At 64.7% G+C, this 55,682-nt stretch carries 56 protein-coding genes (1 of these 56 running past the window's edge); 29 read left to right on the top strand and 27 right to left on the bottom strand.

The window, feature by feature from the left end; genetic code table 11:
- On the top strand, positions 1-1,574 hold the 3' portion of the coding sequence (mprF, locus tag ACT6Q8_RS15845; RefSeq protein WP_444732948.1) for a bifunctional lysylphosphatidylglycerol flippase/synthetase MprF. Its footprint begins 1,003 nt before the window's first position; only the last 1,574 of its 2,577 coding nucleotides appear in the window; its start codon lies beyond the left edge, outside the window; it ends in the stop codon at positions 1,572-1,574.
- Positions 1,571-2,848: a virulence factor family protein gene (locus tag ACT6Q8_RS15840; RefSeq protein ID WP_444732947.1), complete on the top strand. Its 1,278-nt coding sequence runs from the start codon at positions 1,571-1,573 to the stop codon at positions 2,846-2,848. The genes mprF and ACT6Q8_RS15840 overlap by 4 nt, the downstream gene beginning before the upstream one ends.
- Positions 2,849-2,954: 106 nt before the next feature.
- Here the strand turns inward: ACT6Q8_RS15840 and ACT6Q8_RS15835 are convergent, their stop codons facing one another.
- Complete coding sequence (locus tag ACT6Q8_RS15835) at positions 2,955-4,121, bottom strand: diguanylate cyclase (RefSeq protein WP_444732946.1); 1,167 nt, start codon at positions 4,119-4,121, stop codon at positions 2,955-2,957.
- Between the two features lie 237 nt (positions 4,122-4,358).
- On the opposite strand from ACT6Q8_RS15835, the gene ACT6Q8_RS15830 reads away from it, so the two are divergent.
- The 3 genes from ACT6Q8_RS15830 (at position 4,359) to ACT6Q8_RS15820 (ending at position 6,910) form a co-directional block, all read left to right on the top strand.
- Complete coding sequence (locus ACT6Q8_RS15830; protein WP_444732945.1) at positions 4,359-6,284, top strand: TonB-dependent receptor domain-containing protein; 1,926 nt, start codon at positions 4,359-4,361, stop codon at positions 6,282-6,284.
- A gap of 75 nt (positions 6,285-6,359) precedes the next feature.
- A complete protein-coding gene (locus ACT6Q8_RS15825; RefSeq protein ID WP_054168431.1) occupies positions 6,360-6,605 on the top strand; it encodes a type II toxin-antitoxin system ParD family antitoxin in 246 nt (81 codons plus the stop codon).
- Complete coding sequence (locus tag ACT6Q8_RS15820) at positions 6,605-6,910, top strand: type II toxin-antitoxin system RelE/ParE family toxin (RefSeq protein ID WP_444732944.1); 306 nt, start codon at positions 6,605-6,607, stop codon at positions 6,908-6,910. The genes ACT6Q8_RS15825 and ACT6Q8_RS15820 overlap by 1 nt, the downstream gene beginning before the upstream one ends.
- Here ACT6Q8_RS15820 and rutD read toward each other — a convergent pair.
- From rutD to ACT6Q8_RS15795, 5 genes are all read right to left on the bottom strand, one after another.
- Positions 6,895-7,686 carry a pyrimidine utilization protein D gene (gene rutD / locus ACT6Q8_RS15815; protein WP_444732943.1) on the bottom strand — a complete coding sequence of 264 codons (792 nt, stop codon included), beginning with the start codon at positions 7,684-7,686 and terminating at the stop codon, positions 6,895-6,897. The genes ACT6Q8_RS15820 and rutD overlap by 16 nt on opposite strands.
- A complete protein-coding gene (gene rutC / locus ACT6Q8_RS15810; protein WP_444732942.1) occupies positions 7,686-8,075 on the bottom strand; it encodes a pyrimidine utilization protein C in 390 nt (129 codons plus the stop codon). Before rutC ends, rutD begins: the two co-directional genes overlap by 1 nt.
- A gap of 27 nt (positions 8,076-8,102) precedes the next feature.
- The gene (gene rutB / locus ACT6Q8_RS15805; RefSeq protein ID WP_054168423.1) at positions 8,103-8,834 is read right to left on the bottom strand and encodes a pyrimidine utilization protein B; all 732 of its coding nucleotides are present in this window, start codon (positions 8,832-8,834) and stop codon (positions 8,103-8,105) included.
- Positions 8,831-9,910, bottom strand: coding sequence for a pyrimidine utilization protein A (gene rutA / locus ACT6Q8_RS15800; protein ID WP_054168422.1), 1,080 nt, complete (start codon positions 9,908-9,910; stop codon positions 8,831-8,833). Before rutA ends, rutB begins: the two co-directional genes overlap by 4 nt.
- A gap of 391 nt (positions 9,911-10,301) precedes the next feature.
- On the bottom strand, positions 10,302-10,730 hold the full coding sequence (locus ACT6Q8_RS15795) for an NUDIX hydrolase (protein WP_054168421.1): 429 nt from the start codon (positions 10,728-10,730) through the stop codon (positions 10,302-10,304).
- A gap of 199 nt (positions 10,731-10,929) precedes the next feature.
- Between ACT6Q8_RS15795 and ACT6Q8_RS15790 the strand changes: the two genes are divergently transcribed.
- From ACT6Q8_RS15790 to ACT6Q8_RS15780, 3 genes are read left to right on the top strand one after another with little or no spacing between them, the layout of a single operon-like run.
- Complete coding sequence (locus ACT6Q8_RS15790) at positions 10,930-11,583, top strand: DUF47 domain-containing protein (protein WP_054168420.1); 654 nt, start codon at positions 10,930-10,932, stop codon at positions 11,581-11,583.
- A gap of 12 nt (positions 11,584-11,595) precedes the next feature.
- A complete protein-coding gene (locus tag ACT6Q8_RS15785; RefSeq protein WP_054168419.1) occupies positions 11,596-12,591 on the top strand; it encodes an inorganic phosphate transporter in 996 nt (331 codons plus the stop codon).
- A gap of 40 nt (positions 12,592-12,631) precedes the next feature.
- The gene (locus ACT6Q8_RS15780) at positions 12,632-13,531 is read left to right on the top strand and encodes an alpha/beta fold hydrolase (protein ID WP_444732941.1); all 900 of its coding nucleotides are present in this window, start codon (positions 12,632-12,634) and stop codon (positions 13,529-13,531) included.
- A 98-nt stretch (positions 13,532-13,629) separates the two neighbouring features.
- On the opposite strand, the gene ACT6Q8_RS15775 is transcribed toward ACT6Q8_RS15780, so the two are convergent.
- Positions 13,630-15,276, bottom strand: a complete 1,647-nt coding sequence (locus tag ACT6Q8_RS15775) for an alpha-glucosidase family protein (RefSeq protein ID WP_444732940.1) — start codon at positions 15,274-15,276, stop codon at positions 13,630-13,632.
- A 187-nt stretch (positions 15,277-15,463) separates the two neighbouring features.
- Here ACT6Q8_RS15775 and ACT6Q8_RS15770 point away from each other — a divergent pair, with 187 nt between their 5' ends.
- Positions 15,464-16,426, top strand: coding sequence for an alpha/beta hydrolase (locus ACT6Q8_RS15770; protein WP_444732939.1), 963 nt, complete (start codon positions 15,464-15,466; stop codon positions 16,424-16,426).
- A gap of 71 nt (positions 16,427-16,497) precedes the next feature.
- Here ACT6Q8_RS15770 and ACT6Q8_RS15765 read toward each other — a convergent pair whose 3' ends face one another.
- The 5 genes from ACT6Q8_RS15765 to xdhA form a co-directional block, all read right to left on the bottom strand.
- On the bottom strand, positions 16,498-16,893 hold the full coding sequence (locus ACT6Q8_RS15765; protein WP_444732938.1) for a hypothetical protein: 396 nt from the start codon (positions 16,891-16,893) through the stop codon (positions 16,498-16,500).
- 191 nt (positions 16,894-17,084) lie between these two features.
- Entirely contained in the window at positions 17,085-17,471 is a 387-nt protein-coding gene (locus ACT6Q8_RS15760; protein ID WP_444732937.1) for a hypothetical protein, read from the bottom strand.
- A gap of 194 nt (positions 17,472-17,665) precedes the next feature.
- Positions 17,666-18,499: a xanthine dehydrogenase accessory protein XdhC gene (gene xdhC, locus ACT6Q8_RS15755; protein ID WP_444732936.1), complete on the bottom strand. Its 834-nt coding sequence runs from the start codon at positions 18,497-18,499 to the stop codon at positions 17,666-17,668.
- Positions 18,496-20,826, bottom strand: coding sequence for a xanthine dehydrogenase molybdopterin binding subunit (xdhB, locus tag ACT6Q8_RS15750; protein WP_444732935.1), 2,331 nt, complete (start codon positions 20,824-20,826; stop codon positions 18,496-18,498). Before xdhB ends, xdhC begins: the two co-directional genes overlap by 4 nt.
- The gene (gene xdhA / locus ACT6Q8_RS15745) at positions 20,823-22,304 is read right to left on the bottom strand and encodes a xanthine dehydrogenase small subunit (RefSeq protein WP_444732934.1); all 1,482 of its coding nucleotides are present in this window, start codon (positions 22,302-22,304) and stop codon (positions 20,823-20,825) included. Before xdhA ends, xdhB begins: the two co-directional genes overlap by 4 nt.
- Before the next feature lie 150 nt (positions 22,305-22,454).
- Between xdhA and ACT6Q8_RS15740 the strand changes: the two genes are divergently transcribed.
- The 12 genes from ACT6Q8_RS15740 (at position 22,455) to ACT6Q8_RS15685 (ending at position 32,980) form a co-directional block, all read left to right on the top strand.
- Complete coding sequence (locus ACT6Q8_RS15740) at positions 22,455-23,717, top strand: Zn-dependent hydrolase (RefSeq protein WP_054168409.1); 1,263 nt, start codon at positions 22,455-22,457, stop codon at positions 23,715-23,717.
- A gap of 118 nt (positions 23,718-23,835) precedes the next feature.
- Entirely contained in the window at positions 23,836-24,984 is a 1,149-nt protein-coding gene (locus ACT6Q8_RS15735) for a M20 family metallopeptidase (protein ID WP_444732933.1), read from the top strand.
- 65 nt (positions 24,985-25,049) lie between these two features.
- A complete protein-coding gene (locus tag ACT6Q8_RS15730; RefSeq protein ID WP_444732932.1) occupies positions 25,050-25,439 on the top strand; it encodes a type II toxin-antitoxin system RelE/ParE family toxin in 390 nt (129 codons plus the stop codon).
- A 4-nt stretch (positions 25,440-25,443) separates the two neighbouring features.
- On the top strand, positions 25,444-25,734 hold the full coding sequence (locus tag ACT6Q8_RS15725) for a helix-turn-helix domain-containing protein (protein WP_444732931.1): 291 nt from the start codon (positions 25,444-25,446) through the stop codon (positions 25,732-25,734).
- A 131-nt stretch (positions 25,735-25,865) separates the two neighbouring features.
- Positions 25,866-26,483, top strand: a complete 618-nt coding sequence (locus ACT6Q8_RS15720) for a PepSY-associated TM helix domain-containing protein (protein WP_054168407.1) — start codon at positions 25,866-25,868, stop codon at positions 26,481-26,483.
- Between the two features lie 18 nt (positions 26,484-26,501).
- Positions 26,502-27,011 carry a DUF2271 domain-containing protein gene (locus tag ACT6Q8_RS15715; RefSeq protein WP_054168406.1) on the top strand — a complete coding sequence of 170 codons (510 nt, stop codon included), beginning with the start codon at positions 26,502-26,504 and terminating at the stop codon, positions 27,009-27,011.
- A gap of 43 nt (positions 27,012-27,054) precedes the next feature.
- On the top strand, positions 27,055-27,870 hold the full coding sequence (locus ACT6Q8_RS15710) for a DUF4198 domain-containing protein (RefSeq protein ID WP_444732930.1): 816 nt from the start codon (positions 27,055-27,057) through the stop codon (positions 27,868-27,870).
- A 114-nt stretch (positions 27,871-27,984) separates the two neighbouring features.
- The gene (locus tag ACT6Q8_RS15705) at positions 27,985-29,004 is read left to right on the top strand and encodes an FAD:protein FMN transferase (RefSeq protein ID WP_444732929.1); all 1,020 of its coding nucleotides are present in this window, start codon (positions 27,985-27,987) and stop codon (positions 29,002-29,004) included.
- On the top strand, positions 29,004-30,446 hold the full coding sequence (locus ACT6Q8_RS15700) for a sulfite reductase subunit alpha (RefSeq protein ID WP_444732928.1): 1,443 nt from the start codon (positions 29,004-29,006) through the stop codon (positions 30,444-30,446). The genes ACT6Q8_RS15705 and ACT6Q8_RS15700 overlap by 1 nt, the downstream gene beginning before the upstream one ends.
- A gap of 85 nt (positions 30,447-30,531) precedes the next feature.
- The gene (locus tag ACT6Q8_RS15695; protein WP_444732927.1) at positions 30,532-31,311 is read left to right on the top strand and encodes a DUF4198 domain-containing protein; all 780 of its coding nucleotides are present in this window, start codon (positions 30,532-30,534) and stop codon (positions 31,309-31,311) included.
- An 83-nt stretch (positions 31,312-31,394) separates the two neighbouring features.
- Positions 31,395-32,513: a hypothetical protein gene (locus tag ACT6Q8_RS15690; RefSeq protein WP_444732926.1), complete on the top strand. Its 1,119-nt coding sequence runs from the start codon at positions 31,395-31,397 to the stop codon at positions 32,511-32,513.
- 11 nt (positions 32,514-32,524) lie between these two features.
- The gene (locus tag ACT6Q8_RS15685) at positions 32,525-32,980 is read left to right on the top strand and encodes a hypothetical protein (RefSeq protein ID WP_156344630.1); all 456 of its coding nucleotides are present in this window, start codon (positions 32,525-32,527) and stop codon (positions 32,978-32,980) included.
- Between the two features lie 56 nt (positions 32,981-33,036).
- Here the strand turns inward: ACT6Q8_RS15685 and cysC are convergent, their stop codons facing one another.
- The 7 genes from cysC to cysG are packed head-to-tail and all read right to left on the bottom strand — an operon-like array spanning position 33,037 to position 40,515.
- Positions 33,037-34,956, bottom strand: a complete 1,920-nt coding sequence (gene cysC, locus ACT6Q8_RS15680; RefSeq protein ID WP_444732925.1) for an adenylyl-sulfate kinase — start codon at positions 34,954-34,956, stop codon at positions 33,037-33,039.
- 20 nt (positions 34,957-34,976) lie between these two features.
- Positions 34,977-35,792 carry a sulfate adenylyltransferase subunit CysD gene (cysD, locus tag ACT6Q8_RS15675; protein ID WP_102115058.1) on the bottom strand — a complete coding sequence of 272 codons (816 nt, stop codon included), beginning with the start codon at positions 35,790-35,792 and terminating at the stop codon, positions 34,977-34,979.
- Positions 35,792-36,517, bottom strand: coding sequence for a phosphoadenylyl-sulfate reductase (locus ACT6Q8_RS15670; protein ID WP_444732924.1), 726 nt, complete (start codon positions 36,515-36,517; stop codon positions 35,792-35,794). The genes cysD and ACT6Q8_RS15670 overlap by 1 nt, the downstream gene beginning before the upstream one ends.
- Positions 36,514-37,023, bottom strand: coding sequence for a DUF934 domain-containing protein (locus ACT6Q8_RS15665; RefSeq protein ID WP_444732923.1), 510 nt, complete (start codon positions 37,021-37,023; stop codon positions 36,514-36,516). The genes ACT6Q8_RS15670 and ACT6Q8_RS15665 overlap by 4 nt, the downstream gene beginning before the upstream one ends.
- Positions 37,010-38,728 carry a nitrite/sulfite reductase gene (locus ACT6Q8_RS15660; protein WP_444732922.1) on the bottom strand — a complete coding sequence of 573 codons (1,719 nt, stop codon included), beginning with the start codon at positions 38,726-38,728 and terminating at the stop codon, positions 37,010-37,012. Before ACT6Q8_RS15660 ends, ACT6Q8_RS15665 begins: the two co-directional genes overlap by 14 nt.
- Positions 38,729-38,765: 37 nt before the next feature.
- On the bottom strand, positions 38,766-39,089 hold the full coding sequence (locus ACT6Q8_RS15655; protein WP_444732921.1) for a DUF2849 domain-containing protein: 324 nt from the start codon (positions 39,087-39,089) through the stop codon (positions 38,766-38,768).
- Positions 39,090-39,108: 19 nt separating this feature from the next.
- Entirely contained in the window at positions 39,109-40,515 is a 1,407-nt protein-coding gene (gene cysG / locus ACT6Q8_RS15650; RefSeq protein ID WP_444732920.1) for a siroheme synthase CysG, read from the bottom strand.
- A gap of 337 nt (positions 40,516-40,852) precedes the next feature.
- Between cysG and ACT6Q8_RS15645 the strand changes: the two genes are divergently transcribed.
- Complete coding sequence (locus ACT6Q8_RS15645) at positions 40,853-41,626, top strand: ferredoxin--NADP reductase (protein WP_054168393.1); 774 nt, start codon at positions 40,853-40,855, stop codon at positions 41,624-41,626.
- A gap of 52 nt (positions 41,627-41,678) precedes the next feature.
- Here the strand turns inward: ACT6Q8_RS15645 and cysE are convergent, their stop codons facing one another.
- Positions 41,679-42,518, bottom strand: a complete 840-nt coding sequence (gene cysE, locus ACT6Q8_RS15640; protein WP_054168392.1) for a serine O-acetyltransferase — start codon at positions 42,516-42,518, stop codon at positions 41,679-41,681.
- Between the two features lie 197 nt (positions 42,519-42,715).
- On the opposite strand from cysE, the gene ACT6Q8_RS15635 reads away from it, so the two are divergent.
- From ACT6Q8_RS15635 to ACT6Q8_RS15625, 3 genes are read left to right on the top strand one after another with little or no spacing between them, the layout of a single operon-like run.
- On the top strand, positions 42,716-43,114 hold the full coding sequence (locus tag ACT6Q8_RS15635) for an acyl-CoA thioesterase (RefSeq protein ID WP_054168429.1): 399 nt from the start codon (positions 42,716-42,718) through the stop codon (positions 43,112-43,114).
- 5 nt (positions 43,115-43,119) lie between these two features.
- Entirely contained in the window at positions 43,120-44,013 is an 894-nt protein-coding gene (locus ACT6Q8_RS15630; RefSeq protein WP_054168391.1) for a pirin family protein, read from the top strand.
- Positions 44,014-44,032: 19 nt separating this feature from the next.
- Entirely contained in the window at positions 44,033-44,665 is a 633-nt protein-coding gene (locus ACT6Q8_RS15625; protein WP_444732919.1) for a glutathione S-transferase N-terminal domain-containing protein, read from the top strand.
- 6 nt (positions 44,666-44,671) lie between these two features.
- Here the strand turns inward: ACT6Q8_RS15625 and ACT6Q8_RS15620 are convergent, their stop codons facing one another.
- From ACT6Q8_RS15620 to ACT6Q8_RS15610, 3 genes are all read right to left on the bottom strand, one after another.
- A complete protein-coding gene (locus ACT6Q8_RS15620; protein ID WP_054168389.1) occupies positions 44,672-45,952 on the bottom strand; it encodes a spinster family MFS transporter in 1,281 nt (426 codons plus the stop codon).
- A 135-nt stretch (positions 45,953-46,087) separates the two neighbouring features.
- On the bottom strand, positions 46,088-48,310 hold the full coding sequence (locus ACT6Q8_RS15615) for a TonB-dependent receptor (protein WP_444732918.1): 2,223 nt from the start codon (positions 48,308-48,310) through the stop codon (positions 46,088-46,090).
- Positions 48,311-48,327: 17 nt separating this feature from the next.
- Positions 48,328-49,209 carry an alpha/beta fold hydrolase gene (locus ACT6Q8_RS15610; protein ID WP_054168387.1) on the bottom strand — a complete coding sequence of 294 codons (882 nt, stop codon included), beginning with the start codon at positions 49,207-49,209 and terminating at the stop codon, positions 48,328-48,330.
- Between the two features lie 190 nt (positions 49,210-49,399).
- Between ACT6Q8_RS15610 and ACT6Q8_RS15605 the strand changes: the two genes are divergently transcribed.
- From ACT6Q8_RS15605 to ACT6Q8_RS15590, 4 genes are read left to right on the top strand one after another with little or no spacing between them, the layout of a single operon-like run.
- Positions 49,400-50,029, top strand: coding sequence for a TetR/AcrR family transcriptional regulator (locus ACT6Q8_RS15605; protein WP_054168386.1), 630 nt, complete (start codon positions 49,400-49,402; stop codon positions 50,027-50,029).
- The gene (locus ACT6Q8_RS15600; protein WP_156344629.1) at positions 50,026-51,516 is read left to right on the top strand and encodes an acyl-CoA synthetase; all 1,491 of its coding nucleotides are present in this window, start codon (positions 50,026-50,028) and stop codon (positions 51,514-51,516) included. The genes ACT6Q8_RS15605 and ACT6Q8_RS15600 overlap by 4 nt, the downstream gene beginning before the upstream one ends.
- 10 nt (positions 51,517-51,526) lie before the next feature.
- A complete protein-coding gene (locus tag ACT6Q8_RS15595; RefSeq protein WP_054168385.1) occupies positions 51,527-51,907 on the top strand; it encodes a MaoC family dehydratase in 381 nt (126 codons plus the stop codon).
- Positions 51,904-52,275 (top strand): phosphate acetyltransferase, encoded by a 372-nt coding sequence (locus tag ACT6Q8_RS15590; protein ID WP_054168384.1) that lies wholly within the window; start codon positions 51,904-51,906, stop codon positions 52,273-52,275. Before ACT6Q8_RS15595 ends, ACT6Q8_RS15590 begins: the two co-directional genes overlap by 4 nt.
- A gap of 158 nt (positions 52,276-52,433) precedes the next feature.
- On the opposite strand, the gene ACT6Q8_RS15585 is transcribed toward ACT6Q8_RS15590, so the two are convergent.
- From ACT6Q8_RS15585 to ACT6Q8_RS15570, 4 genes are all read right to left on the bottom strand, one after another.
- Positions 52,434-53,213, bottom strand: a complete 780-nt coding sequence (locus tag ACT6Q8_RS15585; RefSeq protein ID WP_444732917.1) for a class II aldolase/adducin family protein — start codon at positions 53,211-53,213, stop codon at positions 52,434-52,436.
- A 60-nt stretch (positions 53,214-53,273) separates the two neighbouring features.
- Complete coding sequence (locus tag ACT6Q8_RS15580; RefSeq protein ID WP_444732916.1) at positions 53,274-54,272, bottom strand: MBL fold metallo-hydrolase; 999 nt, start codon at positions 54,270-54,272, stop codon at positions 53,274-53,276.
- An 89-nt stretch (positions 54,273-54,361) separates the two neighbouring features.
- A complete protein-coding gene (locus ACT6Q8_RS15575; protein WP_054169884.1) occupies positions 54,362-55,198 on the bottom strand; it encodes a hypothetical protein in 837 nt (278 codons plus the stop codon).
- A 112-nt stretch (positions 55,199-55,310) separates the two neighbouring features.
- Positions 55,311-55,682, bottom strand: a 372-nt coding sequence (locus ACT6Q8_RS15570) for a kynureninase/PvdN C-terminal domain-containing protein (RefSeq protein ID WP_444739398.1), incomplete at its 5' end; no start/stop codon positions are given.

Below are 55,682 nucleotides of genomic sequence, written 5' to 3'. Positions count from 1 at the left end.
CCGTGCTGGGGGCCTTGACCCTGCTGCTGGCCAGCATGCTGGTCTTTTCCGGGGTCACGCCCGCCGATGATGCGCGCCTTGACCTGTTGTCGGGCCTGCTGCCCCTGCCCCTGGTCGAGGGGGCGCATTTCCTGTCGTCGGTGCTGGGCCTGATGCTGTTCGTGGTGGCGCGGGGGGTGACATACCGGCTGGACGGGGCGTGGTGGGCGGCGGTGTCCATCGTCCTGGCGGCCATGGTGCTGGCGCTGGCCAAGGCGCTGGCCTTGACGGAGATGGTGCTGCTGGCGGTGCTGCTGGGCCTGCTGCTGCTGTCGCGGCGGGAGTTCACGCGCAAGGCCTCGCTGCTGCATTCGGCCCTGACGCGGCCCTGGCTGGTGGCGGTTGGCCTGCTGCTGATCGCGGCGCTGGCCGTGCTCTTCTTTGTCTATAAAAGCGTCGATTACACCCATGATCTGTGGTGGCAGTTCGAGTTTTCGGGCGAGGCGCCGCGGGGGTTGCGGGCCCTGCTGGGCGTGGCGCTGCTGGCGGGGCTGGGGGCCGGGTGGGCACTGCTGCGGCCCGCCGTGATGGCCGATCTTCCGGACCCGGACGAGGACGCGCTGGCCCGCGCGCTGGCCGTTGTGGATGCGCAGCGCCGACCGGGGGCGCAGCTGGCGCTGCTGGGCGACAAGAAGCTGCTTTTTTCCGAGAATGGTCAGGCCTTCATCATGTATGCCCGCCAGGGACGGTCCTGGATCGCCCTGTTCGATCCGGTGGGGCCTTCGGTGGAGTGGGCAACCCTGATCTGGCGGTTCGTGGAGATGGCGCGGGCGTCGGGCGGGCGGGCCGTGTTCTATCAGGTGGCCCCGGAAAACCTGGCGCTTTATGCCGATATGGGGCTGGTGGCCTTCAAGCTGGGGGAGGAGGCGCAGGTGGACCTCACTAGCTTTGATCTGAAAGGATCGAAGCGGGCCAATCTGCGCAATTCCGCCAACCGCTGTGAAAAGGCGGGCGTGCAGTTTGAGATGGTGCCGGCGGCGGGGGTTCCGGCCCTTCTGGATGAACTGCGCGCCGTGTCTGATGACTGGATGGCGGCGCATAATGTACGGGAGAAGCGGTTTTCCCTGGGGGCCTTCATTCCCGACTATATCGCGCTGCGGCCCGTCGCCGTGTTGCGCCGTGACGGGCAGGTGGTGGCCTTTGCCAGCCTGATGCTGACCGGGCAGGCGGAAGAGGCCAGCATCGATCTGATGCGGTTTTCCAGCAAGGCGCCGCCCGCCGTCATGGAATATCTGTTGATGCGCCTGATCCTGATGTTCAAGGAACAGGGATACAAGCGCTTCAACCTGGGCATGGCGCCGCTATCGGGCCTGTCGGCCAGTGCCGTGGGTCTGTGGCAGCAGGTGGGCCGGGCCGTCTATGAACGCGGGGACCGGTTCTATAATTTCAGCGGGTTGCGCACCTTCAAGTCCAAGTTCGGGCCGGAATGGGAAGCACGCTATATGGCGGTGCCGGGCGGGTTGAACCCCATGCTGGCCCTGGCCGATATTACCGTCCTGATTGCCGGCGGATTGCGGGGAGTGGTGGGGAAATGACGATGCGCGGCGTGATCATGGGCCTGCTGGTCGCGGGGCTGGCGGCGCTGACCGTGCCCGCCTGGTGGGTGCATCGTTACGATATCGCGCCTTCCTGGGTGCATCTGCCCGTGGATGGGCTGCTGGGACCCGTGCGGGTGATGCAGGCCATGGGGCGACAGGATGGGCCGGTGGTCATGCTGCTGTCCGGCCCGGAAGGATGGGACACGCGCAGCTTGCATCTGGCCCGCCGTCTGGTGCATGCGGGCACTGTCGTCATCGGCCTAGACCTGAAGGAGGTGACGGCGCGGGTGGCGGCGGCGGATGGGGAATGTGTGGACCCCAGCTGGGCCCTGCAAGATGTGGCCCATGCCGCGCAGCGGGGGCTGGGGCTGAAACGCTATCAGCTGCCGGTGCTGGCCGGGATCGGGGCGGGGGCGGATATGGCGGTGGCCATGGCCGGCACGGGCACGCCCGCCATCCTGGGGGGGGCGGTCGCCGTGGACGAGGCCAAGGGGCCGCTGCCCAAGCCGTTCTGCGCCAACCCGCAAGGGGCGCAGGTGCCGGTGGTGCGCCCCAGCGGCGGCGGTCGGCCGGGCGAAAGGCTGATCGCGGAAATGACGCGGCGGGCCGACGCGCAGGGGGCGGACGAACTGTCTGACCTGCCGCTGACCGAACTGCCGGCGGACGCCCGGCACGGGGTGCTGGCCATCGTCTATTCCGGGGATGGCGGCTGGCGCGATCTGGACAAGGATATCGCGGAATATCTGCAGGCCCAGGGCGTGCCCACGGTCGGTCTGGACATGCTGCGCTATTACTGGGCCTGGCGGTCGCCGGAAGACAGCGCCACCGACCTGTCCCGCCTTATCGCGCATTACCGCAAGTCATGGGGCGTGGAGAAGGTGGTGCTGATCGGATATTCGTTCGGCGCCGATGTCATGCCCGCCCTTTATAACCTGCTGCCGGCGGAGCAGCGGGACAGCGTGGTGCAGGTCTCCTTGTTGGCCCTGTCGGCCAAGGCCAATTTCGAGGTGACGGTGGGCGAGTTCCTGACCGCCAACAGCGAAAGCACCCAGCCGACCAAGCCCGATCTGGACCGCATTGCGCCCGGCAAACTGCAATGTTTTGAAGGGCGCGAGGATGCGGATGGGGCGTGCGAGATGCTGAACGGTACAGGCGTGGAGGTGGTGGCGACCGAGGGTGGCCATCATTTCGACGGGGATTATGAGGCGCTGGCGGCGCGGATATTGGCGGGGGTGGGGGTAAGGATGGGGGGTGGAGGCGAGGGGAAGTGATGCGCGTGTTGCCCTCACCCTCCCGTCGGCTGGCGCCGACGGGCCCCCCCCTCTCCCACGTTCGTGGGCGAGGGGAGAAATTTGGGAGGGTGAGGGGGCGACAGCCTTACGCCATCTCCATCATCTCGGTGCGGGCCGTGCTGTGCCCCGCTTCAAACCGTACGCGGTTGCGGCCCAGGCCCTTGGCGACATAAAGCGCGGCGTCGGCGCGGGAGAACAGGTCGGGCAGGCCACGGTCGCCGGGGGCCAGGGTGGTGGCGCCGATGCTGGCTGTGAAATGGGGTAGGCCTGCGCTGCGGTCGGCATCCAGCATGGCGCGCAGCTTCTCGGCCACCAGCAAAGCCCCCGCCTCACCGGCGCCGGGCAGCAGGATGGCGAATTCCTCGCCCCCTGTGCGGCCCACCATATCGCCCTGGCGCAGGGCCGTTTGGGCCAGTTCGGCGAAGCGGACCAGGACGGCGTCGCCGGTGGCGTGGCCATGTTGATCATTGATAGCTTTGAAATGGTCGAGATCGACCAGCAGGCAGGACAGTTCCGTGCCCTCGCGCCGGGCCTGGATCACCGCCGCTTCCCCGGTATCGACCAGGAAACGGCGGTTGGGCAGGCCCGTCAGGCTGTCGCGGCTGGCCAGATCGAACAGGCGACCGGCATAAAGCCGGATGCGCGTAACCATAGGGCGGAAGATGAAAACCGCCTCTGCCAGCAGGGTGGTCAGCAGGATGGCCAGCACCACCTTCTGTGCCTGACGCAGCCAATGGGTGCGGCCATTGGCTTCATTCTCAAAAATGGTCACGGCCCGGTCCAATGCGGGCAGCAGCGTATCGCGGGCAGCCAGGTGGAACTGCCGGAACGATGTCTCGTCGCCGGTTTCCGCAAACCGGTCGGCATCGTCCAGGAAGACGCGGACGCGCGCGTCCAGCGGGCTGGGGCCGGTGAAATAATGGGCGCTGGCATCGGGGGAGAGCGGGTTGGAGATGCCCAGATCATCACCATGCACCAGCGCATCCTGTGACCGGCGCATCAGGGCGATGGCGTCGCGCAGCGGCTGCCGCGCCGTCTCATCCCCCTGGTACAGGTCGTTACCTAGCAGGGAAATGCGCTGTGACAGCATGCGCTGCCGGCCCGCAACATTGATGATGGTGGCGGCGTCACGCTGTTCGGAAATGACATTGTCCAGCAGCAGATGCACGCCGCCCGACAGGATGGCGATCAACGTCAGGGCGATCACATAGGCGGCTGTCAGCCGGCCCACCACATTGCGATCACCTGCCACCTTTGTTCTCCTGCACCCATGAAACGATCAGTGTCAGGTAAACCCAGGATGGCAGCTTTCGAAACTGTGCAATGGCATAGGGTGACCGAAAGGACAGGCCGGGTCCATCACCGGATCAAGGTTGGATGACTGCACCGATCAAAGAATATATCCTATGGCGGATGTAAAAAGCCTGTGGTAGTGAGGGGCCTATTGTTGCCGTAAACGACCAACCAGAACAAAATCAGGCAGTGATCCATGTCCATCAGGAATTTTGCCGGGGGCGGCGTCTGCGCCCTGGCCTTGCTGTCCGCCCTGCCGGTGACGGCGCAGCAGAGCGACGATAACGTCGTGCGCAATGCCACCGATGCCTTCGGCCTGCGCGTCGGAACCGAATCCATCGGCCTTTATGATGCCGGCAATGTGCGCGGGTTCAGCCCGGACAGTGCCGGCAATGTCCGTCTGGCCGGCTTGTTCATCTCACAGCAGGGATCGCTGTCGGACCGGGTGGTGGATGCGACCAGCATCCGCGTGGGGTTGAACACTGTCGGTCTGCTGTTCCCCGCCCCGTCGGGCATTGCCGACCTGTCGCTGCGCAACCCGGACCGGACGGGGGCGGAGATGCGGGTGGGGATCGATCCCCGGACATCGCCCTTCATGGAGTTGGACACGGCCTATGTCGCGGCGGATGGGCGGTTCAAGCTGTCGGCGGGCGTGTCAGCGCGGCCCGATCAGAATGGCGCGTTCGGCGGGGATCAGCGATCCTGGTCCGCCGGCTTCGTCCCGCGCTGGCAGGTAACGGAGGATGTGTCGGTCACGGGCTTTGCCGACTGGGACCAGATGCATGACAGCGAGGTTGTGCCCAATTATCTGCCCGACGGCCCCTATCTGCCGCCGCGGGTGGACCAGAGCGTCGATCATACGCTGCCCTGGGCCGACTGGGCCTATGAGACAGAGAACCAGGGCGTGGTCGTTGATGCGGGACTGATGGACGGGCTGACGGCACGGGCAGGGCTGTTCCGGTCGGTGCATCGCCTACCCTATGACGCCTTTGCCTTGCTGTCGGTCGATCAGGACCGGCAGGGGCGGATGCTACATGTGCTGTTGCCGGCCACGCGGTATGCGGCATGGTCGGGTGAGGCGTCGGTCGCCTATGAATGGGTGGACGGCCAGACACAGCAGACAATCAGTCTGGCCGGGCGTGGCCTGTCCAAGCGCAGCCGCAAGGGCGGGGATGTCGAGGTGGATTACGGCCCCTGGGCCATGGACCGCCGGCCCGATGTGGCGGAGCCGGTGGTGCGGTTCGACCAGCCCCAGGACCGCAACGAGGTGAAGCAGCATACGCTGGGCCTGGCCTATAACCTGTCCTGGGACGGGCGGCTGGACCTGGGGGCCGGGGTACAGAAGGCCGATTATACCAAGATCGCGCGACCGGGCACGGGCGGGGAGGCGCGGGGCGGGTCCAAGCCCTGGCTCTATAATGCGGTCGCGGCCTGGCGGTTTGATAATGGCGTCATCGCCTATGCCAGCTATTCCAAGGGGTTAGAGGAAAGCGGATCGGCGCCCATCACGGCGGTGAACCGCAATGCGGTACTGCCGGCGGTGAAGACGACGCAGCGGGAGGCGGGGGTGCGTACCGCTGTCGGGCCGCTGACGCTGACCAGTTCGGTGTTCGATGTGCGCCGGCCCTATGACGGGATGGATGCCGGTGACCGCTATGGCTTCCTGGGTGAGGTGCGACACCGGGGTGTGGAGGCATCGCTGTCGGGGGAGCCAGTGGAGGGGCTGTCGGTGGTGCTGGGCGCTGTCCTGCTGGACCCGAAGGTGCGAGGGGACGAGGTGGAACGGGGCCTGATCGGGCGGCGGCCCGTCGGGCAAAGCCGGATGCAGTGGCAGGCCAGCCTCGATTATGCGCCGGGCATCGTGGAGGGGCTGTCTGTCGACATGACCGTGGATCACAGCGCCAAAACGACGGCGCGCGGCGACAATCTGGCCGATGCGCCGGCCTATACATTGGTCGATGCCGGCCTGCGCCAGGAATTCGGCCTGTGGGGGCAGGAGGCCAGCCTGCGCGCCCAGGTGCAGAACCTGTTCGATTCGCAGGGGTTCTTTGTCGAGGGTGATGGGGAATATGAGCCGATGGTAGGGCGGACCTGGCGCCTGTCGCTGACCGTCAGGATGTGAGGGTTGGCGACCGGTTGATAACAAAGAATGCGCAATCCATGTTATGCTGTGATGATCAGCGCCAGGGAGGGCAGCATGAATGTGTCGATCGGTCGCCGGTGGGAGACGTTTGTGGATGATGCCGTGAAAAGCGGCCGCTATGGCTCCGCCAGCGAGGTTATCCGCGAGGGGCTGCGTCTGGTGGAGGAGCGCGAGGCGCGGTTGCAGGCGCTGCGCGATACGTTGAATGCATCGGTTGAGCGGGGCGGGGCCGTCGATGATGATGCGTTGACCGCGATCCTGGATGCCGAAGAGGCAAAGTTACAGCAGGCGGGCTATTGATGCGGCGGCTCAGCTTTCTCGCCAATGCTGTTGCCGACCTGACTACGATTTTCAGTTATATCAGCCAGGAAAGCGGCAGTCGCACCACAGCCCGCAATTTCGTTGAGGCACTCCGCGACCATTGCCGCAAACTGGCCCGGCTGCCCGGTACCTTGGGTCGGCCCCGTCCGGAACTGCGCGCGGGCATGCGGTCATCGCCGTTTCGGGGATATGTGGTGTTTTTTCAGTATGTTGAGGATCGGTTGGAGGTGATCAACATCCTGGAGGCGCACCGAGATGTTGAGACCTATTACGAAGAACCATGATCGGACACCCGTAAGAAACCCAGCACCGCCGCATTGAACCCGACCGGGTCCACGACATTCACGGCATGGCCGCCGAAATCAGTCAGGTGCAGCTGTGCGTTGGGAAGGCCGTTGGCCAGACGCAGGGAGCGGCTGTAGGGGACCAGCAGGTCATCCTTGGTGGCGATGACAAGGCAGGGGTGGGGGATGGACCACAACTTTGCATCGATATCAAAGCCGCGAAGGGCGGCGATGCGGCGGCGAATGTTGTCGGCACCCTGGAAATGCGCGATGGCGTGCGCTTCCTCCGCATCCATACGGTCAGCATTGTCGGCCATCCAGATGGCGGGATAGAGGAACAGGGGCTGTGCCTTCACGAACATCGGCACGCCGGATTTTTCCAGCAGTTCCAGGCGCACATCGAAGCAGCGGCCGGAATGGGGGTCGGCCTTGCTCCAGGCATTGATCAGCACCAGCTTTTCCAGGCGATCCGGCGCGCGCAGGGCCAGATCCAGCCCGATCAGGCCGCCCAGCGCGTGGCCCATCAGGCTGAAGTGTGGCACGTCCAGGCGGTCGGCGATGTCCAGCACATCATCGGCCATGGCAGTGATCCCGCCATTCTCGGGAACCGTCCCGCCCGTGCGCCCCGTGCCGCGATGGTCATAGGTGATGACGCGGAAATACGGGGTGAGGGCGGGGAGTTGGGCGACCCAATAGGCACTGGACCCGCCCAGGCCTGACGACAAGATCAGGACCGGGGCGTCCCTGTCGCCCCGGCCATGGGTTTCCACATGCATCACTTTTTCCCGATATGGGCGACGGTGGCGATTTCCACCAGCGCGTCGGGCTTTACCAGACCACATTGGACGCAATAGCGGGCGGGCTTGTCGCCCGGAAAGTACTCAGCATAGACCTTGTTCACGGCCTGGTAATTGGCCCAGTCGGTGATGAAGATGTGGTTCATGGTCACATCCTCCATGGTTCCGCCCGCCGTTTCGATCACCGACTTGATGGTCTCCAGCACATGGCGGGTCTGGGCGCCGGCATCGCCGACATGGACCACGTCATTATTCTTGTCGAACGGCAGGGTGCCGGAGACATAGACGACGCCATCGGCCAGCGTGCCCGGCGAATAGGGGGCGATGGGCTTTTGCGTGCCTTCGGGAACGATGATCTGCTTGGGCATGGTTTGCTGCTCCTGTTTGTTGGTGTGTTATTCGGACAGGGGGGCGGCCTGGGAGATGGTGCCGCAGAAATCATCGACAGTGGCGACCCAGCCGAAGAATTTCTCGACATTATAGACGGTCGCCTTCTGGATGAAGTCAGGCCCCAAATGATGGGTCGCGTCCTCCAGCATCACCCCGAAATATTCCAGGTGGAAGGCATCGCGCAGCGAGCTTTCCACGCAGACATTGGTGGCGATGCCGACAAAGACCAGATTGCGGATGCCGCGTGCCCGAAGGACGCTGTCGACATTGGTGTTGAAAAAGCCGCTATAGCGGGTCTTGGGGATCAGGATATCGCCCTTCTGCGGCTGCAACTCCTCCACAATCGCGTAATCCCAGGTGCCTTTGGCCAGCAACTGGCCCTGGAGTTCGGGCCTTGCCCGCATGGTTTTCAGGGCGTTGGATTTGTGCCAGTTGGGGGAGCCGGGTCCCCCCGCCTCCACATAGTCCGGGTCCCAGCCGTTTTGGAAATAGACGACCAGGACGCCCGCCGCGCGAGCGGCATCCAGCGTGCGCTTGATATTGGCGATGGTGCCGCGCGCGCCGGAAATGTCGAACCCGGCCAGATCGACATAGCCGCCGGGCGTGGAATAGGCATTCTGCATATCCACGACGATGACGGCGGTTTCCGCCGGGTTCAGGCGGATCGGTTCCGGGCGGGCGGGCAGGGTGACGGATTGTGCGCGGGGTTTGGGTGGTTCGTAGCCGGCGCTGCTCATGCCGGCCCCTTGATATGCTGACGGCATTTCATCAGGGGCTGGATGCGGGTACCGAAATCTTCCACCCCCTTCACGAAATCATCAAAGGTCAGCAGCACGCCACCCGTGCCGGGGACCGTCGGCACCTCGTCCAGCATGCGGGCCACGGTTTCATAGGACCCGACCAGCGTGCCCATGTTGATGTTTACGGCGGAGACGGGGTCGGCCATCTGGCGGACATTGGTGTCGGACCCGGATTTGGTGTCGGCGGCCCCCTGTACGCCCAGCCAGGATATCGCCTCCTGATCGGCGCCTTCCTTGTAATGCTCCCACTTGGCCCGCGCCGCCTCGTCCGTCTCATCCGCGATGATCATGAACAGGACGTAGGAGGAGACGTCGCGCCCCGTCTTTTCCGCGGCCACCCGCATTCGGTCCACGGTGGGGGCGAAGGCGGTAGGCGTGTTCACCCCCATGCCGAAGCAGAAATTATAGTCGGCATATTGCGCGGAAAAGGCCATGCCAGCATTGGACGACCCGGCACAGATCAGCTTCACATCGGCCTGCGGACGCGGCGACAGGCGGCAATCATCCATCTGGAAATATTTGCCCTTCAGGTCGCTACGGCCATTGGCCCACAGCTCGCGCAGGATGGTGGCATATTCGGCCAGATAGTCGTAGCGGTTGGCAAAATGCTCGTCCCCCGGCCACAAACCCATCTGTGAATATTCTGGCCGCTGCCAACCGGTGACGAGGTTCACGCCGAAGCGCCCGCCGGAGATGCTGTCGATGGTGGATGCCATGCGGGCCACGATGGCGGGCGGCATGACGAGGGTCGCGGCGGTGGCGTAGATCTTGATGCGGCTGGTCACGGCGGCCAGACCCGACATCAGGGTGAAACTTTCCAGATTATGGTCCCAGAATTCGGTCTTGCCGCCGAAGCCGCGCAGCTTGATCATCGACAGCACGAAATCCAGACCGTGCTTTTCCGCCGATTGGGTGATCTGTTTGTTCAGATCGAAGCTGGGCTTGTATTGCGGTGCGTTCTCCGACAGCAGCCAGCCATTATTCCCGATGGGAATGAATATACCGATCTCCATCCTGCCTCCCCTGAAAGTGACCTTGGGTCGAAACGTGGGAAAGCCGATCAGCTTCGAGGTTCCGTGCCAAGGGCGTGTGAACGGCGGAAATCAAGGCAAAGCCCGGTCGTGGCGCGTGACCGGTCTGGGGAGATGCTACGCCTGTTGCGGCAAGGGTGCCAGGAAAAGCGGCAAGTGGCGGGAAATTGGGCGGGTGGTTTGGGGCGGTGTCAGAGTAAAACCGAAACGCTGTTTCCTTCGTCATCCCGGCGAAAGCCGGGACCAAGGGGCCAGAGGAATAGCCGTTTAGGTCGCCGTTATCGCCGCCGCCGATAGATTGGGCACTTGGCCCCTGGGTCCCGGCTTTCGCCGGGATGACGAGATGGGATGAGATGACCTAACCGAAAACAGCTCAATCCTCCCACTTCACCGCCAGTTTCTGGAAAATATCCACCAGTCCCGGCTCGCTGATCACCATGGCGGCTTCGGCGGGGGGGAACCAGCGGCGGTCGCGTTGGGTGCGTTCGGGCCAGTCGGGGAGTTCGGTGGACACTTCCAGGGGGAAGACCGATACGTCGCAGGTGATGGTGCTGCCATCGTCCAGCCGCTTGTCATAGCGGTATTCGCCCACGGCCTTCTTCTTCACCTTGCCGCGCACGCCCGCTTCCTCGAACGCTTCGATGGCCGCCATCTCATGCGGTTCGACATTCTTCTTCGACCAGCCCTTGGGGATGATCCACCGCCGCGTCTCACGCGAGGTGACCAGAAGAATCTGCGGGCCGGTTTCGGTCATGCGGAACGGCAGGGCCGCATGCTGGACTGTGTTTTTACGATCACCCATTTATTGCTTCTACACCCTGAACGAACTGCCTGAATAGCTATCCGTTCTTAGTGCGACGGATAATCACCCAGTATCTTGGCTCAACATGACCGTTTTGTGACATTAACATTACAGAGACGGGCCATTCAATGCTACATGGGGGCCAGACTGCGGCGTGAAGGCCGGCAGTGCCCCTGCGATTGCGTTATCGGGATAGAAGATGCTGAGCCTGTTCCGGGCCATGATGCCCCGCGAAGAACGGTTTTTCGACCATTTCACCGACCATGCCCGTCTGATTCTCGTCGCCGCCGAGGCGCTGCGTGATCTGGTCAAGAATGGTGACCAGCTGGAGATGCGGTTCCAGCGTATCCATCAGGCGGAGAACGATGCCGATAAGATCACCAAGGAGATCCAGGCGGCTGTCCACCGTTCCTTCATCGTGCCCTTCGACCGGTCCGACATCCAGGATCTGGCCAAGCGCATGGACGACATCATCGACCTGATCCAGGACGTGGCCCGGCACATGACGGAAGCCGGCCCGATGGAATATACGGCCGAGATGCATGCGCTTTCCGACCTGATCGTGCGCTGTGCCGCCATCCTGCCGGAATGCCTGCCCAAGCTGCGCGACATTCCCCGCCATGTCGCGGAAATGACCCGCATGACGCGCGAGATTTCCGAACTGGAGAGCGACAGCGACAAGATCCTGCGCGCCGCCAAGGCCCGCCTGCGTCAGGAAAGCGGCGGTCTGGATGCCCCCATCACCTATCGCCAGGCGCTGATCCGCGAGATCCTGGAACTGATGGAAGCCGTGCTGGACGCGGGCGAGGATGTCGCCGACATCGTCGACAGCATCATCGTCGATAATGTCTGATCGGCGCCTCCCATGGAACTGATCTCCCTGCCGATCCTGATCGGCCTGATCGCCCTGGCGCTGGCCTTCGATTTTTTGAACGGCCTGCATGATGCGGCCAATTCCATCGCGACGGTGGTCTCGACGCGCGTGCTGTCGCCGCGCAACGCCGTCATCATGGCGGCCTTCTTCAACTTCATCGCCTTCATCTTTTTCGGCACGCATGTGGCCAACACCATCGGCAAGGGCATTGTCGATGCCAGCATCATTGATGCCTCGGTGATCTTCGCGGCCCTGATGGGCGCCATCATCTGGAACATCGTCACCTGGCTGGGCGGCATCCCTTCCTCCTCCTCCCACGCGCTGGTGGGCGGTCTGGTCGGGGCGGGCGTCGCCAAGGCAGGGTTCGGGGTGGTCGGTTCGGGCCTGATCAAGACGGCAGTGGCCATCGTGATTTCGCCCACCGTCGGCTTCGTGCTGGCCATCACCCTGATGATCATCGTCTCCTGGATATTCCGCCGCTTCTCCCCGTTCAAGGTGGATAAGGTATTCCGCAGCGTGCAGATCGTCTCGGCCTCGCTCTACAGCCTGGGCCATGGCGGCAATGACGCGCAGAAGACCATGGGCATCATCGCCGTGCTGCTGTTCAGCCAGGGCTATATGCCTGACGGGTTCCATGTGCCGTTCTGGGTGGTCATCTCCTGCCAGTTCTGCATGGGGCTGGGCACGCTGTTCGGCGGCTGGAAGATCGTGAAGACCATGGGGTCGCGCCTGACGGAACTGAAGCCCGTCCATGGCAGCTGTGCCGAGACGGCGGGCGCCATCACCCTGTTCACGGCCACATATCTGGGCGTTCCCGTCTCCACCACCCATACTATCACCGGCGCCATCGTCGGCGTCGGGTCGGCACAGCGGGCCTCGTCCGTGCGCTGGGGTCTGGCGCAGGGCATTCTGGTGGCCTGGGTCCTGACCATGCCGGCCGCCGCCGCCGTGGGCGCTGGCTTCTACTGGTTGACGCGGGTGTTTTAAGCGGGTCACCATGGGCGGTATCCATCATAGGGTGCCGTCCATGGTGCGTCTGCTTCCTGCCCTTGCCGTTTCCGCCCTCTTGTTATCCGTGCCAGCCCTGGCCGCCGACCCGCCGCCGGTCCTCACATACAAGGACCTGCAGGCCCGGCCCAAGGTGACGGGCGGGGTACGGGTGGCCTATGGCAAGGATGCGCAGCAATTTGGGGATCTGTGGCTGCCGGCGGGGGCGGGACCGCATCCGGTGCTGGTGTTGATCCATGGCGGTTGCTGGTTGGGCGATGTGCCGGCGTTCGAATTGATGAACCCGATGGCCAAGGCGCTTTCGGATGCTGGCATCGCTGTGTGGAATATTGAATATCGCCGGCTGGGGCAGGCCGGCGGCGGCTATCCCGGAACCTTCCAGGATGTGTCGGCGGCCATGGAGCAGGTCCGCACCCTGGCCGGGCCACACAAGCTGGACCTGACGCGGGTCGCCGTCGCGGGGCATTCGGCGGGCGGGCATCTGGCCGTCTGGGCCGCCGGGCGCGCGCTGCTGCCCAAGGGCAGCCCGCTATACAAGGCGGACGCCTTGCCTGTGACGGGGGTAGTGTCGCTGGCCGGCATCGTCGATCTGCGCGATTACCGCGCGCGGGGGCCGGCAGCCTGTGGTGGGCCGGAAACGGTGGACAAGCTGATCGGGGCCGCCACGCGAGGGGAGGCGGCCTTTGCCGATACCTCACCGGGCGAGGCGCCGGCGAAAAGCCTGTCTCTCACGCTGGTTTCCGGGACGCGCGACATCATCGTGCCGCCAACCTTCGCTCAGGCCTATGGCGCCAAGGCCCTGGGGCCGGGGCTGCGGGAGCTGGAGATTGATGGTGCCGGACATTTCGAGCTGATCGACCCACAATCAGGCGCCTGGCCCGTGATCCAGGCGGAGATACGGGATCGGTTGCGGCGGTAGGGGGGCGCCGGCGGAGTTGCCCTCACCCTCCCAAGCCTTCCGGCTTGGGCCCCTCCCTCTCCCACGTTCGTGAGCGAGGGGCTAAAACTTCTTCGCCGCTACCCCCGCCGTGCGATGACCGCGCCATAGGCAGGCAGCGTGCCGGATGACAGTTCGGCACCGTTAACGCTTTCCACAGGCACCCAGTTGGCAGCATCGATCAGGCCGTGCGCGGCGGGTTCGGCGGAGAGGTTGATCACCACCAGCACGTCGCCATCGGCGTGGATGCGTTCAAAGGCCAGCACCGGATCGGCGGGCGGGCGGAAGCGGATGTCGCCCCAGCGCAGGGCCGGTTCGGCACGGCGGCGGGCCAAGAGCCGCTTTGTCACCGACAGGGTGCTGTCGGGATCGCCCGTTTGCACGTCCACGGCCAGCGGCAGGTGGTTCTTGTCCACGGGCAGCCAGGGCTTGGCCGTGGAGAAGCCGGCATGGGGCGCGTCCTTGGACCAGGGCATGGGCGTGCGGGCACCGTCGCGGCCCAATGTGTGGGGCCAGTTGGCGATGGCTTCAGGATCGACCAGATCCTCAAACGCCACCCGCGCCTGTGGCAGGCCCAGTTCTTCCCCGTAATAAAGGAAGACGGAGCCGGGCAGCGACACCAACAGGGTATTCAGGCAGCGGGCCAGTGCCGGCGGCGGCACATCCCCGCCCCAGCGGGAAACGGCGCGGGGTGCGTCATGGTTGGAGAAGGTCCAGGAGGGCCAGGCCCCGCCCGACGCCTGATTCCAGCCGCCGATCACCCGGCGCGGCACACCGGCATCCAACTGCTTGTGATAGAGGAAGGAGAAATTATAGGCGGAATGGCAGCGTTTGCCGGGCAGCGTGTAGTCGGCCACCATGTCGAACGGCGCCTCCCCCATCTCCGCCACCATGAAACGGTCGGGGTAACTGTCCAACAGGGTGCGCAGATCCTCGATGAAGCCCAGATTCTCGGGCTGCGAGATATTATGGACCTGCCGCTGGAACTCATAGGGGCGCTTGGGCGCGGTGGCTTCCGGGTTGATGGGATTGTCGCGCAATTCCCGGTCATGCATGAAGAAGTTGGCGGCATCGACGCGCAGACCATCCACGCCCTTGTCCATCCAGAACCGGGCCACGCCCTTGATGGCTTCCTGCACCTCAGGGTTATGCAGGTTCAGGTCCGGCTGGCTGGACAGGAAATTATGCATGTAATATTGGCGGCGCCGGGCATCCCAGGTCCAGGCCGGGCCGCCAAACACCGATTGCCAGTTGTTGGGCGGCGTGCCATCGGGCTTCGCATCCTGCCAGACGAACCAGTCGGCCTTTTGGTTGGTGCGGTTCTGCCGGCTTTCCTGAAACCAGGGATGTTCGATGGAGGTGTGGGAATAGACCTGATCGATGATGACCTTCAGGCCCAGCGCGTGCGCCCGCGCGATGACCGCATCACAGTCCGCCATCGTCCCGAAAATCGGATCGACATCGCAATGATCGGATATATCGTATCCGAAATCATCCATGGGTGACTTGAAGAAGGGCGAGATCCAGATGGCGTCGGCGCCCAGGCTTGCCACATGGTCCAGATGGGCCAGCAGGCCCTTCAGGTCGCCGATGCCGTCGCCATTGCTGTCGGCGAAGCTGCGCGGATAGATCTGATAGATGACAGCACCCCGCCACCAGGGGTGCACGACACCCTGGTCAGGCCCCGCCGCTCCGTCGGCGCGAACCATGTTTGCCGTCACACTCATGATCGAACTCCCCCCGGCACTCAACGCTTGTTCTGTTGCCCCTATCGTAAAATCGGCAGCGTCAGACGGGTATGGGGCGCATACGTATGCGCCTTCATGCTGCGCTGCGACGCATACGTATTTACGGTTGGCGTGGGGGAGAAAGCGGTGATCCTGGGGGCAACGATAAGGTTAACGGAGGACCGCCATGATGTTTCAGCCCAGCCGCCGCGCCCTGCTGGGGGCGCTGTCCCTGCCGTTTCTGCCGCTGCCGGTGCTGGCCGCCGGTGGGGTTGTGCCGAAGCCCGTACCGGTGCCGGTATCGGCGGGCAGCCTGTGGCGGTACGACCTGTTCCCCAGCGCGCTGACGGCGCCGCGCCGTGTCGATGTCTGGCTGCCGCCGGGGTATGAGGGGGGCACGCAGAGTTTCAGCGTGCTTTATATGCATGATGGCCAGAACCTGTTCGACCCGGCCTCCACCCCGTTCGGGGAATGGGGTGTGGATGAGGCCATGGCGCGCCTGTTGGGCGAGGGGGCCGTGAAGCCCGCCATCGTGGTGGGGGTGTGGAACACCAAATATCGCAGCCGGGAATATCTGCCCCAGGCGCCCTATGAGACGGTGCCGGCGGATATTCGGGCTGATTATGAGAAGGGGTCGGGCGGGCCGGCCCTGTCCGATGGCTATGTCGATTTCCTGGTGAAGGAGTTGAAGCCCTTCATCGACGCGACATACCGCACGCGGTCCGGCCCGGCGGATACGGCCATCATGGGGTCCAGCATGGGCGGCCTGATCTCGCTTTACGCCCTGATCCGCTATCCGGCGGTGTTCGGGGCGGCGGGGTGTGTTTCAACCCATTGGCCCAGCGTCACCAATTTCGATTGGATCAGGACGGGTGACGCGCGGATGGTGACCATCGCCGATACGTTCATCGCTTGGGTGAAAGCCAACCTGCTGCGCGCCGGCGGGAACCGGATCTATTTCGACCTGGGCAATGCCGAGCTGGACAGTTTCTATCCGCCGTTTCAGGCCAAGGTGGACGCCTTCATGCCGGGCCTGGGCTATGTCCAGGGCAAGGATTGGGTGACGACGCTGTATGAGGGCGAACCGCATAATGAGGTGGCGTGGCGCAAGCGCGTGGAGGTGCCGCTGCGGTTCCTGCTGGGGGTGTGAGGGGGCCAAAACAAAAAAGGGCGGGTGTTGCCACCCGCCCTTTTGTCAGGACCAACGGTCGGTGCCGGTCCTTACTTCTGTGCCACCTGGGCCTGCTGCGCCTTGAAGTCGCGCAGTTCGGCATTGTAGGCGTTCACGGTTTCTTCCAGACGGTCGGCCACCTGATCGCGATAGGCGGACAGCTGGGCCCGGAAGGACGGCTGCGCCATGTAGGAGGTGGAGGCCGGCTGGCTGTCCAGGCAGGACAGGTAGTTCAGCGACTGGTCCGCGAAGCCGCGGACGGAGCCGGCGACCTGCACCATGCTGTCGCGGGTGGCGGTCGTGCCTTCGATCAGCTGCGGGGAGGCCGGAGCCTCACCGCAGAGGCGCTTCAGCGCGGGGTGAGCGGCCTGGGACTGACCAGCAGCCAGCAGGGCCAGGGCGGAGAGGATCAGAGCGGAATAGAGCTTTTTCATAGCGATACTCACAAAGCTGGAACCGGGGCGGGATGCCACCGACGTTTCGGGCCTTGTACGTTCGCTCCCTTCAATGGTCCGGATCGGGCCGGTACCGTGTTCTTGTGCGGTGCAGTATAAAGCGGTTGCGGTGCAGCGAAAGAGGGAAAGATCGTTAATGACACCGCTGACACAGGAATCTGTCATGCGCGTGCTGCATGGGTTCACGGAACAGCCGCCACCTGGGCCTGCCGCGACTTGAAAGTCTTCAGTTCGGCGTTGAAGCGGGTGACGGTTTTTTCCAACTGATCCACCACCTGCTGACGATGGCTGATCACCTCGCGCCGGTAACTGGCCGACGCCATGTCGGCGCTGCTGGCCGGATGATTGTCCAGGCAGGTGAGATAGGTCATCAGGCGGGCCGTATAGTCACGCATGCCGGCGCCATAGGCACGCATGGCCGTTTCATCGGCGCTGTCACCCTGGGTGACGGAGGGGGCGGTGGGCAGGCCGCCACAGGCGGCGTTCAGGCCCGTGATATCGGCAAGGGCGGGGCCGGTGATGGCCAGGGCAAGGGTGGAAAGGATCAAGGCGGAAAACAGGTTCTTCATCGCGATCCTCACAAAGCCGGACGGCAGGACATGCCGTCATGGTTGCCTTGTTCGCTCGCTTCCCCCGACAGTGCCGCCAGTCCCGTGGGCCGGCGGTTCGTTTATAAGATCAAGCATATGTCGGTAATTTCACTACGCACAGGTATTTAGCTATGCGTAAACAAATGAAAATCATTTTATTAATTCACAAATTCTCATGGCAAGGCATCGCCGCAGGGCGTGGCGCAGCCCAGGCAATTGTTATCGCTAACAAAATCACTTGGTGCCGGGATGGCGGCGGGGGTGGGCAGGCTGAGCAATTGTGCGGCCACGGCCACCGCGATTTCGCCTGGATGCTTGCCGGTGAGGCCCGCGACCCCGATGGGGCAGGTGAGGCGGTCGGGGTCCAGCCCGTCGGCCCGCAGGCGGGAGGCGAATCGCGCGCGTTTCGTATCCGATCCGATGACCCCCACGAAGGGCTGGCCGGGCAGGCAGAGCGCTGATTTTACAAGGCGGTAATCCAGCGCGTGATCATGGGTCATGATCAGGATGTGGCTGTACCCCCGGGTCAGCGCCGCTTCCGGTTCCTCCAACATCTGGGCCGTGACATTGGCGGGCGTTACGTCGGGGAACAGGTCGGGGCGATTGTCGATCCAGGTGACGCGGGCCGGCAGTGTGCCCAGAATGGCGGCCAGCGCCTTGGCCACATGCCCGGCACCGAACAGGGCGATGCGCAGGTGCGGGGGCAGCAGCGGTTCGAACAGCAGGGTGACGCGCCCGCCACAGCATTGGCCCAGGGCGGGGCCAAGGGGATACGATTGTGTGCGTAATTCCGTTACATGCCCGTCCAGTAGGGCACGGGCCGTCTCAATGGCCGTAAACTCCAGTGCGCCGCCGCCGATTGTGCCGTGCAGCGCGTCGGCGGTGACCAGCATCTTGGTGCCGGCGGCGCGGGGGGCGGAACCCGCAACCTCCGTTACCGTGACCAGCACGCTGGGCCGGCCCTCCCGCTGACAATCGGCCAGGGCCGTGATCCAGTCCATATTCATGCGACGGCCCCCGATTGGCGGGCCCGCACGGCCATCAGGACGCGTTCGGGCGTGGCGGGCGCGTCCAGCTTCACCGGGCCGCTGCCGCCCGCCGCCCCCACGGCGGCCTTGATGGCGTGATAGGCGGAGATGGCCAGCATGAAGGGCGGCTCCCCCACGGCCTTGGAGCGGTGGATCGTGTCCTCAACATTGGGCTGGTTCAGCAGGTCGACCTTGAAATGGTCGGGGATGTCGCCGCAGCCGGGGATCTTATAGGTGCTGGGCGCGTGCGTGCGCAGGCGGCCCGCCGCATCGAACACCAGTTCCTCCATGGTCAGCCAGCCCATGCCCTGCACATAGGCGCCTTCCACCTGCCCCCGGTCCAGCACGGGGTTCAGCGAGGAGCCGCAATCATGCAGGATATCGACGGCCAGAAGCTTGGTCTCACCCGTCAGCGTGTCGATCACCACCTCTGACACGGCGGCGCCATAGGCGAAATAATAGAAGGGGCGGCCAATTAGGGTCTCCTTGTCCACATCGATCTTCGGCGTGGCGTAGAAGCCGGTGGCCGACAGCGAGACGCGGGCCAGATAGGCCTGACGCACCAGATCATCAAAGGCCATGGCATGGTGGCCCGCCGTCACCTTGCCATGGGCGAAGGACAGGGTGGTCGGCTCCACACCCCAGCGGGCGGCGATGAAGGCGGACAGCCGGTCGCGGATTGCGCGCGCGGCATTGAAACTGGCCATGCCGTTCAAATCGGCCCCGGCGGACGCGGCGGTGGCGGATGTGTTGGGCACCTTGTCGGTGCGGGTGGATGTGATGCGCACCCGGTCCAGCCCGATGCCGAACACATCGGCAACCACCTGCGCCACCTTGGTGTAAAGCCCCTGGCCCATCTCCGTGCCGCCATGGTTCAGCAGCACCGAACCGTCGGTGTAGACCTGGATCAGGGCGCCGGCCTGATTAAGGAACGATGTAGTGAAGGAGATGCCGAACTTTACCGGCGTCAGCGCGATGCCGCGCTTCAGCACGGGGCTGGCGGCGTTGAAGGCGGCGATGGCGGTGCGGCGGGCCTGATACTGCGCGGTGGTGGACAGCCGATCCAGCAGGCTGTCGGCGATGAAATCCTCCACCTTCATGCCATAGGGCGTCAGGTCACGGCCCGGCCCGCCATAGAGATTGGCACGGCGGACCGCCAGGGGGTCCAGGCCCAGATGATGGGCGATATCATCGACCACGCCTTCAATCGCCAGCATCCCCTGCGGCCCGCCGAAGCCGCGAAAGGCCGTGTTGGAGACGGTGTGCGTCTTGTAGCGGTACGACGTGATGCGGATGTTGGGCAGGTAATAGCAATTGTCGGCATGGAAGATGGCGCGGTCATTGATTGCACCCGACAGGTCCGTCGACATGCCGCAACGGCTTTCCAGGGTGAGGTCGAGGGCCAGGATGCGGCCATCGGCGTCAAAGCCGACATCATAGGCGACCTCGAAATCATGACGCTTGCCTGTCATCACCATGTCGTCGTCGCGGTCCAGGCGCAGCTTGGCCGGGCGGCCCGTGCGGTCGGCGACCAGGGCGGCGACGGCTGCAAACAGGCTGGCCTGGGTTTCCTTGCCCCCGAAACCGCCGCCCATGCGCCGTACCTCCACCACGACATGATTGTCGGGCCGGCCCAGGGCGCGGGCCACCAGATGCTGCACCTCTGACGGGTGCTGGGTGGAGCAGAGGATGTGCATGTCGCCATCCTCCCCCGGAATAGCCATGGAAATCTGGCCCTCCAGGTAGAAATGATCCTGGCCGCCCATGGCGAGGTGACCCGACATGCGGTGCGGGGATGTCGACAGCGTGCCCAGCGGATCACCGCGTTCCACACGCTTGGGCGGCAGGATGTGGCTGTCGGCGGCGCGGGCGTCGGCGATACTGATCACCGCCGGCAGTTCCTCATAGGTCACCTTGGCCAGCCTTGCGGCGGCGCGGGCGGCGATGCGGGTGGTGGCGGCCACCGCAAACAGGCTCTGCCCGACATATTCAACCAGATTTTCGGCGAAGATCGGGTCATCTGCCACCACCGGCCCGACGTCGTTGACGCCCGGAATGTCGACGGATGTCAGGACGGCGACGACGCCGGGATAGGCCCGCACGGCGGACAGGTCCATGGACAGAATACGGGCATGGGCCTTGGCGCTTTGCCCCAGCGCCACATGCAGCAGGCCCGGCGGTTCCGGCATGTCATCGACATAGCGCGCGGTGCCGGCCACATGCAGCGGCGCACTGTCATGGCGGATCGGTTGGTGTGCGGCGGGGAAGGGGACAGCGGCGGGGCTGCGCGGGGGACGGGCGCTCATGCGGCACCCCCGATGGCGCGGGCGAAGGCGGGAACGCGGGTGGCGGTGGGGGGCAGGGCCTGCTCCATCTGCCATTTCAAGATCAGGTTGCCGGCGGCGACCAGCCGGTATTCAGCACTGGCGCGCATGTCGGTCAGGGGCTGGAAATCCTGGGGCAGGGCGGCGGCGGCGGCCTTGGCGGCGGCGGCGTCGAAGGGGCGGCCGATCAGGGTGGCCTCTGCGGTGCCGGCCCGCCTTGGTGTGCCGGCCATGCCGCCGAAGGCCAGCCGGGCCTCCGTCACAATGCCGTCCGACAGGGTCAGGCCGAAGCCGGCCATGATGGCGGAAATATCCTGATCAAAGCGTTTGGAGATTTTGTAGCAGGCGAACAGGCGGTCGGCGCTGGGTTCGGGCACGCGGATGGCGGCCACGAATTCGCCCGGCTGCAACGCGGTCTTGCGATAGGAAAGGAAGAAATCTTCCAGCGGCATCTCGCGCGTCACGCCACCGCGCCGTAGGACCAGGGTGGCACCCAGGGCGATCAGGGCCGGCATGCTGTCGCCGATGGGGGAGCCATTGGCGATGTTGCCGCCCAGCGTGGCGGAATTGCGCACCTGTTCAGAGCCATAGCGGCGGAACAGGTCGCCCAGGTCGGGGTAGAGCGGGGCCAGAATCTCTGCCGCGTCGGTCACGGTGGCGGCGGCGCCGATGGTGATCTGGCCGTTGGCGTGGGTGATAGCGGCCAGATCGCGGATGCCGCCAATATGGATGATCGTGCCCAGATCGCGCATCTGCTTGGTCACCCACAGCCCGACATCGGTGCCGCCGGCCACGATCGTGGCGTCCGGGTGGGCTAGGAGCAGGTCGGCCAGTTGGTCGGACGTGGCGGGGGCGAAGGCCGCGCCGCCATGATGAGACAGGGTTTCGCTGCGCCCGATGCTGCGCAGCAAAGCCAGGGTTTCTGTCATTTGGGCGGTATAAGTATCGGGCGCGCGGCCCATGGCGCGGGCGGCGTCGACAATGGGGCGATAGCCGGTGCAACGGCAGAGATTGCCCGCCAGGGCAGCGTCGATACGGGTTCGGTCGGGGTTAGCGTCGGTGTGATAAAGCGCGAACAGGGACATCACGAAGCCGGGCGTGCAGAAACCGCACTGGCTGCCATGATGGTCCACCATCGCCTGCTGGATGGGGTGGAGCGTGCCGTCCGAGGAGGACAGATCCTCCACGGTGACCAGCTCCTTGCCGTCCAGGGCCGTGACGAACAGGATGCAGGCATTGACGGCGCGGTACTGAATGCTTTCCGCCTCCGCCATGCCCAGCACGCCGACACGGGTGCCGAGCACGATGGTGCAGGCACCGCAATCCCCCTCGTTACAGCCTTCCTTGGTGCCGCGCCGCCCCCGATCCTCGCGCAGGTAATCCAGCACGGTGCGGGTGGGCGGGACGTCGGACAGGGTCACCACCTGTCCTTGGTGCACGAAGCGGACGCAATCGGCCATGGTCTACCAGTTCGTTCCAAAAGAAAGCATGGCAGAACAGGAAACGCCCCCTGTCAAGTCGCTTTACAGAACAATGATGCGGTGCAACATTTTGTTCTGGGGCGGAAACGTCCCCTTGAAACAATCGAACATGAACAGGGATTTCCGCGCATGACCCATCCCAGCAACCGGTCCTTCGGTTCCATCGCAGCCCATGTCAGCCAGGATCGCCTGGCGCAAAGGCTGGCCGATATGGCGAAGATCGGGGCGACGGAGAAGGGGGGCGTCAATCGACAAGCGCTAAGCCGGGAGGATGGGCTGGCCCGCGCCCTGCTGACAAGCTGGGCCACGGCGCGGGGGTTTGCGGTGTCCACGGATGGCATCGGCAACCTTTATGTGCGGCGCGAGGGCAGCGACCCCACCCTGCCGCCCGTGATGACGGGCAGCCATCTGGACAGCCAGCCGACGGGCGGACGCTATGACGGCGTCTATGGCGTGCTGGCGGGGTTCGAGGTGCTGGAGGCGCTGGAGGATGCGGGTGCGGTGACCCGGCACCCGGTGGAGGTGGTGGCCTGGACCAATGAGGAAGGCTCCCGCTTCCAGCCCTATTGCATGGGATCGGCCCTGTTTGCGGGCAAGATGGATCTGGAGATGGTGCTGTCCTGCACCGACGCGAAGGGGGTGAGCGTGCGCGATGCCCTGGCCGAGACGCTGTCGCTGGCGCCCGCCATGCCGGTGCGGGATTTCGGGTCGCCGGCCGCCGCCTATGTCGAGGCGCATATCGAGCAGGGGCCGCGCCTGGAGGCGGAAGGCAAAACCATCGGCGTGGTGCAGGGCATCCAGGGTAGCCGCTGGTTCCAGGTGGAGGTGACGGGCCAGGAGGCGCATGCCGGCACAACGCCCCACGGTGCCCGCAAGGATGCGTTTCAGACGGCGCTGAAAATGGTCAATGCCCTGAACGAATTGATGCATGATCCGGACGATATCATCCGCTGCACCTTTGGCCGGTTCGAGGTGCTGCCCGGATCGCCCAACACCGTGCCCGGCAAGGTGATCTTCACCATCGATTTCCGCCATCCCGACGCCGAACTGGTGACGGAGCGGGGGGATAAGGTGGCCCCGCTGCTCTATTCCCTGGCCGCCCCGTGCGCGGTGGTGGTGAAGGAGACCAGCACGACGGCGCCGGTGGATTTCGATCCTTCCGTGGTGGATGCCGTGCGAGGGGCGGCGTTGGGCCTGGGCTATGCCAACCGCGACATGCCGTCGGGCGCCAATCATGATGCCAAGTTCATGGCGCCCCGCTGCCCCACGGGCATGATCTTCATCCCTTGCAAGGATGGGATCAGCCATAATGAGGTGGAATATGCGTCGCCCGAACATTGCCATGCGGGGGCGGCGGTGCTGGCGGAAACGTTGGCGCGGCTGGCGGGGTAGGGGGCGTAGGTCGCATAAGGGCCGATGGCCCGCATGCGACGCCCGGAAAATCCATCTCAATGTCGCATGCGCTGGCGCTTATGCGACCTACGAAGAATTAAGGTCTCAGGCCCTTCCCATGACCCATCCCGTCCTTTCTATCCTGTCCGACCTGATTGCTATCCCCAGCACCTTTCCGCCCGGCGATACGGCGGCGATTTGCGCCTATGCCGCCGACCGGTTGGAAAAGGTGGGGTATCAGGTGCAGGTGCTGCATCGTGACCGGCCACAGATTGCCAATGTGGTGGCGGAGTGGGCAGGGGCAGCGCCCGGCCCAACCCTGATGTTCAATGCCCATGCCGACACGGTGGGCATTGGAGAGCGTGCCATGTGGGAGACGGAACCGCTGGTGGCCACCCTGATCGAGGGCCGTGTGCATGGGCTGGGGGCCGGCAACTGCAAAGGGTCGATGGCGGCACAGCTGTGGCTGGCTGAACAGGTGGCGCAGCGTGGGGGGCCGGCGCGCGGCAAGATCGTGTTCACCTTTTGCGGGGATGAGGAAAATCTGGGGCCGGACGGGGCATTTTACCTGCGCGAGATCGGCGCGGTGAAGCCCGACATGCTGGTGGTCGGCACGCAGACCGAAAACCAGCTGATCACGGCGGAACGCGGGGTGATGTGGGTGGAGGTGACGGCGCGGGGGCGGTCGGCCCATGCCGGCAACCCGGCGGCGGGCGACAATGCCATCCTACGCCTGATGCGGGTGATGACCCATATTGATGGGGTCATGGCCGAACGATTGCGGGATCGCCGCGTGGGCGAGCAGCAATCGACCATGAATATCGGCATCTTCCGCGGCGGCGAGAATACCAATGTCGTGCCCAACCTTGCGCGCGTGGAAATCGACCGCCGCCTGCTGCCAGAGGAAAAGATCGTCGAGGCGTTTGCGGAGATCGAGGCGCTGGTGACGGCGCATCCGGAGGCAGACCACCTGTCCTGCCGTCTGCTGACCGGTACCAACGGATTCCGCGCGCCGCATGACGGACCGCTGGTCAGCGCTCTCTGTGCCGCCATCGAGGGGGTGACGGGCGCACCGGCCCGGTTCCTGAAAGATACCGGGGCCAGCGATGGCCGCTACTTCGCCGATGACGGGATCGAGATCGTCAATTTCGGGCCGGGTGCCGGCTGGCAAGGCCACAAGGCCAACGAATATGTGCCGCTGGACGAGCTGGTCGCGGCGACGGCGATCCTTGAGGGGGTGGTGGAGAGGGTGCTGGGGGTGGGGTAGGAGCGTGTGGAATATTATAATGCAGAGTGTTATAGTGAGGCGGATTTGACCAATAATGGGTCGATGTGCGGATATTCAGGAACAAGCCCTTCACCCGCTTTGCCAGGAAGGCCGGCATTTCCGATGCTGATCTGACGGATGCGGTCGAGCGGGCATCGCTTGGTTTGGTTGATGCTGACCTTGGCGGCGGCGTGATCAAGCAGCGGATTGCCCGTCCTGGTGCGGGTAAATCCGGCGGGTTCCGTACCATCATCCTGTTAAGAATTGGTAGCCGGGCGTTTTTCGTCCATGGGTTTGCCAAGAATGATCTGGGCAATATCCGCAAAGACGAAGTGGATATGTTCAAGGTACTGGCTCAACAGGTGCTGGGCCTTGAGGATGAAAGGTTGGAGGCCGCGGTGCGGTCTGGGACATTTGTGGAGATTTCGCAGGATGCCGAAGCAATATCGCAGTGACGTGATGGCTTCCATTCACGAAACCGCCGAGGGTTTGCATGGGGCTGGTCTGATCGACAAGCAGACCATGCGGCAGTTCGATGAGGCCTGTCTGACGCCTGTGCAGCCGCTGTCACCGGACGAGATCAAGGCCTTGCGCGAACGGGAAGGGGCCAGTCAGGCTGTCTTTGCCCGCTATCTGAACGTAACCACCGGCTTGGTCAGCCAGTGGGAGCGCGGAGAACGACATCCGCAGGGTGCATCTTTGAAATTGCTGTCCCTGGTCGCGCGACGGGGTTTGTCCGCCGTCGCCTGAACCCAACCTACGCCCCACCCCGCCAAACCCTTCATCCCAAAACCGCATAGCCTGCCCCCAGCTTCGCTATTGCGAATAACTCGCACTCGTGCTTATTTGCGAGCCATTATCAATCGCGGGTGATGTGAGTTATGGCGGCGGGGGTGGAGCAGCAGGGGCGGCGGTCCTTCTGGTTGAAGCATCTGCACCAATGGCATTGGGTCAGCTCGGCCCTGTGCCTGATCGGCATGCTGCTGTTCGCCATTACCGGTATCACGCTGAACAATGCCCGCCATGTCGAGGCCAAGCCCACGACGGTGACCAAGGAAGCGGCACTGCCTGAGGGGCTGCGCGCCGCACTGTCGGTGGGGCAGGGGCCGGTGCCGGCGGCCATCGTTGATTGGTTTGCCGCCGAGATGGGCGTGGATGTGTCCGCCGGTGTGCCGGAATGGTCCGACGATGAGCTGTATATCGCCCTGCCGCGCCCCGGCGGCGATGGCTGGGCCACCATCGCCCGCGAAGACGGCGCCGTCCTGCATGAGGTGACGGACCGAGGCTGGGTTTCCTACCTCAATGATCTGCACAAGGGGCGGGGGACGGGGACTGTGTGGTCCTGGTTCCTGGATATCTTCGCCGTCGCCTGTCTGATCTTCTGCATCACCGGGCTTTTCCTTCTGCATCTGCATGCGGGCAAGCGGCCCAGCACCTGGCCCTTGGTTGGGCTGGGGCTGGTGGCGCCCATGCTGTTGCTGATCCTTCTTATCCACTGATCTTTCAGGAATGAACCGATGCGCACGCTTCTGTCGCTCTCAATGACCGGTCTGGCCGTCACCCCCGCCATGGCGGGCGAATTGGCCGTGACGGTGGAGATCCCCAAGCTGGAGGTGGCGGAATATCACCGCCCCTATGTCGCGGCCTGGATCGAAACGCCCGACCAGCAATTCGTCGCCAACCTGACCGTCCGCTATGACGTGAAGATGCGCGACAATGAGGGGACCAAGTGGCTGAAGGATATGCGCCAATGGTGGCGCCGGTCGGGCCGCGACCTGACCATGCCGGTCGATGGCGTGTCGGCCCCAACCCTGCCCGTGGGCGAAAACCGCCTGACCTGGGACGGTGCCAAGGCGCCCTTGAACGGGTTGAAGCCCGGTTCCTATGCGCTGGTGGTTGAGGCCGCGCGCGAGGTGGGCGGGCGCGAGCTGATCCGCGTGCCGTTTGATTGGAACGGCAAGCCTGTGAAGGCAGAGGCCAAGGGCGAGACGGAGCTGGGCCGTGTTGCGGTCGAGGTTAAGGGTTAAAAGCCCCCAATTTTGTTAATCGATGGATCAAGGAGTTTTCCCCATGAAGTCGCTGCTGACCCGCGCCACGCTGGCGCTGACGCTTGCCATCTCCATCGCCGGTCCGGCGGCGGCGCATCGGCAATGGATGCTGCCGTCTGCCACCGTCCTGTCGGGTCAGGACCCGTGGATCACGGTCGATGCCGCCGTGTCCAACGACCTGTTCTATTTTGAACATGTGCCGCTGCGCTTGGACGGTCTGACCGTCACCAACCCGGATGGGTCGGTCGGTACCGCGGAGAACCAGGCGACGGGTAAGTATCGCAGCACTTTCGATGTCCATCTGACGCAGCCCGGCACCTATAAGGTGGCTTTGGCCAGCGGCGGCATCATGGCCAGTTGGGAAGAGAATGGGCAGCGCAAGCGCTGGCGCGGTACGGCGGAAACCTTCGCCAAGGAAGTGCCGGCCAATGCCGAGAAGTTGCAGGTGACGGAAGGGGCGCGGCGCCTGGAATTCTTCGCCACGTCGGGCAAGCCCACCGAAACCGTGCTGAAGCCCACGGGCAAGGGTCTGGAACTGTCGCCCGTCACCCATCCGAACGACCTGTTCGCGGGTGAGAAGGCCAGCTTCAAGCTGCTGCTGGATGGCAAGCCGGCATCGGAGGTGGAGGTCACGGTCATTCCCGGCGGCATCCGCTATCGCAACGATCTGGGCGAGATGAAGGTGAAGACCGACAAGGACGGCGCCTTTACCATCACTTGGCCGACGCCGGGCATGTATTGGATGACCGCCCAGACCGAGGACAAGAAGACGACCGTGCCGCAGGCGAACAAGCGCTCGGCCAGCTATACCGCGACGTTCGAGGTGCTGGCGCAGTAAGGGGCTTTGAACGGCGCTTGTTGCCCTCACCCTCCCAAGCCTTCCGGCTTGGGGCTCGCCCGCGTCAGCGGGTGGGAGGGTGAGGGAGCGACGGTGCCAGTTGGCCGATCCACGATGAAACCCAACACCCTGCGCCTGATCCTGCCCCTTGACGCGCCAGAGGCCATGCTGCCGCCGGCGGATGCGCCTGTGGTGCGCCTGTCGGGGACGGCCATGGGCACCTATTGGTCGGTCGCCCTGATCGCGCCGACGGGGCCGGAGGCGTTGGTCCTGCGGCGAGGGATCGTTGGCATCCTGGATCGGGTGGTGGCGGTGATGAGCCATTGGGACCGGGCCAGCGACTTGTGCCGGTATAATGACAGCCCGCGCGGCTGGGTGCCGGTTGATCCGTCGCTGTGCGCGGTGCTGTCGGCGGCGCGGCAGCTGTCGGCGGATAGCGGGGGTGCCTATGATCCGGCCATCGGTGGGTTGGTCGATGCCTGGGGCTTTGGTCCGCCGGGGCCGGTGGCGTGCCCGCCGCCCGACGAACGGATATCGGCCCTGCTGTCGGGGCCGTGCTGGGCCGATATCCGTATCGATGCGGGAAGGCTGTGGCAGCCGGGGGGCCTGCGCCTGGACCTTTCCTCCATCGCCAAGGGCCATGCCGTGGATTGCGTGGCGCGATATCTGATGGAACAGGGCGTGGTCAGTTATCTGGTCGACATTGGCGGGGAGTTGCGGGGCTGGGGCATCCGGCATGATGCGGCCCCCTGGTGGGTGGATGTGGACCGGGCCACAGGCCGCGATGGCAGGCCGGGCGGCAGGTTGACGCGTATCGCCCTGCATGGACTGTCTGTCGCGACCAGCGGGGACAGCAACCGGTTCATGACGGGTCCCGACGGAAGGCGCCTGTCGCATTCGCTGGACCCACGTACGGGGTGGCCGGTGCCCGATGATCTGGCCGCCGTTACGGTGCTGCATGCCGACTGTATGATGGCCGACGCGCTGGCCACTGCCCTGACCGTGCTGGGGCCGGAGGAAGGCCCCGACTGGGCGGCGGCGCGGGGGATCATGGCCCTGTTCGTGCGGCGGGTGGGGGCGGGCGTGGTGGAGATCATGACCCCGGCCTTGGCCGCGTTGGCGGAGGAAGGGTGATGGACCGCACTCTGCTGGCGGCACTGGTCCTGCTGACCTATGCCCTGTTCTGCGCCGTCATTTTTCGCCGGCATGCGGCCCGCAACCGCCCGGTGGCGGCGGGGGAGGGCATCCTGGTCGCTTATGCCACGCAGACGGGCTTTGCCGAGGAACTGGCCCGGCGGACGGTGGCCGGTCTGCTGGATGCCGGGCAGAAGGCCTGGGTGGAAGCCATTGACCGGTTGGATGCCGTCCGCCTGTCGGGTCTGGACCGCGCCCTGTTTATCGTGTCCACCACGGGGGAGGGGGACGCGCCCGACCATGCGGCGGGCTTCGTGCGCAAGGTGATGGGAGCAGGGGCGGCTTTGTCGGGCCTGCGCTATGGTGTGCTGGCGCTGGGCGACCGGGATTATGCGGGTTTCTGCGCCTTTGGGCATGCGCTTGACGGCTGGCTGCGGCGGCAGGGGGCACAGCCCCTGTTCGATCTGGTTGAGGTGGATGATGGCGATGCCGGCGCGCTGCGCCATTGGCAGCATCATCTGGGCCAGATGGCCGGCCATGTGCATCTGGCCGACTGGACCCCGCCGGATTATCAGGATTGGGTGTTGAGCGAGCGCCGGCACCTGAATCCCGGCAGTCCGGGCGGGCCGGTTTTCCACCTGCGCCTGACGCCGCCGGCGGGCGGGCAGGTGGACTGGCAGGCCGGGGACATTGCCGAGATCGGCCCCTGCAACCCGCCCGACGCCGTGGCTGCCGCCCTGATCGCAGCGGGTGGGGAGCGGGCGGAGACGCGGGACGGCGTGACGCGGCCTTTGTCGCGCTGGCTGTCGGAAACCATCCTACCGGGGGGCCATGACCCGCTGCCTCACCGCGAATATTCCATCGCCAGCCTGCCCGCCGATGGCACGCTGGACCTTGTGGTGCGGCGCGTGACGGGGCCGGATGGGCGGCTGGGCCTGGGGTCGGGGTGGCTGACGCGGCATGCGGCGCCGGGCGGCACGGTGCGCCTGCGCCTGCGCCGCAATGCCGGGTTCCACCCGCCGCCCGATGACCGACCCTTGATCCTGATCGGCAATGGCACCGGCATCGCGGGGCTGCGCGCGCATCTGAAGGCGCGGGCGGCGGCTGGGCGGGGGCGCAACTGGCTGTTGTTCGGGGAACGCAAGGCGGCGCATGACAGTCTGTTTGCGGACGAATTGTCGGCATGGCGGGCGGCGGGGGTTCTGGACCGGCTGGATCTGGCATTTTCCCGCGATGGGGAACAGCCGCTCTATGTCCAGCATCTGCTGGCCGCAGCGGGGGATCAGGTGGCGGCGTGGGTCGCGGAGGGAGCGGCGATCTATGTCTGCGGCAGCCTGGAGGGCATGGCGGGCGGGGTGCATGCCGTTCTGACCGAGTTGCTGGGGGCCGAGACGCTGGAGGAACTGGCGGCGACGCGGCGGTACTGCCGGGATGTTTATTGAGGGGAATATCACTTTATCTTACTTGCAAATCATTCTTAATATCATATTCTGTTTTCCAGTTTAACCCTATTGCCCGGAGAGCGTGATGCGCATCCTTTCCGCCGGATATCTTGCTGCCCTGCTAGCCCTCACCGGCCCCGCTGCAGCCCATACCGGCTATCTGCTGCCCAATCTGTTCAACACGCCGCAGCGCGATCATGTGACGGTGGAGGCGTCGTTCACCGAAGAGATGTTCACGCCCGACATCGTAATGAAGGCGGATGAATATCATGTCGTCACGCCGGCGGGGGCGAAGGTGAAGCCCACCGTCACTTATCTGCGCGATCTGGCGGTGTTTGAGGTGGAGTTGCCGGAGGCCGGTACCTATCGCATTTCCACGGGTCTGCGCGCGGGGGCCACGCGCAAGATGGCGCTGGTGGCCGGCAAGTGGGAGCCGGTGCGCGAGCGCGAAGGGGCGCCGGCAGGGGCGCGGGTGGCGGATGCACAGAGCATCACGCGGTCAGATGTCTATGTCAGCAAGGGTCCCGCCAGCGACAAGGCGCTGGTGCCCGCCGGGGTGGGGTTAGAGATTGTGCCGATGGCCCATCCCAACCGGCTGGATGCGGGCGGGGCGCTGCCGGTGCGGTTGCTGCTGGATGGCAAGCCGGTGGCCGGCGTGACGATCAGCCTGCAAGGCCCCAAGCTGCCCGATGAGGAGGATGCCAAGGCCGTGACGGTGGCGACCGACAAGGATGGCAAGGCCAGCATCGCCCTGCCGCACGACGGCACCTTCCTGCTGCTGGCCCGGCACCGGGTGGAGGCGGCGGACGGGCCGGTGGCAGTGAAGAGCCACAGCGCCACCCTGACCTTTGCTGTTGGGTCGTAAAAGGCAACGCCACCTTCGGCATATACACGCGCTGATATCTGATCTGCTACTCTGACCATGGTTTCAAGATCGGGAGCGGATGAATGCTGACGGGTACGGCCGGATTGCTGCGGTTGCTGGCCGAGGGGGACAGTCGGGGGACGGCTGTGCTGGTCGATCTGCGCGATGTCCCCTATGCCGAGAACCCGCTGTTCCGGCATTCCATCGTGCATCTGCTGGATAATTTCGCGGCACAGTTCCAGCCGGAAGTTGTGGATGTCGGGCGCTATGCGCAGGTCTTCCTGTTCACCGATACCAACGCCCATCCCTTCATCGCCAAGCTGAAGGCCGTGGCGGCGGATTTCGCCGAGCAGCATATGGGTGCGCCGCGCTTTTCCATCCACCATCTGCCGCATGAGGCGGGGCGGCTGTCGGCCCTGCTGAAAAGGCTGGTGCCGGTGGGGGCCGCAAACGCAGAGGATGAGGCGGAGGCGCCGGCCCTGAGTGCCGTTGAGCATCAGCAACTGGCCGGTGTGCAGAAGCTCGCCGTCTATGAACAGGTGCTGGCCGGGGCAGATGTGTCATCGCTGGTCCGGGAAAGCCCGGTCTGGCGGTGGACGCCGTCAGGCGTGTGGAACCTGGAGTTCGGCGAGGTGACGGTGGCGCTGGACCATCTGGAACGTGCCGTGGGCACGCCGCTGCGCCGTGACCCCTGGCTGCTGGAACAGATCACACCCGTCCTGGACCGCCGCACCATCCGGCATTTCCAGCATGAGCCATCACGCCTTTACAGCCCACACAGCATGAACCTGCAATGGCGTTCGGTGCTGGACCCGCTGTTCCTGGATTTTGTACGCGACCTGACCTATGACCAGCGCCGCAACCTGATCGTGGAAATCTCTGCCATCGGTGCGGGCCTCACCGCCGAGGGGTTGAATGAGGCCATCGACACGCTGCGCCTGTGGGATTGCCGGATCGCTATCGACCATCTGTCGCTGCGCCATGAGGAGCCGGGATATCTGCCGCTGGAAGCTGTGGATTATCTGAAGCTGGACCTGATGGGCATCGGCGGGGAGGGGGCGGTGCCGCCGCTGCCCGACTGGATGCGGACCTTCGGGGTAGGGCGGGTCGTGGCGATCCATCCGCGTGATGCCGGCGTCTTGCGGGCGTGTCTGGGCATGGGGCTGGTGCTGGTGGAACAGCGCGACCGCCCGGTGGGGTGAGGGGGGATGTGATGCGGCTTGCGGTATCGGGCCTGTTGCTGGCCGTGGCTGCCCTGCCGGCATCGGCGGCACCGGAGAATTGCTTCGTGCCGGAGGTTCACGGCACCACGCGGGTCCTGGTCTATATCGGCGACCGCAAATGCGTTGAGCTGCGGGAGCCGGAAACGCTGAACGGCATCTGGATCAACCAGTTCGAAGGCTCGGTCTTTCACGAAGGTGTGGATGATCTGGCGAAGGCGCGAACGGTGAGATCGCGTGTCTGGCTGAGCATGGATGATCAGACGGTGAAGCCGGCGGGGTTTGTGCCGGCGCGGGGGCATGCCTATCAATTCACGATCATCGCGCGGAAGGCCAAGGGCATGAACCGCCCGCCCCTTGAGGGATACGGTCATTTCGGCGCCTCTGCCGGCCTTGTCCTGGTGGATGAGGTCGTGGCGTGGAAGGATTTGGGTAAGGTCGGCTACTAATGCAAAAAAGGCCCGCGCCGGTTTCCCGGTGCGGGCCTTTCTCGTTCACAGCAGGATCAAATCCCGACCGCGTGACCGTCGGCCTGGCTGAGGGCCAGGTGGCGGCGGATATGGGCGATCAGCAGTTCGGTGCCGGTGGTGATGTCCATTTCGGACGTGTCCAGCACCAGTTCCGGGTTCACCGGGGTCTCAAACGGGGCCGAGACGCCGGTGAATTGCTGGATCTTACCGGCCTGGGCCGCCGCGTAGAGACCCTTGGGGTCGCGGGCGGCACAGGTGGCGACGTCCGCCTTCACCCAGACTTCATGGAACCCGTCACCGATGATGGAGCGGGCCAGATCGCGCAGTTCGGTGGTGGGGGAGATCAAGCTGACCAGCACCACGGTGCCCGTCTCCGCCATCAGCTTTGCCACCTCTGCCACGCGGCGGACATTTTCCAGCCGTTCGGCGGGCGTGAAGCCCAGGTCCTTGTTCAGACCCTTGCGCAGATTGTCGCCATCCAGCACGGTCACACGCCAGCCATCATCAAACAGACGGCGTTGCGTGCCCATGGAGAGTGTGGACTTGCCCGCACCCGACAGGCCGGTCAGCCAAACGACACCGCCGCGATGGCCGTTGCGCGCTTCAAACGCGTCACGGTCGACGGAGCTGTTGACGGCGGTGACGGGGCCGGCGACGGTGACGTTGGTCGCCGCCCCCAGCAGAATGCAGCCACCGACAATGCGGCCACCGCGCGCCAGACCGGCGCGGCCCGTGATGGGCAGGTCGGCGGCATGGTCAAACGCGATGGGGGCGGAAGAACGCAGCACGATCTCCGCGATGCCGCCCTGGCCCAGTTCGGAGCCTTCGCCATCGGTCAGGTGTTCGACATCCACCAGACGCTCGAACTTCTCCACCACCACCGGGTGTTCAGACGTGGTCAGGCGCAGGGTGATGCGGCTGCCCGCCGTCAGGCTTTCCGGGTCCAGCCAGAAGGCGCGGACGCGGATGGTGGTGGCGATGTGCGGCATGTGGCCGGCGGGCGCAATGACCTGCCCGCGGTTGAGCGCGGCGTCTTCGATGAAGGAGACGGCGACCGATTGCCCGGCCCGCGCCTCAGACACCGGACCCTTGCCGGCATCAATGCTGGCGACCGTGGCGGGCTGTCCGGTGGGCGCGATTTCGACCTTGTCGCCGACCTTCAGGCGGCCCGTCTCGATCCGGCCCACGGCCAGACGGGTGTCGCCCTTGCGGTACACATCCTGAATGGGGAAGCGCAGCAGCGCCTCGGTCCGGGCGGCGGTGGGGGTCAGGAGGTCGAGCGCTTCCAGCAGGGTGGGGCCACGATACCAGGCCATCTTGTCCGAGCGCGCGGCGATATTGTCGCCATGGCGGGCCGACAGCGGGATGACGTAAAGCGGCTCGATCCCCAGCTTTTGCAGATAGTCGCTGACATCGCCGGCCACACCCTTCCAGGCGTCTTCGGCGTGATCGACCAGATCCATCTTGTTGACGGCCACGATCACCTTGCGCACGCCCAGCAGCGACAGGAGATAGGCGTGGCGGCGCGTCTGTTCGGAGATGCCGCGTTCGGCATCGGTGACCAGAACGGCGGCATCGGCGGCGGCGGCTCCGGTGACCATGTTGCGCAGGAATTCACGGTGGCCCGGCGCATCGATGATGACATAGGGGCGCTTGGCCGTCTTGAACCAGATGCGCGTGGTGTCCAGCGTGATGCCCTGGTCCCGCTCGATCTGCAGCGCGTCCAGCAGGAACGACCATTCCATATGCAGGCCGCGCTGTTCGGAGACCTTCTTCAGCTCCGCCAGACGGCCTTCGGGCAGGCTGTCCGTGTCGTGCAGCAGGCGACCAATCAGGGTCGACTTGCCGTGATCGACATGGCCGACAATGACGATTGGATAGGGGGCCAGGGGGGCCTTTTTCGGGGACAGAGCCGGGGCCGGTTTGATATCAGCCCGCAATGCGGCGTTCGCCATGATCTTCTTTACCCGTATTCTTAGAGGTAACCAGTCGCACGCAGGCGCTCGAACGCATCTTCGGCCTCATGGTCCATGGACCGGCCGGCGCGTTCGGGCGTGCGCGTGGTTTCCAGTTCGTCGATGATCTCGTCGATGGTGCTGGCATTGCTGTCCACCGGGAAGGTGATGCCGATTTCGCCCAGCGAGCGGAAACGCTTGCCATCCTTGGCGAAATAGAGCGGCACCAGGGGGATTTCCTCCCGCTTGATGTAGCGCCAGACATCAACCTCGGTCCAGGCCAGCAGCGGATGCACGCGGGTATGGGTGCCGGGGTGGCGCTCAATCGTGTACTGGTCCCAGAATTCGGGCGGCTGGTGCGCTGCCTGCCAGGCACCATCCAGGCCACGCGGGCTGAAGATGCGTTCCTTGGCGCGGGTGGCCTGTTCATCGCGGCGGATACCGGTGATCAGCCCGTCGAACTGATACTTCTCCAGCGCGGCGGCCAGACCCAGTGACTTGCGGGCCGCGATGCGGGTGCCCGGCGGCAGGGTCGGGTCCGTCATCTCGATCGGCGGGCACTCATCCTTGATCAGGTTGAGGCCCCATTCTTCGGCATACCGGTTGCGGAACTCGTAGCTTTCCGGGAATTCCAGGCCGGTATCCAGATGCGCCACGGGGAACGGCAGTTCGCCCATGAACGCCTTGCGGCACAGCCAGATCAGGACGTTGCTGTCCTTGCCCAGTGACCAGAGCAGACCCAGACGCTTCAGGCGCACGCGCGCCTCGCGCAGGATATAGATGCTCTGGGCTTCCAACTGGTCGAGATGGTCGAGATGTTGATCGGTGCTGCTCATCAGGAGGCTCCCACCAGATTTGTTGCGGACGAAAGCGGCAGGTGGATCCCGCATTCCGTCTTTTCCTGACCGCGCCAGCGGCCTGCTCTAATGTCTTCGCCCGGTGCGACACGGTCAGTGCACGGCATACAGCCCACGGAGAGGTAACCATCCTCTTCCAGCGGGTGACGCGGCAAACCGTGTCGGTCGAGATAGGATTCCACGTCGGCACGGGTATAGCCGGCCAGCGGGTTGATCTTGATCTTGCCCTCAGCCGCTTCGAACAAGGGCAGTTCGATGCGGGTCGTGGCCTGATAACGCTTGCGCCCCGTGATCCAGGCGCCAAACGGCGCCAGACCGGCATCCAGCACCTGCACCTTGCGGAAATCACAGCAGGCCGTGTTGCTGGTGCGCCAGAGCAGGCCGTCCTTGTCGTTGGCCTCCTCCGCCTCGGTGGTGGGCGACAGCTCACGCAGGCCGGTCAGGCCCAGTATTTCGACAAGCTTGCGCTTGTAGCGCAGCGTCTCGCCAAACAGCTTGCGCGTGTTCACGAACAGCACGGGCAGGTCGCGGTCAATCTGTGCCACCATATGCAGCAGCACCGCACTTTCCGTGCCAAAGGAGGAAACCAGCGCCAGTTGACCCTTGAACTCCGTCTCAATCAGGGGCTGAAGAAGCTCCACCCCTTCCAGATGACCGTAACGGGCATTCAGGTCGCGGGCGCGGGCCTGAAGGTCGGTGATCATGCCGGGACCGTGCCTTTCAGGTGCCGGCGCAGCAGGGAGACGCCTTCCTCCCGGCCAAGCGCCGGCTGGAACGCCACCGAGATTTCTTTCAGCGCATGTGCCCAGGCGGGGCCGACACGGTCGGCAGGCACCACCACCGTATCCACGCCCACGCGGGTCAGGAACAGGTACTGGTCGGGGATGATATGGCCGAAGGCCCTGATCTCGCCCTTATAGTCGAACCGTTCCCGCAACTCGCGCGCCGCAGAGAAGGCGCGGCCATCGCGGAATTTCGGGAATTCCAGGGCCACCAGCGACAGGGAACCCAGATCATCCGCGATCTCGGTAGCCAGCTGATTGGATTTCAGCCGCACGCCGACGGCATCGCGCCGGGCGGTCAGTGCGTCGCGTTCGTTGCGCCAGCGTTCCAGGGAGACGATGACCGCCCCCTCGGCGGGGATGTCCTGGTCATCGGCAAGGTCGGTCCAGCGGTCGTCGATGGGCAGACCACGATCAAGCACGGGCATAGAGAGCCTCCTTGAACGGGGCGTGGCCGGTACGGGCCAGCGTCTGAATGAAAATCTCGCCGGGCTGGCGCAGCTTCACGAAAGTGTTCACCACCGTCTCGACCGCATCGATGATGCCGTCATAGTCGAAGCCAGGACCGACGATCTCGCCGAGCGCCGCATTGGTGCCGGCATCGCCGCCCAGCAGGATCTGGAAGAACTCCTCGCCCTTCTTGTCCACGCCCAGAATGCCGATATGGCCGACATGGTGATGGCCGCAGGCATTGATACAGCCGCTGATCTTGATCTTCAGCTCACCCAGATCATGCTGTCGGTCCAGATCGGCGAACCGTTCGGCGATACGCTGTGCCACCGGGATGGCGCGGGTATTGGCCAGTGCGCAGTAATCCAGGCCGGGGCAGGCGATGATGTCGCTGATCAGGCCGGCATTGGCGGTGCCGAGGCCGGCGGCATCCAGCGCCTTCCACAGGGCGTAAAGATCATCCTGACGGACATGGGCCAGAACAAGGTTCTGTTCATGGGTCACGCGGACTTCGCCAAAGCTGTAGAGGTCGGCCAGATCGGCGACGGTTTCCAGCTGGTCGGCCTCGGCATCGCCGGGAATGCCGCCGATGGGCTTCAGGCTGATGGTGGCGATGGTGTAACCGCGCGTCTTGTGTTCCGTCAGGTTGGTGCGGGTCCAGCGGGCAAAGGCCGGGTCGGCGGCCTTTGCGGCCTCGAAGCTGTCGGAGATGGCGGGCAGGTCGACCCAGGGCGGGGGTGCGAAATGGGTCTGGATCGCATCTACGATGGCGGGATCGACATGGAATTTCTGCCGCGGCAGGCGGGCATATTCCTCTTCGATCAGGCCGATGAACTTGTCAGCCCCCATCTCGTTCACGGTGATCTTGATGCGCGCCTTATAGATATTGTCGCGCCGTCCCAGCTGATTATAGACGCGCAGGATGGCTTCGAGATAACCGATGATCTCTTCCACGGGCACGAAGTCGCGCGCCTTGACGGCCAGATAGGGGGTGCGGCCCTGGCCACCGCCGACATAGACGGTGAAGCCGACGCGGCCCGTCGTTTCGTCCTTTTTGGCGATCAGGCCGATATCATGCACCTGGACAGCGGCGCGGTCGTTCGGGCTGCCCGTGATGGCAATCTTGAACTTGCGCGGCAGATAGGTGAATTCCGGGTGCATGGTGGACCATTGCCGCAGGATCTCCGCATAGACGCGGGGATCCACCAGCTCGTCCGCCGCGGCACCGCAGAACTGATCCGTGGTCACGTTGCGGATGCAGTTGCCGCTGGTCTGGATGGCATGCATGTCCACTTCAGCCAGTTCGCGCAGGATGGTGGGCACATCCTCCAGCTTGGGCCAGTTGAACTGAATGTTCTGGCGCGTCGTGAAATGGCCGTAGCCCTTGTCATAGACGCGCGCGATGCGGGCCAGACGCCGGACCTGGGTGGAAGACAGCATGCCGTAGGGCACGGCCACGCGCAGCATATAGGCGTGAAGCTGCAGGTAGAGGCCGTTCATCAGCCGGATGGGCTTGAACTCTTCTTCCGTGATCTCACCCTTCAGGCGGCGTTCGACCTGGGCGCGGAACTGCTCCACCCGCTCGAAGATGAAGGTCTTGTCGAACTCGTCATAGCGATAGACGGCGGCGTGGGCGTCGGCCGGCTGATTGCTGCGGAGGGCGGGGCTGTGCGTATCAGGCATGGGGGTTTGGCCTGTCTTCTCTGTCATTCGAATGGGGTCAGGCGGCGGGCTGGCGGGCCTGCTTGCCCAGGTCGCGGCGCACGGTGGGGCCGATGCCCTTCAAACGCTCACGCAGGTGGGTGGGGCGGGTGCCGGCCTCGGTCATCTCCACATCCAGCGGATAGACATCGACCACGATCTGGCGCTTTTCCTCTGCCTTGGCGAAGGCAAGCGCCTCGGCAATGGCGTCGGCCCCGTCGAACACGGCCGCAAGGGCCACATCCTCAACCCAAATGTTGCCGGCGCCCAGCCATACGGCCTCCCCGTCCAGAAGACGGCTGGCGGCGACGGATTGCTCGGTTCCCTTGGCTTTGACCAACATCTCTACGGTCTTCCCTGTCTCAAACGGCTTCGCGCAGGTGATCGGGCACCAGCGTGGTGATAAGGGCGGGGTCGGCCAGACGGACGACATCGCCGATGATGATGATCGCCGGCCCCACCAGCCCATGCGCCGCCGCCAGCGATGCCAGATTGGCAAGGGTGCCTGTGATCAGCTTCTGATCCGGTCGCGTGCCCTTTTCGATCAGGGCAGCGGGTGTGTCGGCCGGCATCCCGGCCTCCGTCAGGCGGCGGGCGATGGTTTCCGCCGCTGACAGACCCATATAGACCACCAGCGTATGGCGCAGGCGGGCCAAAGCCTGCCAGTCCAGGTCCGGTTCCCCATCCTTGCCATGGCCCGTCACGAAGGTGACGCCGGCGGCATGGTCGCGGTGGGTGACGGGGATGGCCGTGGAAGCACCGCAGCCGAGCGCCGCCGTGATGCCGGGAACGATTTCGACGGGGATGTTGGCGGCGCGCAGGGCCTGCATTTCTTCGCCACCACGTCCGAACAGGAACGGGTCGCCACCCTTCAAGCGGACCACGCGGTGGCCGGCCTTGGCCTCTGCCACCAGCAACTGGTTGATGGCTTCCTGGCTCATCGTGTGATGCGACTTGGACTTGCCGACATAGATGCGGCGGGCGTCGCGGCGGACATAGTCCATGATCCGCTCGTCCACCAGCTTGTCATGCACGACCAGATCGGCATCCTGCAGCACCCGCAGGGCGCGCAGGGTCAAAAGGTCCGGGTCGCCGGGGCCGGCGCCGACCAGGGCGACGGTGCCGGTCCTGGCCTGTCCGTAATCGGGGTTGTTGACGGCGGCCAGCAGCGCTTCACGGGCGGCCTGTTCGCGGCCTGCCAGGAAGTCGCGTGCCACGGGGCCGTCGATCACCGCCTCCCAGAAGCGGCGGCGGTTGGTTTCGCCCTCGCGTGTGGCCTTCACGGCGGTGCGGAAACTGTCCAGCAGGGTCGTCAGCCGGCCCAGGCCGGGTTCCAGCGCTGCCTCCAGCCGCTCGCGCAGGCGGCGGACCAGCACGGGGCTTGCGCCACCGGAGGATATGGCGATGGTGATCGGTTCCCGGTCGATGATGGCCGGCATGATGAAGCTGGACAGTGCCGGCTTGTCGGGCACGTTGACCAGGATGCCGGCCTTGTTCGCGGCATCGGCCACGGCGCGGTCGATCTCTTCCACGTCGGTGGCGGCGAAAATGATCCGGTGATCTTCCACATCATTTGGTGTGAAATCCCGCAGGATCAGATTATCGGCCAGTTTGGCGAGGTCGGGATGGATTTCTGTGGCGATGACGGTCAGGCGGCAACCGGCCTTGGCCACCAGCCGCGCCTTGCGCAGAGCCAGTTCGCCGCCGCCCACCACCAGAACCTTCTGCCCTTCCAAAGGCAATGACACCGGAAATCCACGCAAAGCCATCGCTCAGCTCCACACCTACCGCACCTGCGGAATGAGGGAGATTTGATCCCGTTTTTACGGCGTGTCGAGGTGAAATATTATTTCTCCAATATTCCTAGGTTAAATATAGGGATTAAATCTATGGGAAAATTTTGATATTTATCAATGACATGGGTGGATAGGTAAAGTAGGTGTTAAAGGCACTTATCGGGGGTGTACACGGCAGCCATGCGCCGATAGAGCGCTTGGGTGTGAAATACCCGGTTGAACGCACAGCCTATGTACATTAGCTGTCGTGGCAATGCGGAATCATGGCCGGGACTCTGCTGCCGGTCGCCTGTGACGAAGGAAGTTGGATATGAGCGCGTTCATCGAAAGCAAGGTGCTGTCCGTCCATCATTGGACCGACACGCTGTTCAGCTTCACCTGCGAACGCGAGCCCGCCTTCCGCTTCGAAAACGGCCACTTTGTCATGATCGGCCTGACGGTGGATGGCAAGCCGCTGACCCGCGCCTATTCCATCGTCTCGCCCAATTATGCCGAACATCTGGAATTCCTGTCGATCAAGGTGCCGAACGGTCCCCTGACCAGCCGGTTGCAGCATATCCAGGTGGGCGACACGGTGATCCATGGCCGCAAGTCGGTGGGCACGCTGGTGACCAGCTCCCTGGTCCCGGCCAAGAACCTGTACATGTTCTCCACCGGCACGGGCCTGGCCCCGTTCATGAGCATCATCCGGGACCCTGAGGTCTATGCCAAATATGACCGCCTGATCCTGACCCATACCTGCCGCACCGTGGGTGAACTGGCCTATCATGACTACATCACCAACGACCTGCCCAATGACGAGTTCCTGGGCGAGGATGTGGCCGCCAAGCTGACCTATTACCCGACCGTGACGCGCGAGCCGTTCCGCAACCAGGGCCGTATCACCGACCTGATCCGGAACCACAAGCTGTTTGAGGATATCAAGGCCGCCCCGCTGGACCCGGCCAACGACGTTGCCATGATCTGCGGCGGGCCGGACGTTCTGGCCGAGACGGTGGAACTGCTGAAGGAACGCGGCTTCACGGAAGGGGCCGGGCACACGCCGGGCAATTACGTGATTGAAAAGGCGTTTGTGGAGAAGTGAGGAAGACCGGGGCGCCCAAGGGTGCCCCGGTTTGGTTTTGGGGTAATCCCCCTCAAATATCCGCGCCGGCGTTCATATAGTCGGCAAAGACATGGTCCATGACGCGGGCGGGGTTGGAGCAGCCGGCTTCGCCCACGATCTTGGCGGGTACGCCCGCCACGGTCACGGCGCGCGGCACGTCGCGCAGGACAACGGAGCCGGCGGCGACGCGGGCGCAGTCGCCGACATGGATATTGCCCAGCACCTTGGCATTGGCACCCAGCAGCACGCCCGACCCGATCTTGGGATGGCGGTCGCCATCCTCCTTGCCATTGCCGCCCAGGTTGACCCCGTGCAGCATGGAGACATTGTCGCCCACGACCGCCGTTTCGCCCACCACCACGCCGGTGGCATGGTCGATCATGACGCCGCGCCCGAACCGGGCATTGGGGTGGATATCGACGCCGAAGATCACCGATGAACGGCTTTGCAGATAGAGCGCCATGTCGCGCCGGCCCAGATGCCAGAGCCGGTGGGCCATGCGGTGGGTTTCCAGGGCCTGGAAGCCCTTGAAATACAGAACCGGCTCAATATGCCGGTGGCAGGCGGGGTCGCGGTCCAGCACGGCGGCGACATCGGCGCGGAAATCCTGGCCCATCTCCGGCTCGGCGTTCAGAGCATCGGTGAAGGCCTGCACCAGCAGCTCGCCCTGCACATCCTGATGCGCCAGACGAGTGGCGATACGGTGGATGATGGCCATTTCCAGCGACGGCTGGTTCAGGATGGCGCCATAGAACAGGGCGGCCAGCAACGGTTCGTCGGCCACGGCCTGCGCCGCCTCATTCCGCAGGGCGGCCCAGATCGGGTCCAGATTGGCAAGCGTCTGGGAAACAGGGGCGACACGCGCGGACATGGGCTGCCTCGAAACAAAGGGCAAATCTTAACGGCTATTTGATCATAGCACGGGGGCGTGGCAAGGGAGATTGTGGGGCGTTTGCGGCATGGGTGGTACGCTGGCCTGCGCGTGGCGGCGGTCGACAGGGGCGGCGTTGCCGTGCATCATCCTGTTTTCCAAAAGAAATTCCGGGGGGCGTGATGGGGGATGAGGTGATGCGGTCCAGCGACGGCTGTCCCATCGAACCGGCGGTGCGGACCATCGCCATGCCGGCCGATACCAACCCAGCGGGCGATATCTTCGGCGGCTGGTTGATGGCCCAGATGGACCTGGCCGCCGGCAATGCCGCCGCAAGGCGGGCACGCGGGCGCTGCGCCACCGTCGCCGTCGATGGCATGGTCTTTCACCGGCCCGTGTCGGTGGGGGACGAGGTCAGCCTTTACGCCATCATCGAGCATATTGGCCGCACGTCGATGAAAATCCATGTCGAGGCCTGGCGCCGGTCGCGGTTTGACGAGGCCCGGTTCAAGGTGACGGAGGCCCTGTTCACCTTTGTCGCCATCGACGAGAATGGGCGCCCGCGCGCCATCCCACCCGCCGATACCCAGGAGTAGGAACCATGACCCTACCGACCAGCAGCCCCATTGACCTGATCATCGTTCCCAAAAGCCATGATGTGGGCGGGTTCGAGGTGCGCCGCGCCCTGCCCAGCGCCAAGCGCCGCATGGTCGGCCCCTTCATCTTCTGGGATCAGATGGGGCCGGGATACTTCCCCGCCGGTACCGGCCTGGATGTCCGCCCGCACCCGCATATCGGCCTGTCCACCGTCACCTATCTGACGGAGGGCGAGATCATGCATCGCGACAGCGTGGGCAGCGTGCAGGCCATCCGGCCCGGCGCCATCAACTGGATGACGGCCGGCAAGGGCATCGTGCATTCCGAACGCACTGAGGCGGGGCTGCGGGCCAATGGCAACCATCTCGCCGGTATCCAGAGCTGGATCGCCCTGCCGCAGCGGTTTGAGGAGATTGAGCCGGGGTTCAGCCATTATCCAGCCGACAGCCTGCCCATCATCAGCGACCATGGCGTCTGGATGCGCCTGATCGCGGGCGAGCTGTTCGGGGAGGCATCGCCCGTCCGTACCCTTTCCGAGACCATCTATATGGAGATGCTGCTGGATGCCGGGGCCAAAGTGGAAATCCCGGCCAGCCATCCCGAACGCGCCCTTTATCTGTTCGACGGGCGGATCAATATTGCCGGCGATGTGTTCACGGCAGAGGGTGGGCAGGGGCAGTTGCTGGTCCTGCGTGAGGGCGACGCCCTGACGGTCCATGCCGAGTGCAATACGCGCCTGCTGCTGCTGGGTGGGGAGCCGATGGACGGCCCGCGCTATATCTATTGGAACTTCGTCTCTTCCTCTAAGGAACGGATCGAGGATGCGAAATCCGACTGGCGGAATGGCAAGTTCCCGATGGTTCCCGGCGAGACAGAGTTCATTCCGCTTCCGGAATGATAATTGATACGGGTTCGAAATGATTGAAGCGTTGCGTGTCCTGGGCAAGGCATCCTCCATCAATGTCCGCAAGGTTCTGTGGACCTGTCGGGAGGTTGGGCGGGATTTCGTGCGCGAAGATTGGGGCAGCGGCTTCCAGCCCGTGGATACCGACGATTTCCGCGCCATGAACCCCAATGCGCAGGTGCCGGTGGTGCAGGTCGCCGACGGCTATCTGTGGGAGAGCAACAGCATCTGCCGCTGGCTGGCAGCCGACGCGGGCAGGGCGGATCTGCTGCCCGTGGAGCCGCTGGCGCGAGCGCGGGTGGAAATGTGGATGGACTGGCAGGCCACGGAACTGAACCAAGCCTGGCGTTATGCCTTCATGGCGCTGGTCCGCAAGAGCCCGGCCTTTGCCGATCCCGATGCCATTGCGGCGGGTGTGGCCGGATGGAACCGGCAGATGGGGATATTGGAAGGGCAGTTGGCGAAGACCGGCGCCTATGTGGCGGGACTGGGCTTCACGCTGGCCGATATCGTCCTGGGCCTGTCCACCAACCGCTGGAAGATGACGCCGATCGAGCGGCCGCATCTGCCGGCGGTGGAGGATTGGTGGGCGCGGCTGCGTGAACGGCCTGGATTCCGGGAGTTTGGGGAGAATGGGGTGGCGTGAGGGGTCTTATTCCCGATGCCAGTCCCGGTCCAGGCGCCGTGACGCCAGGAAGAACAGGATGGCGGCCAGGGCGTAGAAGCTGAGGCAGTAGAGGATGGAGTAGCGCAGGCTTTCATCCCCGTATCCGGCGCGCAGAATGTCCGACAGCTTGCCCAGGAACCAGGTGCCGAAGCCGATCCCGATCAGATTATTGATGAACAGGAAGATAGCAGACGCCGTGGCGCGCATGTTGGCGGGCACCAGATGCTGCACCGCCGACAAGGTGGGGCCTAGCCACATCAGGGCCAGCGCCTGCGGCACCACGAACAGGAAGAACATCAGGACGGGCGAGCCGGTATTCACGGCCCCGAAGAAGAAGGGCAGGGAGATCAGGAAGGCCGTGGCCGGGACGCGCGCATAGTTCGCCTTGTTGCCTGCCCCCAGCCGGTCGCCAAGCGACCCACCCAGCCAGACCCCGATCAGCCCGCCGATGAAGACGATGGCCGAGAAGAACAGGCTGCGGTCGACCAGCGACATGTCGTGGCTGCGCTGGAAGAAGGAGGGCAGCCAGAAGGCCAGCCCATAGCCCATGACGGAGGAGAAAGACGCGCCGAAGGCCAGCAGCCAGAAAGAAAGCTTGCCCGACAGGGTGGAGAGAACAGCCTTCAGGCTGGCGGGTTGCGGCTTGGCCTGCGCCGCGTCAAGGCCGCCGCGCGCCGGTTCCTTCACCGTAAGCTTCAGCAGCGGGGCCAGGGCCAGACCGGTGAGGCCGCAGATGATGAAGGCCCAGCGCCAGCCGATTTGATGCGCGATCAAGCCGCCGAACAGGATGCCCAGCGACATGCCGATGGGGATGCCGAAACTATAGGCCGCCAGCGCACGGGCCCGTTCCTTGGGCGGGAAGTAATCGGCGATCAGCGAATAGGCAGGCGCCACGCCCCCCGCCTCTCCCACGCCGACGCCAAGCCGGCAGAGGAACAACTGCCAGAAGCTGGTGGCGGCACCGCACAGGGCGGTAAAACCGCTCCACACCGCCAGCGAGACGGTGATGATCCAGGTCCGGCTGAACCGGTCGGCCAGCATGGCAATGGGCACGCCCATGGCGGTGTAGAACAGCGCAAAGGCCCAGCCGCCCAGCCATCCCAGATCGCTGTCGGTCAGGTTCAGTTCGGCTTTGATCGACGGCGCCAGGATGCCCAGGATCTGCCGGTCGATGAAATTGAAGATATAGACCAGGATCAGGACGACCAGCACATAGGTGCGATAGGCATTGCCGCCTTGGCGGCCCACGGTCGCGTCGCTGTTCATCACGATCCCTTATGAAAGTCTTGGGAAAGAAGGGCCGTGTCCCCCGGGGGAGACGCGGCGCCAGGCAGGGAGATAGTCACATGAATGCCGTTCCAAGGCGAGAGGGGTGGCGCCGGGGCACCACCCCAACATCGCTTAGAACCGGTACTCCACCGTGGCGGTCACGGTGCGGGGCGCGCCGTAATAGCCGATGATGCTGTCGCCGAACAGGGCACCGGGGAAGTTGTAGCCGCCGACGCGGTACTTCTTGTTGCCCAGGTTTTTGCCATGCAGGCCGACCGACCAATTGTCGCTGGCGGCGGTCCAGACGGCGGACAGGTCGTAGAGCGTGTAGCCATCCTGATCCAGGAGCGGGTTCGGGAATTCGAACAGCGAGAAGGCGCTGCGGTGGGCGGCATTGCCGGTCAGGGTCAAGGTGCCAGCGTCGCCCATGTCATGAGCATAGGTCAGGCCGAAATTCGCCGTCCATTTCGGCGTGTTCTGGAACACGGCGGTGTTGGCGATATTGTCGTAAACCTTGCTGGTCAGGTTGTAGCGCAGGAACTTGTTGAATTCCGCGTCGATGTAACCGATGGCGAAATTGGCCGTCAGTTCATCGGTGATGGCCAGCAGGCCTTCGGCTTCCAGGCCCTTGATGGTAGAGGAGCCGACATTGTCCACGAAGCTGACCACGGTGGTGCCCGACGGGACCTGGGTCGTCACCTGCTGGCCCTTATAGTCGGAATAGAAGGCGGCCAGGTTCAAGGTGGCGCGGCCGTCCCAGAAGCGGGACTTGGACCCGACCTCGTACGTGTCCACCAGTTCGGGATCGTAGCCATTGGCCGTGTCCGGCGTGGAGATCACGTCACCGCGCATGTCGAACCCGCCCGACTTGAAGCCCCGGCCATAGGAGGCATAGAGCGTGAAGTCGCGGGTCGGTTCATAGGTCAGGCTGACGCGGGGCGTGAATTCGTCAAAGGTGCGCTGGTTGGTGTAGTTGGAGCGGATCAAGGTCGGGTTGCGCGCCGCCCCGCCGAACAGCGGGCTGGTCAGGCCGGCATAGTTCACGCGGTAGACGGTGCCCGTCTTCTTGTCCGAGGTGTAGCGCGCGCCGACCGAGGCCTTGACCTGATCGGTCAGCTCATAGGTGAAGTCGGCAAAGGCCGCATAGGACTTGGTATCGACCGAGCCGGAGGTCAGCGTGGTCAGGTTAGCCAGCGCCAGGATCGTGTCGAACGCACCCTCGGCATGGGCATCCATGTAATAAAGGCCGGCGACGCCCTTCAAGCGGTCGCCTTCATACACCAGCTGCAATTCCTCGCTGAACTGGTCATCCTCGTAATAGGCGGGGATGTCGAGGATCTTGGCGGGCAGATTGTCGAAGTCGATGACGGTGTCGGAGCGGCCATCGCGATAGGCGGTGATGGACTTCACCGTCACGCTGTCATTGACGTTGTACTCGATGGTGCCGGACACGCCCTGGTTCTTCACCTTCTGCTTTCCGGTCAGGCCGGCGCGCGTGTCATAGACACTGTCCAGGACCGGGACGGTCGGGGTGGCGAACAGGCGGTAGCCATGGCGGGGATTGCTGTCATCCACCGTCTTGTCGGCGGCAACGCGGATGAACAGATCCTCGTTCGGCTTGAATTCCACCGACAGGCGGCCAGCGGACACGTCCTTGTTGTAATGTTCCTGACCCGTGGTCAGGTTCTTGCCGAAGCCGTCGCGGCGGTACAGGGCCACGGCACCCGAGACGCCGACCGTTTCGGTAACCGGGGCGGAACCGGACAGGATCAGGTCGGTCTGCTTATAGGAGCCGACCTGGACCTTGGCCTTCATGTGCGGTTCGTCGTCGATCTTCTTGGTCACATATTTGACGGCACCGCCAATGGTGTTGCGGCCATAGAGCGTACCCTGCGGACCGCGCAGAACCTCGATCCGTTCGATGTCGAAAATGTCGAGCACGGCACCCTGCGGGCGGGCCACATAGACATCGTCGACATAAAGGCCCACGCCGGGTTCAAAGCCCCAGAGCGGGTCCTGCTGACCCACGCCGCGGATGAAGGCGATCAGGGTGGAGTTGGAACCGCGCGCCACCTGCATGGTCAGGTTCGGCGTGGTCTTGGTCAGCGCGGTGATGTCCTGCGTGCCGGCATTTTCCAACTGCTCGGCGGTGAAGGCCGAGATCGAGACGGGCACGTCCTGCAGGCTTTCCGCGCGGCGCCGCGCCGTCACGACGATCTCACCCAGGATGCTTTCGCTGGCGGTTTCCTGGGCCGGGGCCTGCTGTGCCAGGGCGGGCAGGGAAGCCAGGCTGGTCAGGGCCGTGCCGGCGCAAAGCAGGGCGGTGATGGAGGATTTACCGAACGACGTCTTCATGGTTCTCCCTTTCATTCTCATTGAGCGCCGGCGGGTTCATCCCGCCCGGCGCCGGTTGCATTCGCACCACCCGGCGGGGGCAGGGTGGCGGCGAAACGGGTCAGCGTGCTGTTGAACAGGTCGGGTTCTTCCAGATGCGGGGCATGGCCCGACCGGTCGAACCCGATGGTGATGGCATGGGCCAGCAGCGCTGCCAGCGCCTGGGCCGTATCCTGGGAATAAAGCCGCGACAATTTTCCGTGCGTCACCAGGACGGGCACGGAAATGCCGGGCAGCAGGGGGCGGAAATCCTGCGCCGTCAGCGAGGTCCAGAGCCGGGCCATCGCCACGGGGTCGCTGTCCGCCACCTCCGTCTCTGCCCAGCGGCGCAGGATGGCCTGTTCCACATCCAGACCTTCGGCGAAGATGCGGGCGGCAACACGTGGGCCGACGGCGGGCCAGTTGGCGACCATGGCGGCCTGGCTCTGCCGTGCCGATTTGGCTGCCGAACTGCCGCGCAGGCCTAAATCCCAGCCATCGCCATTGATGACGCGGGGCGCCATGTCGATGGAGATCATGCCGGCCACGCGCGACGACAGCCCGTCCAGCAGGGCGCGCCACAGCACCATGGCCCCCATCGACCAGCCCACGACCAGCAGGTCATTCAGGTCCAGATGGTTGGCCAGTTCCACGATATCGCGGGCCAGAAGATCAATGGAAAGATCACCATCTGCCGCCCGCGAGCGGCCATGGCCGCGCAGATCGATGCTGATGATGCGGAAGCTTTGCGACAGGCCTTCGACCTGCGGGCGGAAGAAACCGGCATGCGTGGCCCAGCCATGGACCAGCAACAGCGGCCGCCCGTGCCCCACATCATCATAGGCGATTTTCGCCTGATCGCTGGTGACCAGATACGGCATGCGCCGGTCTACCCCCTTGAAGCTTCCATCCCGTGCCGGTGTTCGTTATCCCGCCCTGGACCGATTGCGCTGGTCGTGGAAGGTTGGGGTTGATGGAGATCGATTGGTCGATCTTCCGTCCGGCTTGCCCCCATGCTTGCGGCAAATCGAAACCTGAGTCAATATTCAAGTTGCAGCCAGGGAGGAAATCATGGGCGGCGAAGAGACGGCAACGTCCAAGGCCCCGCGCACCGAAAGGGGCAAGCGGACATTGCGCAAGCTGCTGGACGCGGCGGCGGCGGAGTTCGGGGAGCGCGGGTATCACGAGGCGTCGATCAGCGGGATCACGCAGCGGGCAGGTGCCGCCTTGGGCACCTTCTACACTTACTTCGACAGCAAGGAGCAGGTGTTCCGCGCCCTGGTCGATGATATGGGCCATCTGACGCGCCAGCACATCGCCGAGCGGGTGCCGGGCAATGTCGACCGTCTGACGGCGGAACGGTTGGGTCTGGAGGCGTTCATCGAGTTCGTGCGCGAGCACAAGGACCTGTACCGCATCGTCATGGAGGCGCAGTTCGTCGCTGAGGATGCCTATCTGAATTATTACAAGGTCTTCGCTGCCGCCTATACCCGCAACCTGGCCCAGGCCGCCGAAAAGGGCGAGATCAGGCCGGGGCATGAGGAGGAGCGCGCCTGGGCCCTGATCGGGATGAGCGTGTTTCTGGGTATGCGTTACGCCGTGTGGAGCAGCGACAAGAGCGCCAAGGAAGTGGCCGATGCGGCGGCAGAACTGATCACCTTCGGCCTGTCGCCCCTGGCGCGCGGGGGAGGTGGGATGTGATCCCCTGCATCTTCGACATTACCGCCAAGCGGGCCGAACTGGCGGGCAGCGACATCGCCATGGAGGAGGTGGCGACGGGCCGCACCGTCACCTATGCGGGCCTGGATGAACGCGCGGCGCGGGCGGCGGGTCTGCTGCTGTCGCTGGGCGTGGCTGAGGGGGACCGCGTCGCCATCCTGTGCCGCAACCGCATCGAGTTCTTCGAGATGCTGTTCGCCTGCGCCAAGATGGGGGCCATTCTGGTGCCGCTGAACTGGCGCATGCCGGCGGCGGAAATCCGGCCCCTGCTGACCGACAGCGCCCCGCGCGTGCTGTTCTTTGGCGATGAGGATGCGGGCGTCGCGGCGGACCTGTCGGGCGATGTGCCCCTGCGGGTCGGGCTGGATGCCGATTATGCGCAGCGGCGGGACGCGACATCTGCCCATGCCGGGCGGCGGCTCTGGCCGGCGGATGGCATCTGGTACCTGCTGTACACGTCGGGTACGACGGGCACGCCCAAGGCCGTGATCTATACCTTCACCATGGCCATGGTGAACTATATCAACATCTCGCAGCCCATCGGCCTGACGGCGCGCGACACGACCTTGAATTTCCTGCCACTTTTCCATACGGCGGGCATCAATCTGCACACGCTGCCGACCCTGATCATCGGCGGGCGGGTGCTGATCATGCCGGGGTTCGATGTCGATGTGATGCTGGATCTGGTGGCGGCGGGGCGGGTGGATGCGATTTTCGGCGTGCCCGCCATCTATCAGATGCTGTCGCTGCATCCGCGCTTCGCGTCGGTGGATTTGACAAGGCTGCGGTCCTGGGGCTGCGGCGGGGCGCCGCTGTCGGACCAGCTGGTGCAGCGCTTCCTGGAACGCGGTGTGCGCGTGTGCAACGGTATGGGCATGACGGAGACGGGCCCCACCGCCTTCATCATGGACCCCAACCGGGTCGCCGAAAAAATCGGGTCGGTGGGCAAGCCGCAGGTCCTGTCCGGCGTACGCATCGTGGGGCCGGACGGGGTGGATGTGAAGCCGGGTGAGGCGGGGGAGCTGTGGTTCGGCGGGCCGGGCATTACGCCCGGATACTGGAACCGTCCGGAAGCGACGGCGGCGGCATTCTCCGCCGATGGCTGGCTGAAATCCGGCGATCTGGCCCGCTGTGACGCGGATGGGTTCTATTATGTCGTCGGGCGCATCAAGGAGATGTACATTTCCGGCGGGGAGAATGTCTATCCGGCGGAGGTGGAGAATGTGCTGTCGCAGCACCCTGCCATCCTAGAAGCCGCCGTGGTGGGTGTGCCGGACGAGAAATGGGGGGAGGTCGGGTGCGCCCATATCCTGCCCCGCCCTGGCCAGACGATGCCAGCGACGGATGAACTGACCCTTTTCTGCCGCGAAAGGCTGGCGCCCTTCAAGGTGCCGAAAAGCTTTGTCATGGTCACCGACTTCCCGCGCACGGCGGCGGGGAAGGTGCAGAAACATCGTCTCCAGCACTGATCGAGGCCCCATGCCCCCCACCCATATCAGTATCGATCGCAGCCTGACGCAGGCGGAGTTCGACCTGTTCGCTCGCCTGTCGGGTGATGACAATCCCATCCATGTCGATCCCGATTTCTCATCCCGCACACGGTTTGGGCGGACGGTGGCGCATGGGTTGTTCCTGTGTTCCATTCTGCGCGGGCTGGCGGGGCAGGTGCGGCCCGGAAGCCGGCAGGTTTCCAAGGATGTGCGCTTTCCGGCCCCGACCTATACGGGGGAAATGATGCGCTTTTCTGCCGAGCTGGTGGAGGAGGCCGATGGCGTCGCGCAGGTGGCCGTAAAGGCGGAGCGGGTGGCCGACGGCGTGGTGACCTGTGAAGGCATGTTTGAGATGGGAGCGGCGGCATGATCCGGCTGGGCGATGAGGCCGTGGTGAAGCGGACCTTCACGGCGCAGGATGTGGCCGATTACCGGGCGCTGGGCGGGGCGGAGATGCCAGAGGCGGAGGTGCCGGAACCGCTGGTGGGGGCCTTGTTCTCCTACCTGCTGGGCGTCAAGGTGCCGGGGCCGGGGACCAATTACCTGAAGCAGCAGACAAGGTTCCTGAAGCCGGTGCCGCTGGGCGGGGAGCTGACGGCGCGCGTGGCCGTGACGCGCATCCGGGCGGATAAGCATCTGGTCGATCTGGAGACGACCTGTCACGGGCCGGACGGGGTGCTGCTGGCCGAGGGGCGGGCGCTGGTCTATGTGGAGGATGTGGCGGATAAGGGGTGGTGAGAGGCGGAGTGCTTGCCCTCACCCTCCCAAGCCGTCCGGCTTGGGCCCCTCCCTCTCCCACGTTCGTGGGCGAGGGGCTTGAATTTCGCCCCTCGCCCGCTTGCGGGAGAGGGAGGGGCCCGCCCGCGTCAGCGGGTGGGAGGGTGAGGGTACCCCTGTCAATCCCGATACCCCGGAGACACCCGGTCCAGCTTGCGCAGCAATGCCGGCCAGATCAGGTGGTTGGCGGCAGGGGCCACGGCCATGCGGCCCAGCGCCATGTTCTTGTCGATCACGCCGGCGTCGGTGTCGTAAAGGACGCGCCCGGCCATGGACAGGGTGCGCACCTGCATGGTGCAGGCCCGCTCCAGGAAATACATGCGGGTGAACGCCTCTGCCACGGTTGCCCCCACCGTCAAGGTGCCGTGGTTGCGCAGCAGCATGGTGGATTTGGTCCCCAGATCGGCCTGCAAGCGCGGCTTTTCGGCATGGTCCAGAGCGACGCCTTCATAATCATGATAGGCAAGGTCGGCCAGGACCAGCTGTGCCGTTTGATTCAGGGGCAGCAGCCCCTCGGCCAGGGTGGCGACGGCGGTGCCGTCGGGCGTGTGCAGATGCATGACACAGCCGGCATCGTCCCGCACCTCATGCACCGCCGAATGGATGGTGAAGCCGGCGGGGTTCACAGGATAGGGGCTGTCATCCAGCTTGTTCCCGTGCATGTCGATGCGGACCAGGGAGGAGGCGGTGATCTCCTCAAACAGCATGCCATAGGGGTTGATCAGGAAGTGATGATCGGGTCCGGGCAGGCGGGCGGAGATATGGGTGAAGACCAGATCGTCCCAGCCGTAAAGTGCCGTCAGCCGGTAGGCCGCCGCCAGATCACGGCGGATCGCCGCCTCATCCTTAACCGCCGCACCGGCGCCGGCGGCCCCGGCAATCGCCATGCTCTGTGTCATCGCACTCCCCATTCAAACGCTTGTTTGGATGGAGTGTAGCGCGGTTTTGCCCGCCTGTCTTTACCCCAACACGCGGTACCAGGCCTTGAAGGCATTGGTGTAAAAGCCGGGATTGAACAAGGTCCAGGCGCCCAGGCTGGCCGGCAGGGTGAATGCCCTGGCGGCATCCTCCATGGCCATGCCGGCGGTATGGGCGCGCCGCGCCGCCGCCTCCACCGCGTCCAATACGCCCTTGTAACCCGACAGGTCGGCGGCATCGGACAGGGGGCCGTGGCCCGGCACGATGGTGGCGGTGCCGTCGGACAGCAGGGCCGTGACGGCGGTTGAGAGCTTCAGCGGATCGGCGTCGACATAATTGGGGAAAATGCCGTTCCACAGCAGGTCGCCACCGAAAATCACGCGCGGATCATCCAGTTCCACGGTCACGTCGCTGTCGGTATGGCCGGTGCGGGCGATCAGGCGCACGATGCGCCCGCCCAGGTCCAGCTTGGCCTCGCCCTCTGGCAGGATCGAGGTGGGCAGAAGGATGGGCGGGGCCTTGGGGAAGGGGTTGCCGTCGGTGGGTTTGGCCAGGGCGTTGCGTTCGGCGGAAAGCGCGCCGGTGCGCGCCGTCATCAGCAGTTCCGGTCCGTCGGCCCCCTGCCGGAACCCCGCCAGACCGCCGACATGGTCCAGATGGTAATGGGTGGCGACGACATGGGTGGGGCGGCGACCCGTCAGGGCCAGCGCCTGATCCGACAGCCATTGGCCGCCGGCGGGGGTGAAGAACCCCTCCACCACCAGCACGGCATCCCGGCCCGCGATGATGCCGCCATTGGACAGGGTGGTGCGGTCGCCGCGCCCGCCATCGGCCCCGAACGGCGTGCTGACCACGGCCCAGACGCCGTCGGCAATCTTCTCAATGCGCGCGAAGGGGGTGGTGGTGACGGGGTCGGCCAGGGTGCGGGCCTGTGCCTGACGTGCCTGTGTGGTGCCAGCGGCCAGCGCCACGGCAACCCAGGCACCGCATCCGAAAGCATGCCCGAAGAAACCCCGGCGGTTGCAGTCGCATGAGTTCATTTTTGTTCCCCACCCGTTTTTGTTTCCGGCATTGGACATGAGGCATGATGTGGGTGCAAGGCCGGAAACGGACAGGGGGCGGACGGGATTCACACCTTGATCGTCAGATCGATCTGGGCGCCGGCGTCCAGTTGATAGGGACCCCAGATGGTGCTGCTGCTGACGGTGCCGCTGCTGTCGGTGGCGTCCAGGCGGATCGACCACTGGCCGGGCGTCAGGGCAAAGCCGCCATCGGTGGGGAAACGGCCCTTTTCCTGAAGAAAAAAGGCGCGCCAGCCGGTGGGGTCGCGGCCCACGCTGGGGCCGGCCACGGTGCCCAATGAATGGCTGCTGCCCGTGCTGTCGATGCCGACGACGGTGACGCAGGCAATGTCGCAATTGGCCGATTTCGGCATGGGCACCACCGAGACAAAGGCATTGGTCGGCGGTGGCGCGTTGTCATCCTTCAGGTTCAGATTGCTGCGAACCCCCATGCGCTGCAGGATGCGGTTGATGCCGCCGCTGCCGCCGGCCAGGACCAGGGCCGTTACCAGCTTTGATACGATGCCGATGCCGTCCTGATCACCGCCATAGGCCTTGATCAGGGTGGCGACCACGTCCAGGCCGAATTCATGCACGATGCCGGCGGCGAACAGGAAGCTGACGATGGGCTTCACCGCCGACCGGTCAAAGGTCTCCCGGAACGGCTTCCAGTCGAAGATCAGGGCCAGGGCCTGTTCCAGGATCACCGCGATCATGGCCAGTTTGGTCAGGGCCGCAACGGAAGCGTCATAGATATTGCTGCCGCCCGCCATGGTGGCAATCTGCGGCATCGCTGCCGCTCCGGTGGCAGCCCCGCTGCCATCCACCTGGGCCATCGCCCCCGCCACGGGCAGCGCCAATGCCACGCCCACCACACACGCCCGCCACAGCCAGATCCGCGACATGACATCCCCCGCCGGTGTTAAGCCCTTATGGCTATAACTGATAACCGTAATGGGTGGATCGGGCAATGAGTGCGTACACGTGAAGGGTGTTGTGAGGCCTATGGCAGGCCGGTCAGGTCACGGCATCCTTGGCCTGGAACCGTTCGTCCCGCCAGACGCCGCGCGCCATGATATCGGCCAGGATGTCCACCGCGTCGGCCACGTCGGTGTAACGCAGGTAGAGCGGGGAGAAGCCAAAGCGCAGCGTGTCGGGGGCGCGGAAGTCACCGATGACGCCGGCCTCAATCAGGGCTTTCATAATCGGATAGCCCTGGGGATGTGCCAGCGCCACATGGCCGCCGCGAAGGCTGCCGTCGCGCGGGCTGTCCAGGCGGAACATGTCCGACCCCAGCTTTTCCTCCACCAGCGCGATGAACAGATCGCCCATGGTCCGCGCCTTGGCCCAGGCCAGATGCTTGTCGGCGCGCACGGCCAGATCGATGCC

Origin of the sequence: Niveispirillum sp. (genome assembly GCF_052437035.1) — a bacterium.
GTDB lineage: Bacteria > Pseudomonadota > Alphaproteobacteria > Azospirillales > Azospirillaceae > Niveispirillum.
This window is presented reverse-complemented; position numbering and strand designations above follow the sequence as displayed.

Coding starts and splice junctions, on each gene's coding strand:
- ACT6Q8_RS15580 (WP_444732916.1), bottom strand. CDS start 54,272: ATGAACTCATGCGACTGCAACCGCCGGGGTTTCTTCGGGCATGCTTTC.
- rutC (WP_444732942.1), bottom strand. CDS start 8,075: ATGCCCAAGCAGATCATCGTTCCCGAAGGCACGCAAAAGCCCATCGCC.
- xdhB (WP_444732935.1), bottom strand. CDS start 20,826: ATGAGCGCCCGTCCCCCGCGCAGCCCCGCCGCTGTCCCCTTCCCCGCC.
- ACT6Q8_RS15615 (WP_444732918.1), bottom strand. CDS start 48,310: ATGAAGACGTCGTTCGGTAAATCCTCCATCACCGCCCTGCTTTGCGCC.
- rutA (WP_054168422.1), bottom strand. CDS start 9,910: ATGGAGATCGGTATATTCATTCCCATCGGGAATAATGGCTGGCTGCTG.
- ACT6Q8_RS15785 (WP_054168419.1), top strand. CDS start 11,596: ATGGAACTGATCTCCCTGCCGATCCTGATCGGCCTGATCGCCCTGGCG.
- ACT6Q8_RS15610 (WP_054168387.1), bottom strand. CDS start 49,209: ATGCCGTATCTGGTCACCAGCGATCAGGCGAAAATCGCCTATGATGAT.
- ACT6Q8_RS15645 (WP_054168393.1), top strand. CDS start 40,853: ATGAGCGCGTTCATCGAAAGCAAGGTGCTGTCCGTCCATCATTGGACC.
- ACT6Q8_RS15830 (WP_444732945.1), top strand. CDS start 4,359: ATGTCCATCAGGAATTTTGCCGGGGGCGGCGTCTGCGCCCTGGCCTTG.
- ACT6Q8_RS15635 (WP_054168429.1), top strand. CDS start 42,716: ATGCGGTCCAGCGACGGCTGTCCCATCGAACCGGCGGTGCGGACCATC.
- ACT6Q8_RS15825 (WP_054168431.1), top strand. CDS start 6,360: ATGAATGTGTCGATCGGTCGCCGGTGGGAGACGTTTGTGGATGATGCC.
- rutD (WP_444732943.1), bottom strand. CDS start 7,686: ATGCATGTGGAAACCCATGGCCGGGGCGACAGGGACGCCCCGGTCCTG.
- cysC (WP_444732925.1), bottom strand. CDS start 34,956: ATGGCGAACGCCGCATTGCGGGCTGATATCAAACCGGCCCCGGCTCTG.
- ACT6Q8_RS15595 (WP_054168385.1), top strand. CDS start 51,527: ATGCCCCCCACCCATATCAGTATCGATCGCAGCCTGACGCAGGCGGAG.
- ACT6Q8_RS15760 (WP_444732937.1), bottom strand. CDS start 17,471: ATGAAGAACCTGTTTTCCGCCTTGATCCTTTCCACCCTTGCCCTGGCC.
- ACT6Q8_RS15630 (WP_054168391.1), top strand. CDS start 43,120: ATGACCCTACCGACCAGCAGCCCCATTGACCTGATCATCGTTCCCAAA.
- ACT6Q8_RS15720 (WP_054168407.1), top strand. CDS start 25,866: ATGGCGGCGGGGGTGGAGCAGCAGGGGCGGCGGTCCTTCTGGTTGAAG.
- ACT6Q8_RS15780 (WP_444732941.1), top strand. CDS start 12,632: ATGGTGCGTCTGCTTCCTGCCCTTGCCGTTTCCGCCCTCTTGTTATCC.
- ACT6Q8_RS15715 (WP_054168406.1), top strand. CDS start 26,502: ATGCGCACGCTTCTGTCGCTCTCAATGACCGGTCTGGCCGTCACCCCC.
- ACT6Q8_RS15735 (WP_444732933.1), top strand. CDS start 23,836: ATGACCCATCCCGTCCTTTCTATCCTGTCCGACCTGATTGCTATCCCC.
- ACT6Q8_RS15685 (WP_156344630.1), top strand. CDS start 32,525: ATGCGGCTTGCGGTATCGGGCCTGTTGCTGGCCGTGGCTGCCCTGCCG.
- ACT6Q8_RS15605 (WP_054168386.1), top strand. CDS start 49,400: ATGGGCGGCGAAGAGACGGCAACGTCCAAGGCCCCGCGCACCGAAAGG.
- ACT6Q8_RS15695 (WP_444732927.1), top strand. CDS start 30,532: ATGCGCATCCTTTCCGCCGGATATCTTGCTGCCCTGCTAGCCCTCACC.
- ACT6Q8_RS15740 (WP_054168409.1), top strand. CDS start 22,455: ATGACCCATCCCAGCAACCGGTCCTTCGGTTCCATCGCAGCCCATGTC.
- ACT6Q8_RS15775 (WP_444732940.1), bottom strand. CDS start 15,276: ATGAGTGTGACGGCAAACATGGTTCGCGCCGACGGAGCGGCGGGGCCT.
- rutB (WP_054168423.1), bottom strand. CDS start 8,834: ATGAGCAGCGCCGGCTACGAACCACCCAAACCCCGCGCACAATCCGTC.
- ACT6Q8_RS15620 (WP_054168389.1), bottom strand. CDS start 45,952: ATGAACAGCGACGCGACCGTGGGCCGCCAAGGCGGCAATGCCTATCGC.
- ACT6Q8_RS15795 (WP_054168421.1), bottom strand. CDS start 10,730: ATGGGTGATCGTAAAAACACAGTCCAGCATGCGGCCCTGCCGTTCCGC.
- ACT6Q8_RS15655 (WP_444732921.1), bottom strand. CDS start 39,089: ATGTTGGTCAAAGCCAAGGGAACCGAGCAATCCGTCGCCGCCAGCCGT.
- ACT6Q8_RS15665 (WP_444732923.1), bottom strand. CDS start 37,023: ATGCCCGTGCTTGATCGTGGTCTGCCCATCGACGACCGCTGGACCGAC.
- ACT6Q8_RS15790 (WP_054168420.1), top strand. CDS start 10,930: ATGCTGAGCCTGTTCCGGGCCATGATGCCCCGCGAAGAACGGTTTTTC.
- ACT6Q8_RS15670 (WP_444732924.1), bottom strand. CDS start 36,517: ATGATCACCGACCTTCAGGCCCGCGCCCGCGACCTGAATGCCCGTTAC.
- ACT6Q8_RS15725 (WP_444732931.1), top strand. CDS start 25,444: ATGGCTTCCATTCACGAAACCGCCGAGGGTTTGCATGGGGCTGGTCTG.
- ACT6Q8_RS15840 (WP_444732947.1), top strand. CDS start 1,571: ATGACGATGCGCGGCGTGATCATGGGCCTGCTGGTCGCGGGGCTGGCG.
- cysE (WP_054168392.1), bottom strand. CDS start 42,518: ATGTCCGCGCGTGTCGCCCCTGTTTCCCAGACGCTTGCCAATCTGGAC.
- cysD (WP_102115058.1), bottom strand. CDS start 35,792: ATGAGCAGCACCGATCAACATCTCGACCATCTCGACCAGTTGGAAGCC.
- ACT6Q8_RS15660 (WP_444732922.1), bottom strand. CDS start 38,728: ATGCCTGATACGCACAGCCCCGCCCTCCGCAGCAATCAGCCGGCCGAC.
- ACT6Q8_RS15575 (WP_054169884.1), bottom strand. CDS start 55,198: ATGTCGCGGATCTGGCTGTGGCGGGCGTGTGTGGTGGGCGTGGCATTG.
- ACT6Q8_RS15770 (WP_444732939.1), top strand. CDS start 15,464: ATGATGTTTCAGCCCAGCCGCCGCGCCCTGCTGGGGGCGCTGTCCCTG.
- ACT6Q8_RS15705 (WP_444732929.1), top strand. CDS start 27,985: ATGAAACCCAACACCCTGCGCCTGATCCTGCCCCTTGACGCGCCAGAG.
- cysG (WP_444732920.1), bottom strand. CDS start 40,515: ATGGCTTTGCGTGGATTTCCGGTGTCATTGCCTTTGGAAGGGCAGAAG.
- ACT6Q8_RS15710 (WP_444732930.1), top strand. CDS start 27,055: ATGAAGTCGCTGCTGACCCGCGCCACGCTGGCGCTGACGCTTGCCATC.
- ACT6Q8_RS15625 (WP_444732919.1), top strand. CDS start 44,033: ATGATTGAAGCGTTGCGTGTCCTGGGCAAGGCATCCTCCATCAATGTC.
- ACT6Q8_RS15585 (WP_444732917.1), bottom strand. CDS start 53,213: ATGACACAGAGCATGGCGATTGCCGGGGCCGCCGGCGCCGGTGCGGCG.
- ACT6Q8_RS15700 (WP_444732928.1), top strand. CDS start 29,004: ATGGACCGCACTCTGCTGGCGGCACTGGTCCTGCTGACCTATGCCCTG.
- ACT6Q8_RS15590 (WP_054168384.1), top strand. CDS start 51,904: ATGATCCGGCTGGGCGATGAGGCCGTGGTGAAGCGGACCTTCACGGCG.
- xdhC (WP_444732936.1), bottom strand. CDS start 18,499: ATGAATATGGACTGGATCACGGCCCTGGCCGATTGTCAGCGGGAGGGC.
- ACT6Q8_RS15690 (WP_444732926.1), top strand. CDS start 31,395: ATGCTGACGGGTACGGCCGGATTGCTGCGGTTGCTGGCCGAGGGGGAC.
- xdhA (WP_444732934.1), bottom strand. CDS start 22,304: ATGGCCGATTGCGTCCGCTTCGTGCACCAAGGACAGGTGGTGACCCTG.
- ACT6Q8_RS15820 (WP_444732944.1), top strand. CDS start 6,605: ATGCGGCGGCTCAGCTTTCTCGCCAATGCTGTTGCCGACCTGACTACG.